General features: G+C 61.5%; 50 protein-coding genes. 22 read left to right on the forward strand and 28 right to left on the reverse strand.

Annotation, left to right across the window (positions count from 1 at the left end; genetic code table 11):
• Window positions 1–296 (forward strand): transposase (locus BT116_RS31925; protein WP_218190417.1); only part of this gene is annotated, 296 nt, incomplete at its 5' end.
• A 97-nt stretch (window positions 297–393) separates the two neighbouring features.
• On the opposite strand, the gene nfuA is transcribed toward BT116_RS31925, so the two are convergent.
• Window positions 394–978: a Fe-S biogenesis protein NfuA gene (nfuA, locus tag BT116_RS23995; RefSeq protein WP_003182850.1), complete on the reverse strand. Its 585-nt coding sequence runs from the start codon at window positions 976–978 to the stop codon at window positions 394–396.
• A gap of 115 nt (window positions 979–1093) precedes the next feature.
• Window positions 1094–3385, reverse strand: coding sequence for a fatty acid cis/trans isomerase (locus BT116_RS24000; RefSeq protein WP_072347611.1), 2292 nt, complete (start codon window positions 3383–3385; stop codon window positions 1094–1096).
• Window positions 3386–3541: 156 nt separating this feature from the next.
• Between BT116_RS24000 and metH the strand changes: the two genes are divergently transcribed.
• The gene (metH, locus tag BT116_RS24005) at window positions 3542–7252 is read left to right on the forward strand and encodes a methionine synthase (RefSeq protein ID WP_072347613.1); all 3711 of its coding nucleotides are present in this window, start codon (window positions 3542–3544) and stop codon (window positions 7250–7252) included.
• A gap of 313 nt (window positions 7253–7565) precedes the next feature.
• Here metH and BT116_RS24010 read toward each other — a convergent pair whose 3' ends face one another.
• The gene (locus tag BT116_RS24010; RefSeq protein WP_072347615.1) at window positions 7566–9044 is read right to left on the reverse strand and encodes a reprolysin-like metallopeptidase; all 1479 of its coding nucleotides are present in this window, start codon (window positions 9042–9044) and stop codon (window positions 7566–7568) included.
• Between the two features lie 230 nt (window positions 9045–9274).
• On the opposite strand from BT116_RS24010, the gene BT116_RS24015 reads away from it, so the two are divergent.
• Window positions 9275–9493, forward strand: a complete 219-nt coding sequence (locus BT116_RS24015) for a DUF2970 domain-containing protein (protein ID WP_072347696.1) — start codon at window positions 9275–9277, stop codon at window positions 9491–9493.
• A gap of 54 nt (window positions 9494–9547) precedes the next feature.
• Here BT116_RS24015 and BT116_RS24020 read toward each other — a convergent pair whose 3' ends face one another.
• Window positions 9548–10675 (reverse strand): ABC transporter substrate-binding protein, encoded by a 1128-nt coding sequence (locus BT116_RS24020; protein ID WP_072347617.1) that lies wholly within the window; start codon window positions 10673–10675, stop codon window positions 9548–9550.
• A gap of 503 nt (window positions 10676–11178) precedes the next feature.
• Between BT116_RS24020 and BT116_RS24025 the strand changes: the two genes are divergently transcribed.
• Complete coding sequence (locus BT116_RS24025; protein ID WP_072347619.1) at window positions 11179–12837, forward strand: nitrite/sulfite reductase; 1659 nt, start codon at window positions 11179–11181, stop codon at window positions 12835–12837.
• Window positions 12821–13315, forward strand: coding sequence for a DUF934 domain-containing protein (locus tag BT116_RS24030; RefSeq protein WP_072347621.1), 495 nt, complete (start codon window positions 12821–12823; stop codon window positions 13313–13315). The genes BT116_RS24025 and BT116_RS24030 overlap by 17 nt, the downstream gene beginning before the upstream one ends.
• A 123-nt stretch (window positions 13316–13438) precedes the next feature.
• On the opposite strand, the gene sohB is transcribed toward BT116_RS24030, so the two are convergent.
• Window positions 13439–14470, reverse strand: a complete 1032-nt coding sequence (sohB, locus tag BT116_RS24035; protein WP_072347623.1) for a protease SohB — start codon at window positions 14468–14470, stop codon at window positions 13439–13441.
• A gap of 226 nt (window positions 14471–14696) precedes the next feature.
• Between sohB and BT116_RS24040 the strand changes: the two genes are divergently transcribed.
• The 4 genes from BT116_RS24040 to BT116_RS24055 all read left to right on the forward strand — a co-directional run bounded on the left by BT116_RS24040 (window position 14697) and on the right by BT116_RS24055 (window position 18635).
• Entirely contained in the window at window positions 14697–15407 is a 711-nt protein-coding gene (locus tag BT116_RS24040) for a histidine phosphatase family protein (RefSeq protein ID WP_072347625.1), read from the forward strand.
• 51 nt (window positions 15408–15458) lie between these two features.
• Complete coding sequence (locus BT116_RS24045; RefSeq protein WP_072347627.1) at window positions 15459–15773, forward strand: SCP2 sterol-binding domain-containing protein; 315 nt, start codon at window positions 15459–15461, stop codon at window positions 15771–15773.
• 216 nt (window positions 15774–15989) lie between these two features.
• Complete coding sequence (locus BT116_RS24050) at window positions 15990–17708, forward strand: hydrogenase maturation protein (RefSeq protein WP_072347629.1); 1719 nt, start codon at window positions 15990–15992, stop codon at window positions 17706–17708.
• A 63-nt stretch (window positions 17709–17771) separates the two neighbouring features.
• Window positions 17772–18635 carry a LysR family transcriptional regulator gene (locus BT116_RS24055; protein ID WP_003200177.1) on the forward strand — a complete coding sequence of 288 codons (864 nt, stop codon included), beginning with the start codon at window positions 17772–17774 and terminating at the stop codon, window positions 18633–18635.
• Window positions 18636–18813: 178 nt separating this feature from the next.
• On the opposite strand, the gene BT116_RS24060 is transcribed toward BT116_RS24055, so the two are convergent.
• The gene (locus BT116_RS24060) at window positions 18814–19053 is read right to left on the reverse strand and encodes a DUF465 domain-containing protein (RefSeq protein ID WP_072347631.1); all 240 of its coding nucleotides are present in this window, start codon (window positions 19051–19053) and stop codon (window positions 18814–18816) included.
• A 217-nt stretch (window positions 19054–19270) separates the two neighbouring features.
• On the opposite strand from BT116_RS24060, the gene BT116_RS24065 reads away from it, so the two are divergent.
• Window positions 19271–19792, forward strand: coding sequence for a DUF4142 domain-containing protein (locus BT116_RS24065; protein WP_072347633.1), 522 nt, complete (start codon window positions 19271–19273; stop codon window positions 19790–19792).
• Window positions 19793–20008: 216 nt separating this feature from the next.
• Window positions 20009–20662: a Pr6Pr family membrane protein gene (locus BT116_RS24070; protein ID WP_072347634.1), complete on the forward strand. Its 654-nt coding sequence runs from the start codon at window positions 20009–20011 to the stop codon at window positions 20660–20662.
• Window positions 20663–20721: 59 nt separating this feature from the next.
• On the opposite strand, the gene BT116_RS24075 is transcribed toward BT116_RS24070, so the two are convergent.
• From BT116_RS24075 to BT116_RS24105, 7 genes are all read right to left on the reverse strand, one after another.
• On the reverse strand, window positions 20722–21003 hold the full coding sequence (locus BT116_RS24075) for a hypothetical protein (protein WP_072347698.1): 282 nt from the start codon (window positions 21001–21003) through the stop codon (window positions 20722–20724).
• 96 nt (window positions 21004–21099) lie between these two features.
• The gene (locus tag BT116_RS24080) at window positions 21100–23211 is read right to left on the reverse strand and encodes a PAS domain-containing hybrid sensor histidine kinase/response regulator (protein ID WP_072347636.1); all 2112 of its coding nucleotides are present in this window, start codon (window positions 23209–23211) and stop codon (window positions 21100–21102) included.
• Window positions 23212–23511: 300 nt separating this feature from the next.
• Entirely contained in the window at window positions 23512–26610 is a 3099-nt protein-coding gene (locus BT116_RS24085; RefSeq protein WP_218189685.1) for an error-prone DNA polymerase, read from the reverse strand.
• Complete coding sequence (locus BT116_RS24090) at window positions 26586–28007, reverse strand: Y-family DNA polymerase (RefSeq protein WP_072347640.1); 1422 nt, start codon at window positions 28005–28007, stop codon at window positions 26586–26588. Before BT116_RS24090 ends, BT116_RS24085 begins: the two co-directional genes overlap by 25 nt.
• A gap of 7 nt (window positions 28008–28014) precedes the next feature.
• Window positions 28015–28647, reverse strand: a complete 633-nt coding sequence (imuA, locus tag BT116_RS24095; RefSeq protein ID WP_072347642.1) for a translesion DNA synthesis-associated protein ImuA — start codon at window positions 28645–28647, stop codon at window positions 28015–28017.
• Window positions 28647–29264 (reverse strand): transcriptional repressor LexA, encoded by a 618-nt coding sequence (gene lexA / locus BT116_RS24100; protein WP_072347644.1) that lies wholly within the window; start codon window positions 29262–29264, stop codon window positions 28647–28649. Before lexA ends, imuA begins: the two co-directional genes overlap by 1 nt.
• 79 nt (window positions 29265–29343) lie before the next feature.
• The gene (locus BT116_RS24105) at window positions 29344–30387 is read right to left on the reverse strand and encodes an AraC family transcriptional regulator (RefSeq protein ID WP_072347646.1); all 1044 of its coding nucleotides are present in this window, start codon (window positions 30385–30387) and stop codon (window positions 29344–29346) included.
• A 206-nt stretch (window positions 30388–30593) separates the two neighbouring features.
• Between BT116_RS24105 and BT116_RS24110 the strand changes: the two genes are divergently transcribed.
• Window positions 30594–31538, forward strand: coding sequence for a SphA family protein (locus BT116_RS24110; RefSeq protein WP_072347648.1), 945 nt, complete (start codon window positions 30594–30596; stop codon window positions 31536–31538).
• A gap of 216 nt (window positions 31539–31754) precedes the next feature.
• Here BT116_RS24110 and BT116_RS24115 read toward each other — a convergent pair whose 3' ends face one another.
• The 3 genes from BT116_RS24115 to BT116_RS24125 all read right to left on the reverse strand — a co-directional run bounded on the left by BT116_RS24115 (window position 31755) and on the right by BT116_RS24125 (window position 34706).
• Complete coding sequence (locus tag BT116_RS24115) at window positions 31755–33053, reverse strand: D-arabinono-1,4-lactone oxidase (RefSeq protein WP_170845983.1); 1299 nt, start codon at window positions 33051–33053, stop codon at window positions 31755–31757.
• 115 nt (window positions 33054–33168) lie between these two features.
• Complete coding sequence (locus tag BT116_RS24120; RefSeq protein ID WP_072347652.1) at window positions 33169–33540, reverse strand: c-type cytochrome; 372 nt, start codon at window positions 33538–33540, stop codon at window positions 33169–33171.
• Between the two features lie 281 nt (window positions 33541–33821).
• Window positions 33822–34706, reverse strand: a complete 885-nt coding sequence (locus BT116_RS24125; RefSeq protein ID WP_063322025.1) for a LysR family transcriptional regulator — start codon at window positions 34704–34706, stop codon at window positions 33822–33824.
• A gap of 130 nt (window positions 34707–34836) precedes the next feature.
• On the opposite strand from BT116_RS24125, the gene BT116_RS24130 reads away from it, so the two are divergent.
• Together BT116_RS24130 and BT116_RS24135 are read left to right on the forward strand one after the other, a co-directional pair.
• Window positions 34837–36480 (forward strand): GMC family oxidoreductase, encoded by a 1644-nt coding sequence (locus BT116_RS24130; RefSeq protein WP_072347654.1) that lies wholly within the window; start codon window positions 34837–34839, stop codon window positions 36478–36480.
• 203 nt (window positions 36481–36683) lie between these two features.
• Window positions 36684–38306, forward strand: a complete 1623-nt coding sequence (locus BT116_RS24135) for an MFS transporter (protein WP_072347656.1) — start codon at window positions 36684–36686, stop codon at window positions 38304–38306.
• Between the two features lie 138 nt (window positions 38307–38444).
• Here BT116_RS24135 and BT116_RS24140 read toward each other — a convergent pair whose 3' ends face one another.
• Window positions 38445–38852, reverse strand: coding sequence for a response regulator (locus BT116_RS24140; RefSeq protein WP_072347658.1), 408 nt, complete (start codon window positions 38850–38852; stop codon window positions 38445–38447).
• Window positions 38853–39093: 241 nt separating this feature from the next.
• On the opposite strand from BT116_RS24140, the gene BT116_RS24145 reads away from it, so the two are divergent.
• Window positions 39094–41040, forward strand: coding sequence for a DNA topoisomerase III (locus BT116_RS24145; protein ID WP_072347660.1), 1947 nt, complete (start codon window positions 39094–39096; stop codon window positions 41038–41040).
• 689 nt (window positions 41041–41729) lie between these two features.
• Window positions 41730–42059 (forward strand): hypothetical protein, encoded by a 330-nt coding sequence (locus tag BT116_RS24150; RefSeq protein ID WP_063322033.1) that lies wholly within the window; start codon window positions 41730–41732, stop codon window positions 42057–42059.
• 62 nt (window positions 42060–42121) lie between these two features.
• Here BT116_RS24150 and glsB read toward each other — a convergent pair whose 3' ends face one another.
• Window positions 42122–43030, reverse strand: a complete 909-nt coding sequence (glsB, locus tag BT116_RS24155; RefSeq protein WP_072347662.1) for a glutaminase B — start codon at window positions 43028–43030, stop codon at window positions 42122–42124.
• Window positions 43031–43206: 176 nt separating this feature from the next.
• Here glsB and BT116_RS24160 point away from each other — a divergent pair, with 176 nt between their 5' ends.
• On the forward strand, window positions 43207–43401 hold the full coding sequence (locus BT116_RS24160; RefSeq protein ID WP_072347664.1) for a hypothetical protein: 195 nt from the start codon (window positions 43207–43209) through the stop codon (window positions 43399–43401).
• A gap of 9 nt (window positions 43402–43410) precedes the next feature.
• On the opposite strand, the gene BT116_RS24165 is transcribed toward BT116_RS24160, so the two are convergent.
• Window positions 43411–44430 carry a hypothetical protein gene (locus BT116_RS24165; protein WP_072347666.1) on the reverse strand — a complete coding sequence of 340 codons (1020 nt, stop codon included), beginning with the start codon at window positions 44428–44430 and terminating at the stop codon, window positions 43411–43413.
• Window positions 44431–44567: 137 nt separating this feature from the next.
• On the opposite strand from BT116_RS24165, the gene BT116_RS24170 reads away from it, so the two are divergent.
• On the forward strand, window positions 44568–44975 hold the full coding sequence (locus BT116_RS24170) for a YkvA family protein (protein ID WP_072347668.1): 408 nt from the start codon (window positions 44568–44570) through the stop codon (window positions 44973–44975).
• Here BT116_RS24170 and BT116_RS24175 read toward each other — a convergent pair.
• The 8 genes from BT116_RS24175 to BT116_RS24210 all read right to left on the reverse strand — a co-directional run bounded on the left by BT116_RS24175 (window position 44962) and on the right by BT116_RS24210 (window position 51298).
• Window positions 44962–46368: a saccharopine dehydrogenase NADP-binding domain-containing protein gene (locus tag BT116_RS24175; protein ID WP_072347671.1), complete on the reverse strand. Its 1407-nt coding sequence runs from the start codon at window positions 46366–46368 to the stop codon at window positions 44962–44964. The genes BT116_RS24170 and BT116_RS24175 overlap by 14 nt on opposite strands.
• A gap of 132 nt (window positions 46369–46500) precedes the next feature.
• Window positions 46501–47001, reverse strand: a complete 501-nt coding sequence (locus BT116_RS24180) for a YciE/YciF ferroxidase family protein (protein WP_072347673.1) — start codon at window positions 46999–47001, stop codon at window positions 46501–46503.
• 177 nt (window positions 47002–47178) lie between these two features.
• Complete coding sequence (locus BT116_RS24185; protein WP_072347675.1) at window positions 47179–48108, reverse strand: ZIP family metal transporter; 930 nt, start codon at window positions 48106–48108, stop codon at window positions 47179–47181.
• A 104-nt stretch (window positions 48109–48212) separates the two neighbouring features.
• Window positions 48213–49094: a manganese catalase family protein gene (locus tag BT116_RS24190; protein WP_072347677.1), complete on the reverse strand. Its 882-nt coding sequence runs from the start codon at window positions 49092–49094 to the stop codon at window positions 48213–48215.
• A 264-nt stretch (window positions 49095–49358) separates the two neighbouring features.
• Complete coding sequence (locus BT116_RS24195; RefSeq protein WP_072347679.1) at window positions 49359–49736, reverse strand: con-10 family general stress protein; 378 nt, start codon at window positions 49734–49736, stop codon at window positions 49359–49361.
• Window positions 49737–50159: 423 nt separating this feature from the next.
• Entirely contained in the window at window positions 50160–50408 is a 249-nt protein-coding gene (locus BT116_RS24200; RefSeq protein WP_072347681.1) for a metallothionein, read from the reverse strand.
• Between the two features lie 34 nt (window positions 50409–50442).
• Window positions 50443–50715 (reverse strand): hypothetical protein, encoded by a 273-nt coding sequence (locus BT116_RS24205; RefSeq protein WP_072347683.1) that lies wholly within the window; start codon window positions 50713–50715, stop codon window positions 50443–50445.
• A 73-nt stretch (window positions 50716–50788) separates the two neighbouring features.
• Window positions 50789–51298, reverse strand: a complete 510-nt coding sequence (locus BT116_RS24210; protein ID WP_072347685.1) for a ferritin-like domain-containing protein — start codon at window positions 51296–51298, stop codon at window positions 50789–50791.
• Window positions 51299–51491: 193 nt separating this feature from the next.
• Between BT116_RS24210 and BT116_RS24215 the strand changes: the two genes are divergently transcribed.
• The gene (locus BT116_RS24215) at window positions 51492–52331 is read left to right on the forward strand and encodes an NAD-dependent protein deacetylase (protein ID WP_072347687.1); all 840 of its coding nucleotides are present in this window, start codon (window positions 51492–51494) and stop codon (window positions 52329–52331) included.
• 25 nt (window positions 52332–52356) lie between these two features.
• On the opposite strand, the gene BT116_RS24220 is transcribed toward BT116_RS24215, so the two are convergent.
• Window positions 52357–53259: a LysR family transcriptional regulator gene (locus BT116_RS24220; protein WP_072347689.1), complete on the reverse strand. Its 903-nt coding sequence runs from the start codon at window positions 53257–53259 to the stop codon at window positions 52357–52359.
• A 168-nt stretch (window positions 53260–53427) separates the two neighbouring features.
• Between BT116_RS24220 and BT116_RS24225 the strand changes: the two genes are divergently transcribed.
• The 3 genes from BT116_RS24225 to BT116_RS24235 are packed head-to-tail and all read left to right on the forward strand — an operon-like array spanning window position 53428 to window position 56020.
• The gene (locus BT116_RS24225) at window positions 53428–54126 is read left to right on the forward strand and encodes a CoA transferase subunit A (protein WP_063322042.1); all 699 of its coding nucleotides are present in this window, start codon (window positions 53428–53430) and stop codon (window positions 54124–54126) included.
• Between the two features lie 35 nt (window positions 54127–54161).
• On the forward strand, window positions 54162–54827 hold the full coding sequence (locus BT116_RS24230; protein ID WP_072347691.1) for a CoA transferase subunit B: 666 nt from the start codon (window positions 54162–54164) through the stop codon (window positions 54825–54827).
• An 11-nt stretch (window positions 54828–54838) separates the two neighbouring features.
• Complete coding sequence (locus BT116_RS24235) at window positions 54839–56020, forward strand: acetyl-CoA C-acetyltransferase (RefSeq protein WP_072347693.1); 1182 nt, start codon at window positions 54839–54841, stop codon at window positions 56018–56020.
• Window positions 56021–56664: the final 644 nt, after the last annotated feature.

Here is a 56664-nt window from a genome sequence, read left to right on the forward strand (position 1 = left end):
ACAAACAACGCTGGCAGATCGAGTTGTTTTTCAAGTGGATCAAGCAAAACCTCAAGTTAAAACGATATTTCGGCTTCTCCGAAAATGCCGTTCGTCTGCAGATCTACAGCGCCTTGATTACCTACCTTTTGCTGCACCTTTATCAGCACCGCTCAGGATGTTCGGGGTCTATTTCAGACTTTGCTATCAGGCTGGCCCACAGCTTGTTCGAACGCCCATTGAGCATCGAACGCCTTGAAGACCGAAGGCAGAAGCGAACAGAGCTGAAGGCTACCCAAGGTAACCTTCAGCTCTGAAAAGATTTTACCGGACACTAGTGACGCGGGAGCGTGGGAACGATCAATTGCTTCGCAATCGAGCGGGAGCAAGCTCCCTCGCCACAGCGAACACCTATCAGTAGTAGGCGTTTTCTTTCTGCGTATGGTCGGTCACGTCGCGCACGCCCTTGAGCTCTGGAATGCGCTCGAGCAAGGTGCGCTCGATGCCTTCCTTCAAGGTCACGTCAGCCTGGCCGCAGCCCTGGCAGCCGCCGCCGAACTGGAGCACGGCGATGCCGTCTTCCACCACGTCGATCAGCGAAACCTGGCCGCCGTGGCTGGCCAGCCCCGGGTTGATTTCGGTTTGCAGGTAGTAATTGATGCGCTCGTTGACCGGGCTGTCGGCGTTGACCATCGGCACCTTGGCGTTTGGCGCCTTGATGGTCAGTTGGCCGCCCATGCGGTCAGTGGCGTAGTCGACCACCGCATCGTCCAGGAAGGCTTCGCTGAACGAGTCGATGTACGCGGTGAAGCTCTTGAGCCCCAGCGCGGTGTCTTCGGGTTTTTCTTCCCCCGGCTTGCAGTAGGCAATGCACGTCTCAGCGTACTGGGTGCCGGGCTGGGTGATAAAGATGCGGATCCCGATACCCGGGGTGTTCTGCTTGGACAGCAGGTCGGCCAGGTAATCGTGGGCGGCATCGGTAATGGTAATGGCGGTCATGGAAACTCCTCGCAGGCTTGCCGGCAGTTTACGCCAATCATCGCGCCGGACAAAGTCCCAGTATTTTTGTCAGGAAAGCGTCCGGCGGCACGGAGTTTGCCGCCGGAGCTGTCGATCAGAGGTTCTGGTAGCGATTCATGTCCAGCACGCCGCTTTCCAGGGGCTCCGTCTCCTGGATGTACTGGCTCAGGTCGTGGAAGTAGTACCAGAACTGCGGGTGGCTGCGACGAATGCCCCAGCGCTCGACAATCCGCTCGAACGCCGGTGCATCCTGGGCGCCTTGCATGGCCTCGACGAATGCCGGCACTTGCCCGGCCGGAATGTTGAACATGAAGTTCGGATAGCTGCTGAGCACACCCGGGTAGACCGTGAGTGTGTCCAGCCCCGGCTGGTATCGCGTTTCCTCGCCCAGCAGGAACGCCACGTTGCTGTGGGCTCGGTTGCGCAGCAGGCTGTAGATTTCACGATGACCACTGGCGGTTTCGACGCGCAGCAGAGTCGCTTCCGGCAGTTGGTCGATCACCTTGAGCCCCGCCGCCGGGCGCGACACCAGCCGACTGAGGGCCTGTTCGGCGTTTTGCAGCGCCGGGTCGATGTTCGGGCGCGAGCAGTAGGCCCCGTCGCAGCGGTTGATCGGATCGGGGCGGGCATTCAGCTCGCCGTACCGGGCCAGCAGTTGCTGGGTGAAATCGCCCTTGGGGTCGCGTTCATCAAGCTTGAGAGCGGTCGGTTTGTCATCGTCGATGGCCTCGTAATCGAGCCACATCTTGAATTTGCCACCGGCCTGGTACCAGTCGTCAAGATAGCCTTCCCGGGAGTCGGCTGGCATCAGGCGCAGGAAGTTCTGCTCCGCACCGTTGCGGATCAGATCGAAATACAGCCGGGTCTGGGCCTGGTGGGACACGTTGCCGAATACATCGAAGTTCACCGCCAATTGGTAATAGGTGCGCTCCAGCAATGGGAAGTCGAACAGCCACATCGTCTGCGGCACCTCCCCGATCAACCCCTTGGTGACCGAAGCGCTGTCGAAATGCCGGAAAATGCTCAGCAATGCATTGTCATTCCCGGCCCACAGCGTCGACCAACTCGGCGCCGGCGCATCGGCATAGACGTCGCGGCGCAAGGCTTCGTACTCGTTGCGCTTGTCCCGGTAGTCGAGCCACAGGCTGAGAACGCTGCCCACATCGTCGTTCTGCCCCGGCATTGCCAGCAGCGGCGTGGCCTGGCCGCGGTAGTTCGGGTCTGTAATGTACAGGTCATGTTCGGGGGCCTGGAACAGCGCCCAGAAATTGTCGCGGATCACATCCGTGGCAATCTGGCCCCGGCACACCGGCCCGCGAATGAAGGTGCGCACAAAATACTCGGCGTTATCGAGCATGAACTGGTAGCGAGCCTGGGCCGGGATCGCTTCGAAGGTGGAAAATGGATTGGCCCGGCGCTCCGGACCGTAGCCCGGCAACGCGGTCACCTGCCATTTGCCGCTGTAGAACAGGCTCTTGATGCGCCCCATCTTTGCCGCGCTCAAGCCGTAGGTGATGTGGGTCTTGTGCACGATCACCCCTTGCACCGGCCAGAGCCGGTAATAGACGCGGGTGCCAGGGTCATCATTCGGACGGCGGGTATTGATCAGGTCGATCGGCTGGCCGGTGGGCGTGCGCGAACGGACCCACTGGAAGAAATGCCCCGGCTCGCCGTCCTTGAAATAGATGTGCGCCAGGAACCAGTGCTCGAACAACCAGCGGCCCACCAGGCTTTCCCGGGCGCCAGGGGCGTTGAGCAGGTTTTCCCATTGCACCACCTGCAAGGCTTCGGCGGCACTCGGGGCCAGGGCCTGCTGATCGATGGGGGCGCCTGCGGCCAGCCAGCGTTGCAGGGTCTGGTATTGCTGGTCGGTCAGGCCGGTGGCGGCCAGGGGCATGCCTTCCTTGGGATGGGCGCCTGCGTATTCATTGAATTGATCCGGCATCGCGCAGCTGTTTTCGCGATTGAGGCCCAGCACGATCTCTTCCGGCAGCTTGGCGTTGGGCTGCAACGGCGTGCGGTGGCCCAACTCCAGCATGCGCGCCATCAGGGCAGCCTGGCTGCCTTGGGCATCGAGCACCGAATAGAAGCCCTTGCGCTGCCAGGCGCGCTGGCCGGAGGCGTCATAGAACAAGCGGGTCGGCTCGGCCGCCTGGCGCCGCTCGCCGTCGTACACCGACAGCTTGCTCGCGCCCCGTGCCGCGCCTTCGCCGCTGCCCAGGTTCAACTGGCAAGCGGAGTCGTAGCAGGCATGGCAGGCCACGCATTTTTCCGTGAAGATCGGCTGGATGTCGCGGGTGTAGGAGATCGCTGGAGCGCGGCTCCCGGCGGCTGCGGTAAAACACAACAGCAGCAACAGACTGCCGAATAAGACGCGGTACGGCATGTCTCGGGTCCCTAAGAGATAGTCCGGCGATTCTACCGGGCCAGCATCACCTTGCAAACATGAGCGATATTCATGCAAAAGCCCATCATGATCAAATCCTGCACAGGTTTGCTATCATCCTGGCCTTCGTAATGGTCTTTTTTTCCAGGTAGTCCTATGTCCGATCGCAGCGCTCGCCTTTATCTTCTCCAGCAAGCCCTCAAGGAGCGCATCCTGATCCTCGACGGCGGCATGGGCACGATGATCCAGAGCTACAAGCTCGAAGAGCAGGACTACCGTGGCAAGCGTTTCGCCGACTGGCCGAGCGACGTCAAGGGCAACAACGACCTGCTGGTGCTGAGCCGCCCGGACGTGATCGGCGCCATCGAAAAAGCCTACCTGGATGCCGGCGCCGACATCCTGGAAACCAACACCTTCAACGCCACCCAGGTGTCCCAGGCCGACTACGGCATGCAAGGCCTGGCCTACGAGCTGAACCTGGAAGGCGCGCGCCTGGCCCGTAAAGTGGCTGACGCCAAGACCCTGGAAACCCCGGACAAGCCACGGTTCGTTGCCGGCGTACTCGGCCCGACCAGCCGCACCTGCTCGCTGTCGCCGGACGTGAACAACCCCGGCTACCGCAACGTGACCTTCGACGAACTGGTGGAGAACTACACCGAGGCCACCAAGGGCCTGATCGAAGGCGGTGCCGACCTGATCCTGATCGAAACCATTTTCGACACGCTCAATGCCAAGGCAGCGATTTTCGCCGTGCAGGGTGTTTACGAAGAGCTGGGCGTCGAACTGCCGATCATGATCTCCGGCACCATCACCGATGCGTCCGGTCGTACCCTGTCCGGCCAGACCACCGAAGCCTTCTGGAACTCGGTGGCCCACGCCAAGCCGATTTCCGTGGGCTTGAACTGCGCCCTCGGCGCTAGCGAACTGCGCCCGTACCTGGAAGAGCTGTCGAACAAGGCCAACACCCATGTCTCGGCCCACCCGAACGCCGGCCTGCCCAACGAATTCGGCGAATACGACGAGTTGCCGGCCGAGACCGCCAAAGTCATCGAGGAATTCGCCCAGAGCGGCTTCCTGAACATCGTCGGCGGTTGCTGCGGCACCACCCCGGCGCACATCGAAGCCATCGCCAAGGCCGTGGCCGGCTATGCCCCGCGACCGATTCCAGAGATTCCCCGGGCCTGCCGCCTGTCGGGCCTGGAACCGTTCACCATCGATCGCAGCTCGCTGTTCGTCAACGTCGGCGAGCGGACCAACATCACCGGTTCCGCCAAGTTCGCCCGGTTGATCCGCGAGGACAACTACACCGAAGCCCTGGAAGTGGCACTGCAGCAGGTCGAGGCCGGCGCCCAGGTGATCGACATCAACATGGACGAGGGCATGCTCGATTCGAAGAAGGCCATGGTGACCTTCCTCAATCTGATTGCCGGCGAACCGGACATCTCCCGCGTGCCGATCATGATCGACTCCTCCAAGTGGGAAGTGATCGAGGCCGGCCTCAAGTGCATCCAGGGCAAGGGCATCGTCAACTCCATCAGCATGAAGGAAGGCGTCGAGCAGTTCATCCATCACGCCAAGCTGTGCAAGCGCTACGGCGCCGCCGTGGTGGTGATGGCGTTCGACGAAGCCGGCCAGGCCGACACCGAGGCGCGCAAGAAGGAAATCTGCAAGCGCTCCTATGACATCCTGGTCAATGAAGTCGGCTTCCCGCCGGAAGACATCATTTTCGACCCGAACATCTTCGCCGTCGCCACCGGTATCGAAGAGCACAACAACTATGCCGTGGATTTCATCAACGCCTGCGCCTACATCCGCGACGAACTGCCCTACGCGCTGACCTCCGGCGGCGTGTCCAACGTGTCCTTCTCGTTCCGTGGCAACAACCCGGTGCGTGAGGCGATCCACTCGGTGTTCCTGCTGTATGCGATCCGCGCGGGCCTGACCATGGGCATCGTCAACGCCGGCCAACTGGAGATCTACGACCAGATCCCGGTGGAACTGCGTGACGCCGTGGAGGACGTGATCCTCAACCGCACCCCCGAAGGCACCGACGCCCTGCTCGCCATCGCCGACAAGTACAAGGGCGACGGCAGCGTCAAGGAAGCGGAAACCGAGGAATGGCGCGGCTGGGAAGTGAACAAGCGCCTGGAACATGCCCTGGTCAAGGGCATCACCACCCACATCGTCGAAGACACCGAAGAATCGCGACTGTCGTTCGCCCGACCGATCGAGGTCATTGAAGGCCCGCTGATGGCCGGCATGAACATCGTCGGCGACCTGTTTGGTGCCGGTAAAATGTTCCTGCCCCAGGTGGTCAAGTCCGCCCGTGTGATGAAGCAGGCCGTGGCCCACCTGATTCCGTTCATCGAGGCGGAAAAAGGCGACAAGCCGGAGGCCAAGGGCAAGATCCTGATGGCCACGGTCAAGGGCGACGTCCACGACATCGGCAAGAACATCGTCGGCGTGGTGCTCGGTTGCAACGGCTATGACATCGTCGACCTGGGCGTGATGGTGCCAGCGGAGAAGATCCTGCAGGTGGCCAAGGAGCAGAAATGCGACATCATCGGCCTGTCCGGCCTGATCACCCCGTCCCTGGATGAAATGGTGCATGTGGCACGGGAGATGCAGCGCCAGGATTTCCACCTGCCGCTGATGATCGGTGGCGCCACCACCTCCAAGGCCCACACGGCGGTGAAGATCGAGCCCAAGTACAGCAACGACGCGGTCATCTACGTCACCGATGCCTCCCGTGCCGTGGGCGTGGCAACCCAGTTGCTGTCCAAGGAACTCAAGCCGGCTTTCGTCGAGAAAACCCGCCTGGACTACATGGACGTGCGCGAGCGTACATCCAACCGCAGCGCTCGGACCGAACGCCTGAGCTATGCAGCCGCCATCGCCAAGAAGCCACAGTTCGACTGGAGCAGCTACCAGCCGGTCAAGCCGACTTTCACCGGCGCCAAGGTGCTGGATAACATCGACCTGAACGTCCTGGCCGAATACATCGACTGGACGCCGTTCTTCATTTCCTGGGACCTGGCCGGCAAGTACCCACGCATCCTCACCGACGAAGTGGTCGGCGAAGCCGCCACCGCACTGTACGCCGATGCCCGGGCGATGCTGCGCAAGCTGATCGACGAGAAACTCATCAGCGCTCGCGCGGTGTTCGGCTTCTGGCCGGCCAACCAGGTGCATGACGATGACCTGGAAGTCTACGGCGACGACGGCAAGCCCTTGGCCCGCCTGCACCACCTGCGCCAACAGATCATCAAGACCGACGGCAAGCCCAACTTCTCCCTGGCCGACTTCGTCGCGCCGAAGGACAGCGGCGTGACCGACTACGTCGGCGGCTTCATCACCACCGCCGGCATCGGCGCCGAAGAAGTCGCCAAGGCCTATCAGGAGGCCGGCGACGACTACAACTCGATCATGGTCAAGGCCCTCGCCGACCGCCTGGCCGAGGCCTGCGCCGAATGGTTGCACCAGCAAGTGCGCAAAAATTATTGGGGCTACGCCCAGGACGAGAGCCTGGACAACGACGCCCTGATCAAGGAGCAATACACCGGCATCCGCCCTGCCCCCGGTTACCCGGCCTGCCCGGACCACACCGAGAAAGCCACCCTGTTCCGCCTGCTCGATCCCGAGGCCAGCGAACTGAAGGCCGGGCGCAGCGGCGTGTTCCTCACCGAACACTATGCGATGTTCCCGGCGGCGGCGGTCAGCGGCTGGTACTTCGCCCATCCCCAGGCGCAGTATTTTGCGGTGGGCAAGATCGATAAGGATCAGGTGCAGAGTTATACCGCGCGCAAGGGTCAGGCGTTGAGTGTGACGGAGCGGTGGTTGTCGCCGAACCTGGGTTACGACAACTGATATAAAACCTTCGCCCAAACAGACCCCAGCCTTCGCCAACCTACATGGATATAGAATCCTGAAGTTTCCGAAGGCTGCGACTTTCAAAAATCAGTTATAGCGTTGCCAAACCCCAGCAGCAATTTCCGATGCAAAATCCGCGACAAGTGACAGGAGTCATCAGCGTGATCCAATCCCACCGGGACGGATACTGACAGAAGTACCAGTAGCGACACGAGCCAGAAAGGCTTAATTTTATTGGTTTTCTGTCAGTCGAGACATTAGGTGAAAATTCGAGGCCAAGCGTAATACCGTGCGGCGGCAAGAACGATAATTATTTTTTTACAGAGACAACGATATTTATTGGCTGTTTCCAATCAGAATTAGCCCTTCGAGCCTCCAATTTCAATAACCCATTGTAATACCCCGTCGGAAGCCCTGCGTTATCACGAGCGTCATATTGTATCTCGAGCCCCTGAAACGGACCGAGCGCTCCGAGAAAACGTTGGCTATTCATATGTTCCCGCCAACCGCCCTCTTCTTGAGCGCGAATAGCTCGTAGTTTCACGACCGCCTCATTACCTGCCGCATTGAGCAACTTCACCCTCAACATCGTGAACTTTTCATCTGTCCCTGGCACCAATTCGGTAGGCCCCACATCGGCTGACAAAGCAACAATCCCGCCCATGTAAAGTCGCTCTATACCGGGAATCCGGATATAAGCCGATACCTGATCATGGAGACCGCTGACAACAAGCATACGCAGACCTGGCATTTCCGGATTGTAACCCATCAATCGCGCCGTATTTTCTCGCCATACGCGAGCCATATCGGCCGTCTGCGCGTTGCCCAATGGGAGGCCGTGAGTGTCCCTGACGGCTGGTGTTGAAAAGTAAGGAGCTAGATCCCCATAACATAAACTGGTTTTGGTCTTGCCGTTGTCATGACCGAAATTGTAGTCGCTTCCGTTTTGATCCCAACAATGTCTACCGCCGACGTTGTGCGCGACCTCATGGGCAAATGTGTTAGATCCGGATGAAGTCCAACCCAGCGCACTTGTATAGCCAGGCCGGTATGCTATTCCGGCAGTACCTCCATCCCATCCGCTATAAGCGGCATTGAGATCGGTCTTGTACATGCTCCTATAGGGAGCCAATAGCTTCTGCCACTCCGACAGCCCGCCCGCTGAAGTAGCGTAGGGTACATCGAACATATTGACAGCAGCGAGCCGCAGGGAAACACCAGTAATAAGCGAATTTCTCAATCTGAGATTGACCTCCTCTACTTGCATAAACGCAAACGCGAGAGGATCTACGAGCATTTTGCTCAGTGCATAGTCGGAATAGGCCATCAACAAATCAATATAGCGATGCTCCGCTGATATTGTCGTATCACGGCCCATCGGTTCTTGCGTTTCAACAGTGTCCGATGCCCTGGATTCGTTCGTTGCGGCCGCCGTGAATGCACCGACACCTTGCGTATCTACGCGGAGCAAACCGCGCTTGCCGGGCTCATCGATCCTCGCGATAACCGCACCATCCGGCGACCTGACCACCACCAGCGAGCCTATTCCGCCATCACGGGTATACAGATTGCCACTTTCAATCGTATAGCCCTGCTCAACGTGTATCGCCGAACGTTCAAAGCGGGCATCGCCAATCGCATTGGCATAAACACTCGCCGACGTCGGTTGAGGTGTGTTCTCTTGGCTTTCGGTTGCCGCATTGCTTACCGGCAACCCCAAGAGGAAAACCAGCGTAGCCGTAGCCCAACGGTAAAAAACCGTGGCCGTGAACGAGCTTCGGACGTTCATGGCTGATATCTCCGCAAGTGACAGGAGTCATCAGCGTGATCCAATCCCACCGAAGCGGATACTGACAGAAGTACCAGTAGCGACACGGGTCAGGAAGGCTTAGGTTGACTGATTTTCTGTCTGCCAAGGCGTTGGGGGAAAACCGGGCGCCAGAGATCCATGGCTGAGGCCACCGCAGATCGAGATCTTTTGTCTATGCTTGTCCCACACACATGACAGACGAGGGATTTATGGACGATCCAACCGACAATAAGCCACCCACTCTGTTGCAAATGCTGCACAGCGTGGGGGCGGCGGCCTTTGGCGTGCAAAGCGGGAAAAACCGCGCCCGGGACTTTACCCATGGAAAGCCGAGTCACTTCGTGATCCTCGGCATCCTGTTTACGGTCATTTTCGGGTTGACGTTGTATGGGATCGTTAATTTGGTGTTGTACTTTGCGGGTGTGTGAACACTTAGTATCCACAGATCATTATGGACAGCTTGCCTGCAATCCGGGCCGAGGCTAGCGACGCCCCAGCCCATCGAGCGAAAAGGCATAGCGCTCGCCATCCGGGCGAGACACCAGGCTGAAGCGCTTGAAATCCAGGCGATAGTCCTTGGCAGGATCCATGTTCAGCCACGCTCGAGCGCGGGCCGGATCGAGCGATTGCATCAGGTCGATCTGCTGGTTGTAGCCGCCATGACGCGCGAGGTCAGTGCCCCGGGCGTGATCATGGAGTAGCACCATGGCCCACCCTCCCAAGCTGAAGTGCCCTGTGAACAGCACGCTCAAGCGCCCGTCGATACGGGCCTGGAGCGCCGCCCTGGAACTGTTCATGGCGCTGAACAACACATCCTTGCCCGGCTGGCGACCCGCCTCCTCGAACGCCTGCATGGCGCCCAGGGCCATCTCATCGTTGGCGGACCACACCAGCGCGGTCTGCGGATACCGCTTGGCCAGTTGGCTGGCCTGCTCGTAGGAGCGCTCGCGATTCCACTCGCCATAGACCAGTTGGCGCAGGTGCACCTGTGGATGCTCGGCCAGCGCCCGGTACAGACCTTTCTCACGCAGTTGCGCCGAAGGCGTGGACTTCTTTCCGGAAAATGCCAACAGGTCGAGGGTTTGCCCAGGCGCCAGCGGCCCATGCTGGCGCAACAGCTCGGTGAGCATCAGGTAGCCACTGCGCTCGTCGTCGGGCACCAGGCTGCCAAGCAGTTCGGGAGGCGGCGCGCCTTGCTGTGCCAGCAGGCGGGTCTGGTCGCTGGTCAGCGTGTTGTTCACCAGGAACAGCTTGATCCCGCTGCCCTGGGCCAATTGCAGGATGCGCGGGGCAACATACTGTTCGTTGACCAGCACCAGATAGTCCGGGCGGTCAACCGACGTGATGACGTCTTGAGCCTGGCGGATCATGCGCTCGGGATCGCGCTCGGCGTACTCCACGCGCAGGCGCAACCCCAAGCCATTAGCCGCGGCCTGCATGAACTCGCTATAGCTGACCCAGAACGTCTCGGTCGAACGCCCCGGATTGAGGAACACCACCGAAGTCGCAGCCCTCACCTGGGCTGAAGGAGAAACAGCGCCGGCGGCGTGCACCGGTAACCAGAATGACAGGCATAACAACGCTACCAGCCTGCAGATAAACTTAAACATCCCGCCCGTCCTGAATAATACGCCACCCAGTATAACGACCCGGGTGGCGAACGGGCACATGAACGCGAGACCTTCATGTGGCTGGCAGCGGCTCGAACCTATTGATGACTGACCCAGAACACTGCGGTGCCCACCACCAGGATAATCAGGAACAAAATGGCCCAGGCATCAACGGTACTGTCGCTTTTCCTTGCTTTGGTCGGATTGCTCATTGCATCGCCTCTTGTCGGTTTTGTAGGTGATTGCATAGGGACTCGACCACAGTTAAGACGATGATTGCCCGCACGACAAATGTGGGTTAGGCAATAATCAATCTCATTAGTCGATTTGGTTCTTTACATATACTCAAACATCACTTTTGCGCATAACTCAAAACAGGTATCTTGCACCGGCTCCTCTAGGAGTGCGCGGCCGTGCGCGCAGAATTGCCGAGGCAGAACCCGATTCCAGCGAGCCAACATGCAGCTGTTTCTGATCGGCCCAAGCCTGAGACCGAGACTTATATGTACGTATATGACGAGTACGATCAGCGGATCATCGAGGACCGCGTCAAGCAGTTCCGTGATCAGACCCGACGCTATCTGGCAGGCGAGCTGAGCGAAGAAGAATTCCGCCCCCTGCGCTTGCAGAATGGCCTGTATATCCAGCGCTTCGCCCCGATGCTGCGGGTGGCTGTGCCTTATGGCCAGCTGACTTCGCGCCAGGTGCGCAAGCTGGCGCAAATCGCCCGCGACTACGACAAGGGCTACGCCCACATCAGTACCCGGCAGAACGTCCAGTACAACTGGCCAGCCCTGGAAGATGTGCCCGAGATCCTCGCCGAACTGGCCACCGTGCAGATGCACGCGATCCAGACCAGCGGCAACTGCCTGCGCAACGTCACCACCGACCAGTTCGCCGGTGTCGCAGCCGACGAGTTGATCGACCCGCGCCCGTGGTGCGAGATTGTCCGCCAGTGGACGACGTTCCACCCGGAATTCGCCTACCTGCCACGCAAGTTCAAGATCGCCATCAACGGCTCGACCTCTGACCGTGCGGCCATCGAAGTCCACGACATTGGCCTGGAGACGGTCTACAACGCGGCCGGCGAACTGGGCTTCCGTGTACTGGTAGGCGGTGGCCTGGGGCGTACGCCGGTGGTCGGCGCGTTCATCAACGAGTTCCTGCCGTGGCAGGACCTGCTGAGCTACCTCGACGCCATCCTGCGGGTATACAACCGCTACGGCCGTCGCGACAACAAATACAAGGCGCGGATCAAGATCCTGGTCAAGGCCCTGACGCCTGAAGTGTTCGCCGAGAAGGTCGAAGCCGAGATGGCTCACTTGCGTGGCGGCCAGACCACCCTGACCGAAGCAGAAGTCCACCGTGTGGCCAAGCATTTCGTCGATCCAGACTACAAGGCCCTGAGCAATCAGGACGCCGAGCTGGCTGCCCTCGACAAGGAACACCCTGGCTTCGCCCGCTGGCGCACCCGCAATACCCTGGCCCACAAGAAGCCGGGTTATGTCGCGGTGACCCTGTCCCTGAAGCCGACCGGCGTCGCGCCGGGCGACATCACCGACAAGCAACTGGACGCCGTGGCCGACCTGGCCGAGCGCTACAGCTTCGGCCAACTGCGCACCTCCCATGAGCAGAACATCATCCTGGCGGACGTTGAACAGAGCCAGTTGTTCACCCTCTGGGGCGAGTTGCGCGAGCAAGGTTTCGCCACCCCGAACATCGGCCTGCTGACCGACATGATCTGCTGCCCGGGCGGCGACTTCTGCTCCCTGGCCAACGCCAAGTCGATTCCTATCGCCGAATCGATCCAGCGTCGCTTCGACGACCTGGACTACCTGTTCGACATCGGCGAGCTGGACCTGAACATTTCCGGCTGCATGAACGCCTGTGGTCACCACCACGTCGGCCACATCGGCATCCTGGGCGTGGACAAGAAAGGCGAAGAGTTCTACCAGGTCTCCCTGGGCGGCAGCGGTAGCCGCGACGCCAGCCTGGGCAAGATCCTCGGCCCGTCGTTTGCCCAGGACGACATGCCTGACGTGATCGAGAAGCTGATCGACGTGTACATCGAACAACGTACCGAAGACGAGCGTTTCATCGACACTTACCAACGTATTGGCATCGACCTCTTCAAGGAACGCGTCTATGCAGCGAATCATTAAGAACAACGAGGTCATCGACGAAACCTGGCACCTGCTGCCCAAGGACGCGACCCTCGACGGCATCTCCAACTGTGACGACCTGATCGTGCCACTGGCCTTGTGGCGCGATCATGCCCACGCCCTCAAGGCCCGCGACGGCGGCCTGGGCGTGTGGCTGGACGCCGACGAGGAAGCGGAAGAAATCGGTGATGACGCCAACCAGTTGCAGGTCATCGCCCTGAACTTCCCGGCCTTCACCGACGGGCGCAGCTACTCCAACGCCCGCCTGCTACGTGAACGCTATGGTTTCAAGGGTGAATTGCGGGCGATTGGTGACGTACTGCGCGACCAGTTGTTCTACATGCGCCGCTGCGGCTTCGACGCCTTTGCCTTGCGTGCCGACAAAGACCCCTTTGAGGCCCTCGAAAGTCTCAAGGACTTCTCGGTGACCTACCAGGCTGCCACTGACGAACCGCTGCCGCTGTTCCGTCGTCGCTGAGACAGCCCTATGAAAAAGCCCTGAGCCGGGTGTACCGGTTCAGGGCTTTTTCATTTGGTGGTCCTACCACCGTGGCGGCCCAGCCCGCTCCCACAGGGGCAGTGCGAGGGCGGGCTACGCGGATTACCAGAACCGCTGCTGGGTCAGGCGGTTCCACCAACTGAGCAGCACACGATCCACCGAACCGCTGGCCGCCATGCCGATGCGTTCCTGCAGGCTTTTGCGTTCGGCGTAGTGCAGGTGGTACAGCTCGGCACCCTTGGCGCGTTCGGCCAGGTATTCATCGCTGGTTTTCAGCTCGTCCACCAAGCCCTTGCCCTGCGCCGCGACACCCAACCAGACCTCACCGGTCGCCACTTCATCGATGGCCAGTTGCGGGCGGTAGTTGGACACGAAGTTCTTGAACAGCTCATGGGTAATGTCCAGGTCTTCCTGGAATTTCTCCCGGCCCTTCTCGGTATTTTCGCCGAACACCGTCAACGTGCGTTTGTATTCCCCGGCCGTCAACACTTCGAAATCGATGTCGTGTTTCTTCAGCAGCCGGTTGACGTTGGGCAATTGCGCGACGACGCCGATGGAACCCAGGATCGCGAAGGGAGCGCTGATGATCTTCTCGCCGATGCACGCCATCATGTAGCCACCGCTGGCCGCGACCTTGTCGATGCAGACCGTCAGCGGCACGCCGGCCTGACGGATCCGCGCCAGTTGCGAGGAGGCCAGGCCGTAGCTGTGGACCATGCCGCCGCCACTTTCCAGGCGCAGCACGACTTCATCCTTCGGCGTCGCCAGGGTCAGCAGCGCAGTGATTTCATGACGCAGGCTCTCGGTGGCCGAGGCCTTGATGTCACCGTCAAAATCCAGCACGAACACCCGGGGCTTGGCCGCCGGCTTGTCCTTGTTTTTCTTCCCGGCCTTTTCAGCCTTGCCTTCGGCCTTGCGCAGCGCCTTGAGCTGGTCCTTGTCCAGCAGCGTCTGTTCCAGGCGCTCACGTAGCCCCTTGTAGAAATCGTTGAGTTTGCTCACCTGCAACTGACCGGTCGACTTGCGCCACCCCTTGCTGCGCAACGCAGCAAAACTGACCAGCACCACCAGGATGGCGATCACCAGCGTCACGGTCTTGGCCAGAAAACCGGCGTATTCGATGAAAAACTCCACAGCAACTCCTTAAATGTAATGCGCCACTGAACGCAGGCGCGTAACAGCCCCAGCATACCCATGCGCCTGCGTCGCGACCAGCCATGAAACCTGTGGTTACCTTAACGCGAGCCTGGCAGGACAAGGCTGTAACGGGCATTTCAAACAAGCGTATGTTTTTTCATTGACAGCTCACCGCCATCCCCATAACCTCGCCAAACCTTCAACGTACCGGGATGACGCGGACGTGGGCAGTATCTATCTGATTCGACATGGCCAGGCCTCCTTTGGTGCGGACGACTACGATGTCCTTTCACCCAATGGCGTGCGCCAGGCGCAAGTGCTCGGCGGCCACCTGGCGGAGCTCGGTGTCGTATTCGATCGCTGCCTCTCGGGTGACCTGCGTCGCCAACAGGACACCGCCATCGGCGCGCTGGGACAGATGTCCGCCGCCGGGTTACCGGTTCCCGGGCTGGAAACCGACACCGCGTTCAACGAGTTCGATGCCGACGCGGTCATTCGCGCCCTGCTGCCGGACATGCTTTCCCAGGAGCCCGAGGCGCTGCATATCCTGCGCAACGCTGCGCAGAACCGCGCCGAATTCCAGCGCATCTTCGCGCTGATCGTCGAACGCTGGCTCAGCGGCCAGTATGACCCGCCGGGCCTGGAAAGCTGGCTGGGTTTTGTCGAGCGGGTCCACGCGGGCCTGCAGCGCATCCTGGAGCAAGCCGACAACACCCACAAAATCGCCGTGTTCACCTCCGGCGGCACCATCACCGCCCTGCTCCACCTGATCACCCAGATACCGGCCCGACAGGCCTTCGAACTGAATTGGCAAATCGTCAACACCTCGCTCAACCACCTGAAATTCAGGGGCCGCGAGGTGGCCCTGGCTTCCTTCAACAGCCATGCCCACCTGCAACTGCTGAAGGCCCCGGACCTCATCACCTTTCGCTGAGTCCGGATTACTGTAGACCCTTGCTGTACCACCCAAATAAGGATCGAAACCATGACCTCCGTAGCCGACGCCGTACAAGCCATGAAAGCCAAGTTCAACCCAGCCGCCGCTGCCGGCCTGGATCTGGTATTCGGTTTCCGCATCGACGATACCAAGAATTTCTCGCTGGTCGTCAAGGACAGCACCTGCGAACTGCAGGAAGGTGAAAACCCGGACGCCCAGGTGACCCTGGTGATGGACGGCGAAACCCTGCAAGGCATCGTCGACGGCAGCACCGACGGCATGCAAGCGTTCATGAGCGGCAGGCTGCGTACCGAAGGCGACATGATGCTGGCCATGAAACTGTCCGAGCTGTTCCCTGGCTGAGACTGCGCTCGCGTTCTTCGCGGGCCTTTGACTGCAAACCAATCCCGCCCCCGTGGCGGGATTCGTGTTTCTGCCCTGCGCTGATTCTGCCTTGCACTCACAACCTTGATCCCTGTCAGTGGTCGCTCCTCCCCCAGCCGCTAATGTAGCGCTTCCATCAAGCCAGGGACGGCTCATCGGGAGCCGGCGCCTGCTCATCTCACGGAAGAGAGACTCATGCCCACACTGAAGATCATTTTGCTCTCGAGTGCCTTCAACGGCCTGACCCAACGCGCCTGGCTGGACCTGCGCGAGGCCGGCTATCACCCCAGCGTCGTGCTGTTCACCGATCCGGCCTCGGTCTGCCGGCAAATCGAAGAAAGCGGCGCCCACTTGGTGATCTGCCCGTTTCTCAAGGACCGTGTACCCGAGCAGTTATGGCGCAATCCGCGGCGCCCGGTAGTGATCATTCATCCCGGAATTATCGGCGATCGCGGCGCCAGCGCCCTGGACTGGGCGATCACTCGGCAGCCCGAGCGCTGGGGCGTCACGGCATTGCAGGCGGTGGAGGAAATGGACGCCGGGCCAGTCTGGGCCACGTGCGAATTCGACCTGCCCCAAGGCCTGCGCAAATCCGAGCTGTATAACGGCCCGGTCAGCGACGCCGCCATTCGTTGCATCCGCGAGGTCGTGGAGAAGTACCTTGACGGTTTCATCTCGGTGCCACTGGACTATGGCCGCCATGACGTGGTCGGACGCCTGCAACCGAACATGACCCAGGCCCATCGCGCCTTCAGCTGGCACGACAGCAGCGCTTTCATCAAGCGCTGCATCGACGCCGCCGACGGTCAACCCGGCGTGCTCGCGAGCCTGGCCGGCGAACAGTTTTACCTGTACGACGCCCATCCGGACGTTCGCCACGGCCTGCCCGGCGATCTGCTGGCCGTGCGTGACGATGCGGTGTTGGTGGCGACAGGGGATACAAGCCTGTGGATCGGCGCCCTGCGCCGCAAGCCGCTGTCCGGCGACCAGACCTTCAAGCGTCCGGCGCGCCATGTTTTGTCGAACCGCCTCGAAGGCGTCCCGGTGCTCGACGGTTCCCTGGCCCGCCAGCCGTTCAGCGATGAATCTTATCAGCCCATTCGCTACCGGGAATGCGGCCATGTGGGAGAGCTGACGTTCGAGTTCTATAACGGGGCGATGAGCACTGAGCAATGCCAACGGCTGGTGGCGGCATTGCGCTGGGCCAAGTCCCGGGACACCCAGGTGCTGTTGATCCGCGGCGGGCGCGGCAGCTTTTCCAACGGCGTGCACCTGAACGTTATCCAGGCCGCCGCCGAACCCGGCCTGGAGGCCTGGGCCAACATACAGGCCATCGATGACGTTTGCCTTGAGTTGTTCAGCGCACGGCAACTGGTGGTCAGCGGTCTGACGGGTAACGCCGGGGCCGGCGGTGTGATGTTGGCTCTGGCGGCCGATATCGTGCTGGCGCGCCGTGACATCGTGCTCAACCCGCACTACGCGACCATGGGCCTGTACGGCTCTGAATATTGGACCTACAGCCTGCCCCGCGCGGTCGGGCCGGACATGGCCTGGAAACTCACCCGGGACTGCCTGCCGATCAGCGCCCTCCAGGCGTTGCGCTACGGCATGGTCCAGGAGATCGGACCACGCTGCCCCGACGAGTTCGGCCTGTGGCTGCTGCAACGAGCCAACAGTGCGCTGCTCGATCCGAACTATGAAAGCATCCGGGTTCGCAAGGCCGAGCGGAGCCTGTCAGCGATCCAGGCGTGCCGCGAGGGTGAGCTCGCGCAGATGCGACATGACATGGTGGACAATCGCCACGGCTTCGCCGACAAATGCCGTGGTTTCGTCTTCAAGCACAAGGCCTGCCGCACACCAGAACGCCTGGTCGCCCCTTGGGCGCGAACGGCACAGGTCCAAGCCGTCCAATAATGTCCGGTATCGGCGAGGCGCGGCAGCTCTTACAATGCCCGCTTCCCCCGTATCGGCCTGAACATGGACATCGATCTCGCCCGCACCTTCCTGGAAATCGTCCGCCACGGCAGCCTCGCTGCAGCGGCCGAAAAGCTGCACGTGACCCAGACGGCGATCACCGCCCGGGTCCAGAAGCTCGAAAGCCAGCTTGGCTGCGCGCTGTTCGTACGCAATCGTGCCGGCGCGCGCTTGACCAGCGACGGCGAGGCGTTTGTGGTCTACGCCAACCAGCTCGTGCAAACCTGGGAAGCGGCCCGTCGGGACCTGCCACTGCCCGAGGGCTATCGCAACGTCTTGCACCTGGGGGGCGAGGTCAGCCTGTGCAATCCCTTGATGCTCGCCTGGGCCGGCGAGCTGCGCCAGAAAATTCCCGGCCATGCCCTGCGCATGGACATCCGCGACGGCGAGAAACTGCTACAACAGCTGGAGCTGGGTCTGCTGGACGCGGCAGTGGTCTATCAGCCCGAATACTGGCCGCGCCTGCAGGTAGAACAGCTGTTGGAAGAGAAACTCATCCTGGTACGCCTGGCCGCCCGTCCCGAGCCCTACGTGTACATCGACTGGAGCGCTGACTTCCGGCGCCAACACGACACCGCGCTACCGGACAAGGCCAAGGCCGCCGTGACCTTCAACCTCGGCCCCCTGGCCCTGCAGTACATCCTGGAAAACGGCGGCAGCGGCTACTTCCGCACCCGAGTCGTGCAGAGCTACCTGGACAGCGGCATCCTGGAACGGGTGCCCAAGGCACCGGAATTCAACTACCCCACCTACCTGGTCTACTCCCGCGATCGGGATTCAGCGGCGTTGCAGCAGGCATTCGAGGTGCTGCGAGAGATCGTCAAGACCGGCAGCGACTGGTCGCAGCGCTGGGATCCACTGACCTGATAAATCCCCTTGCCACAAAAGTGTAAAACCTGCCAAAGCGTTTTTCCGGGTGCCCCGTGTCGAATGGTTTGGGGCTGCTGCGCAGCCCAACGGGAGCAAGCTCCCTCGCCACGGGTTCATTGAGTTTCGCCCTACACGTTCAGGGCCCTTCAAAAAGGGCCCCTCAGGCAGGCCAGCCTCACGGCTCCTTCAATTTGTCTGCAATCTTATCTTTGAGCAGCAAGCGTTTCTTCTTGAGCGTCTCCAGGACATCGTCGGACAGCCCCGGCGATGATGGTTTTTCAGCGTCAACGACCTCGGCATCAAGTTGGGAATATTTCTGAAGTAACGAGTCGAGCCTCGGATCCTCGCTGCGTTTTTGCTGGATGTGGTCTTTTGTGCAGTTCAGGTCCTGGCACAAATCGTGGGACACCGGCATGGAACACCTCCTTCAGTGGGTCGGTGGAAGACGCCTTTACAGCGCTCATCGATGATCAGGATGGCCTCGTCGACGGGGTTCTGTCGACCGCCAATCCGACCAGCGGTGACCGTTCGTCGTAACGCAATGCGCTCCAATCAAACCTTTGTCTGGCCCCCGCTCTCCATTGATCAGAGACGAAAAGAATCGCTCTTTCAACCTGTGTGGAGACTTACCTATGGACAGATTCACCCTGCGTCAACTCGGCCTGGCAGTTGCCCTGAGTACCAGCACGGGCATGGCATGGGCCGCGACTTCCAACGACTTTGTCGATAGCGCGGCGGCCGGTGGAATTGCAGAAATCGAGACCAGCAAACTGGCCTTGGAAAAAAGCCAATCGGCGGACATCAAGGCATTCGCCAACAAGATGATCACTGACCACACCAAGGCCAACCAAGAGCTGAAAGCCCTGGCGCAAAAACATGACATCGAGGTACCCGACGACACCACGTTGATGAAAAAAGCCAAGGCGAAGATTCTCGACGTGCGCGATGAGTCTTTTGATGCGGCCTATGCCAACAACCAGGTCAAGGCCCACGAAGAAACCATCGCCCTGTTCAAGAAAGAAGCCGAAACCGTTACCGACGACAAGAAGGCTGGCAATACCGAACTCAAGGCGTTCGCCCAGAAGATGCTGCCAGACCTGCAACATCACCTGGAAGAAGCCAAGAAACTGCAGGCTGCCCATCCGAGCAAGTAATCCGCAGGCACAGAATGAGGCCGTCTTCATGAAGATGGCCTTGTTCAGCCCAAGTCCGTCGGTGTTCATGGCTACCGCTGGTCAGCACTGTCATTTCTGACAGTAGAATATTGCAACCCACGCTCCTAGGGTCTTGCTCAAGACCATCCTGCTGATACAAGCATCCAACCTCTTGGGGCTTTGCAGTCGCAGGTGCCGCGAAGCAGGAGCCAAGTCATGAGCGATGAACCGGTGTTAACGCAAAGCGCTGGCGGTATCGCGGTGAAAATCGCCGCACTGCTGGGATGGTTCGCATTGATCCTCCAGCTCTACCTGATCCTGACTTCGCGCTGGCAGGGCGGCAAGAGCCTGTGGGGCGGAGTAGACATCTTCTTCAGTTATTTCACGGTGCTGACCAATATCCTGGTGGCAGTGGTGCTGACCTGCGCGGCCACTTCAGGGGATTCGGCGCTGCGGCGATTTTTTCTCAAACCCACGGTCCAGGGCGGTGTCGCCGCTGCCATCATACTCGTGGGGGTGGCGTACAACCTGCTGCTGCGCAATGTCTGGAACCCCCAGGGCTTGCAGTGGATGGCCGATGAATTGCTGCATGACGTGATGCCGGTGCTGTTCGTGGTCTATTGGTGGTTCTGCGTGCCCAAGGGCACTTTGCAATGGCAAGATGTCTGGCCGTGGCTGATCTATCCGCTGGTCTATTTCATCTACGCCTTGGTGCGTGGTTACTTTGTCGGCGCCTACCCCTATCCCTTTATCGAGGTGGACACGCTGGGTTACCCCCGGGTGTTCCTTAATGCGGTGATGGTACTGCTGGGATTCGTCGTGGTGTCACTGGTGCTGATTGCCTTGGACCGCTGGAAAGGCAGGCACTGAGGCAGCCCAAGCGCCAAACGACTCATCAGCACCACTGCTCCGACAAATCGGGTTATCGGTTAACCACCGTCGGTGTCGATATCCGCATCCGTGCTTTCGCCGGACTTCGGCCGATCTGGATCCGGCTCGAAGCCAGGGCTGAAGGTATTGTCGTTGTCCCGATGAAGATTCTTCTGATCGACCTCTGGGGCCGCGCTCTGGGCTTGGTCTGTCCCGGCGGGGCTGACGGGCTGGGTGTCCGATAAATCAGCCGGAAGCTGAGGATCGATGGCCGGGTCATTGCGCGGGGACGGGGTTTGCGCCTGGCCTTGTTGCTGGGTGTTTGCGGGATCGTCGTTCATAGGCACCTCGTTCATGGCAGGGCCGGATGGATGACCGGTCTTGAACATTCGAAGGTGACGCGACGGCTTCGGTTCCATTTGTTTGCGGCCCCACGATCAACCGCCCAGCACACTCTTGACCATCCGCATCAGCGCGTCCGGACCATAGGGCTTGCTTAGCAGATGGGTATCGGGGCTCAGTTGATGATTCCGGGAGATGATGTCCCGGGTGTGCCCCGAGGTGAACAGCACCGGGACCGGCGGTTCCTGCATCTTGGCCCAGGCGGCCAGGTCGGAACTCTTGATCAGGCCGGGCATGACGACGTCGGTGAAGATCAGGTCGACCGAGATGCCTTCCAGCAGCAGCTTCATCGCCTCATCACCGTTGGCGGCCGTGAGGGTCCGATAGCCGGACTGTTCCAGCAGTTCCACCGACGCGCTGCGCACCTCGTTGTTGTCCTCCACCACCAGGATCGTCTCTTGCCTGCCGGACTGAAGCACGTCGTGTTGCTCGGCTTCGCCCGCTTCGGGCGCAAGGCTTCGAGGGAAATACATCCGTACTCGCGTGCCCTCGCCCAGGTCGCTGGAGATTTCGATATGGCCGCCACTCTGCTTGACGAACCCGAACACCATGCTCAGTCCAAGCCCCGTGCCCTGGCCATCGGTCTTGGTGGTGAAAAAGGGTTCGAACACCTGCTTCAGGATCTCGGGCGGCATGCCGGCACCGCAGTCGATCACCGACAGCCGGACATAGTCGCCGGCCGAGATCCCCTTGCCGGCACAGAACGCTTCATCGAGCACGATGTTCTCCCCAATCATGCGGATGGTGCCCTCGCCGCCCATGGCATCGCGCGCATTGATCGCCAGGTTCAACAGGGCGTTTTCCAATTGATTGCGATCGACATGGATGCACCAGGGCTCCTGGGGCAGGCTCACGTCAATCTGGATGGTTTCGCCCAAGGCCCGTTGCAACAGTTCACCCATGCCATCATAGATACGGCGTGGGTTGTAGACCGCCGGTGACAATGGCTGGCGCCGGGCAAAAGCCAGCAGTTGCGATGACAACTTGGCCCCCCGCTCCACGGCTTCGATGGAGGCACTGACCCGCCGTTGCACGTTGACGTTGTCCCGTTCGTGGCGGGCCAGCAAGTGCAGGTTGCCGGCAATCACTTGCAGCAGGTTGTTGAAGTCATGGGCCACGCCGCCAGTCAGACCGCCAATGGCCTCGAGCTTTTGCGACTGACGCAACTGCTCTTCTGCCGCCAGCCGCGCCTGCACCTCGTCGGCGACCCGCTGTTCCAGGTCGCGGGTGAATTTGAGCAGCGAAGCTTCGGCCGTCTTGCGTTCATTGATGTCAATCAGCACACCTGGAAAACGCAAGGGCTTGCCCGTGGCATCGAATTCGCAGCGACCGCTGGCCAGCACCCACCGGTAATCACCGCCCACGCGGCGCACCCGATATTCAGCGCTGTAGGGGATGCCCGTGCGCAAGGTCAGTTCGATCCGCTGGTTGACCTCTTCGAGGTCATCGGCGTGGATGCGCTGGCGGGCAATTTCGATGGGCAATGCGTCCAGCGAACAGTCTGGCGGGTAGTTGAAGGTACGGGCAAAACGCTCATCGCCCGACAGTGTGTCGGCCTGGATGTCCCAGACGAACGACCCCAGCAATGGTCCGGCCGAGAGGGCCAGCTGGATGCGCTCGTTGACGGCTCGGTAACTGCGTTCGGCCTCTTGCCGGGCGCGCTCGGTTAACACGAGCTCGGTGGTTTCCACCACAATCGCCAGCACGCCCGCCGGGGACTGGTCGTCATCGGGCACCGGGCTGTAATAGAGGTCCATCCACACATCTTCAGGCTTGCCATCGCGTAGCAGGACCAGCTCTTTGCTGCGGTAGGACAAGGTGCCGCCGGCCAGGCAGACGTCCAGCACATGCCGATTGAATTCGGCAACCTCCGGCCAACCCAACTCCACTGCGCACCCCAGCAGGTAAGGATGGCGGCCACCGGCAAACTCGGCATAGGCATCGTTGTAGATCATGAAGCCCTGGCGGCCCCACAACATCACCATCGGCAGGGGTGAAGCCAGCAACAACTGGACGGCACTGCGCAGGCTGGCGGACCAGTGCTCGATGGCGCCCAACTCGGTCCGGCTCCAATCGAACGCCCGGATACGCCCGGCCATTTCACCGCCCCATCCAGGGCACCCGTGATTTTGGGATAGAAACTGCATGATCGATTCTGAACCTCAAAATGCCTGCAGGGAGTCGGCATCCACAAACCCCTTGCGGTCAGAGCTTCGAGCGCTGGGTTGGCGTTTGGTTTCATGTGAGGGCGCAGTTCGGGTCGGGGAGACGATTAACACTGTGGCGAGGGGATTTATCCCCGCTGGGGTGCGAAGCAGCCCCCATGATTCATCAGCCACCGCGGTGTGTCAGACAGGACGCAGGGGGTTGCTGCGCAACCCAGCGGGGATAAATCCCCTCGCCACGTAATTCCGATACCCCAGAAATCGTGTCTCCAGCCTGCGGGTTCAGCGAAAGTCACGGCTTTGCACCTGGATACCCGCCAACAACTCGGTCAGGTCGCTCAAGCGCCCGGCAATCAGGTGGCGGACCTCGCCGACGCTTTCCCAGCGCCCGTCGACCTTGAGCAGTTGCGAGCCCACCAAGGTCTTGCGCTGGCGTTCGGCCAAGTCGCGCCAGACCACCACGTTGAGGTTGCCGAATTCATCTTCCAGGGTGACAAAGGTCACCCCGCTGGCCGTGCCCGGACGTTGGCGACCGGTCACCAGCCCGGCGACGCTGACATTGCGGCCATGCTCCACCTCTTGCAGCTCCCGTGAGCTGCGGCAGCGCCGTGCGCGCAGTTCGGGGCGCAGCAGGGCCAGTGGATGAGGGCCCAGTGTCGTGCCGAGCGTGGTGTAATCGGCAAACAGGTTTTCCCCCAGCGTTGGTTTTGGCAGGGCCACGGGCGGTTCCTCCTGGCAGGGCAAACCGGCGAACAAGCCCAGTTGTTTCTGCACCCCGGCCACTTCCCAGCGGGCACGATGGCGATCACCGGCCAAGCCCTGCAAAGCCCCCGCATCGGCCAATTGCGCCTGGGCCCGGGCATCGAGCTGCGCGCGCTCGCCCAAGTCAGCCACGTCGCTGAAGGGCCGATGCCGGCGGGCCGCTTCGATACGGCGGGCATCCTCTTCGCGAAAGCCCTTGATCATGCACAACCCCATGCGGATCGCCGGTTGTCGACCGTCCATGGGCTCGAGGCTGCAATCCCAATCGCTGGCGCGCACGTCCACCGGGCGGATCGACAGTTGATGCCGGCGGGCATCCTGGAGGATCTGGTCCGGGCTGTAGAACCCCATCGGCCAACTGTTGATCAGGGCACAGGCGAACGCCGCCGGTTCGTGGCATTTGAGCCAACTGCTGGCGTAGGTCAGCAAGGCGAAACTGGCGGCGTGGGATTCCGGGAAGCCGTAATTGCCGAAGCCTTTGATCTGTTCGAAAATTTGCGCGGCGAACTCAGCGGTGTAGCCGTTTTTTTTCATCCCCTGTGCCAGGCGCTCCCGATGGGGCTCCAACCCACCGTGACGTTTCCAGGCCGCCATGGAGCGACGCAATTGGTCTGCCTCACCCGGGGTGTAATCGGCCGCGACGATGGCGATCTGCATGACCTGCTCCTGGAACAAGGGAACACCCAGGGTGCGATTGAGCACTTGCTTCAACGCTTCAGAGGGATAAGTCACCGCCTCTTCTTTGTTTCTGCGGCGCAGGTACGGATGCACCATCCCACCCTGGATCGGCCCGGGGCGTACGATGGCCACTTCGATGACCAAATCGTAGAACGTCTTGGGCCTCAGCCGAGGCAACATCGACATCTGCGCCCGGGACTCGATCTGGAACACACCGATGGTGTCGGCGCGACTGATCATTTCGTAGGTCGCCCGATCATCCTTGGGCAGCGACGCCAGGGCGTAGCGCTGGCCCCGATAGCGCTCGATCAAGTCGAAACAGCGACGAATCGCACTGAGCATGCCCAGGGCCAGGATGTCCACCTTGAGTAACCCGACCGCGTCCAGATCGTCCTTGTCCCACTGGATGATGGTGCGCTCGGCCATGGCAGCGTTTTCCACCGGCACCAGGGTGTCCAGGGGTTGCTCGGAAATCACGAAGCCACCAGGGTGCTGGGACAAATGCCGGGGAAAACCGATCAATTGCCGGGTCAGGCTCAGGACCCGGCGCAACACCGGGCTGTCCGGGTCGAAGCCACCTTCACGCAAACGCTCCACTGGCGGCGCCTCGTCGCTCCAGCGGCCACAGCAATCGGCCAGGGCGTTGACCTGGTCCGGCGGCAAGCCCAGGGCCTTGGCCACATCGCGCACCGCCCCGGCGCCGTGGTAACTGCTGACCACCGCCGTCAATGCCGCGCGATGACGACCGTAGCGCTGGAACACGTACTGCAGCACTTCCTCGCGACGGTCGTGTTCGAAGTCGACGTCGATGTCCGGCGGCTCGTTGCGCTCCCGGGACAGGAAGCGTTCGAACAACAGGCTGGTAAGGCTGGGATCGATTTCGGTGATGCCCAAGGCGTAGCACACCGCCGAGTTGGCCGCCGAACCACGCCCTTGGCAAAGAATATGACGGCTGCGGGCGAAGCTAACGATGTCCTGTACGGTGAGGAAATAGCTGTCATAACCCAGCTCGGCGATCAGGCTCAGCTCCTTGTCGATCTGTGCCCGCACTTTGTCTGTCACGCCATCCTTCCACCGCTCGCGCATGCCGCGCTCGGTCAGCTCTCGTAGCCAGGACGCCGGATCATGCCCCGCGGGCACCAGCTCACGGGGGTATTGGTAACGCAGTTGGCCGAGGTCGAAGGTGCAACGCCGGGCGATGTTCAGGGTATCGTCGAGCAAGGCCCGCGGATAGAGATCGGCCAGATCCTCGCGGCGGCGCAGGTGGCGCTCGCCGTTGGGGTGCAAGCGCTGGCCGGCCTCGGCTACCGTGACGTGGTGACGGATGGCGGTCATGGTGTCCTGCAGGGCACGACGGCCGCGCACGTGCATGTGCACATCACCACTGGCCACGATTGGGAGATCCAAGCGTTCGGCCAGCGCCAACGAGTCTGCCAATCGGCGGCGGTCGTCCTGTGCGCAATGCAACTGGACCGTCAGCCACAGGCGCCCGGCAAAGGTCGACTGGAGCCAACGGCCATGTTCCTCGGCATCTTTGCCCTCGGCTATCCATAACGCCAGCAGCCCCGACAAGGGCTGGTCGAAGTCCTCTCGCACGATGCGATAGTGGCCCTTCTCGCTGCGACGCCGGGCGCGGGTGATCAGCCGGCACAAGGCTTGATAGCCTTCCAGGTCTTCCACCAGCAACACCAGTTTCGGGCCGTTCTCGACCTGGATTTCGCTGCCGACGATCAGTTGCAGCTCCAGCTCCTTGGCCGCCTGCCAGGCCCGGACGATTCCGGCCAAGGTGCATTCGTCGGTGATCGCCAGGGCCTGGTAGCCCTGCTGCTTGGCGCGACGGCACAATTCCAGGGCACTGGAGGCACCGCGCTGGAAGCTGAAGTTCGACAGGCAATGCAGCTCGGCATACTCAACGCTCATGCGAACCAGCCCTGCAGCCACAGCGGCCCGCCCTCGCCCACCGGTCGATAGGCCCAGCCACGTTGTCCGCGGCGGGTTTCGATCAGGTAATAGTCGCGGCGCACATCCGCGCCGTCCCACCAACCGGTCTCGATGCGCTCGGGGCCCATGAGGATGTGCGCCTGACCTTGCGCCAATGCCTGGGGCTCCTCCAGCAACCAGCCGGGACGCTGCACACCGTCGCGCACCGGACAAGCCTGGGATCGGGGCTGGGACGTCATCTGCCAGGCGCACTCAGGCCGATGGTCGTCGCGAAACCCCAGGCCCTGCACGGCGTCATCCCCCAGCCGGGCCCGCAAGCGTTCGCGCAGTTGCTCCCAGGGCAATGATTGTTGGGGACGCTCGTCGAACAGCTCCAGGCGCTGGGGCACGAAGCTCGGCAGGTCCTCGGCACACAAGCGAAAACCCCGCACCGGGGCCTTGACCTGCACCTGTTCCAAGCGACCGCGGGCCAGTTCGAAGAGCATCGCCGGGGCCCGCTCGGCGCTGAGCAGGCCGACCTTGATCACTGTATCCGGCAACCCGGCGTGCTCCAGGTGCAGGTCAAAGCGCTGCACGCCGCTGTCGCGTCCGCAGAGGAAGGCCGACAGGTCACCGGTCAGGCGGCGCAACGGAAACAACAGCGCCTGATGGGATTGCACGTCATAGTTGAGCTCGATGCGCACATCGAAACGGTCTGGCGGCAGGTAGAACGACAGCGCCAGGGTGCGACTGCCCGTCAGCGCGTCGAGGTGCTTGAGCACCTGGGCTTCGAAGCGCCGAGCCAGGGTCTGCCGGGGCAAGGCCTGGACCTGGCTCAAGCGGCGCAGGCCCATGCGCGACAGCGCCGTGGCGACGTCGGGTTCCAGGCCGATTCGCTCCACAGGCATGTCTCCCAGGCACTGTTGCAAGGTCTCGGCGTCGGGCACCACCAGGGCGTCATAGGCATTGGCCAACACCCGCGCCGCCACCGGATTGGGAGCGGCGACGATGCGATGACGAAAGCCCAGCTCGGTCAGCTCGGCCCGCAAGCGCGCCTCGAACACCGGCCAGGGGCCAAACAGGCCAAGGCTCGACTCGATCTCGAACAGCAGCGTACGCGGATAATGCACGCTGACCTGGGCGCTGAAACGGTAGGCCCAGGCCGCCAGGAACTGTTGCCAGTGTTCGATTTGCGCCGCGTCGTATTCGGCGGTGGCAAAGCCTTTGCTTAAGGCCTGGGCGGCGGTCATGGTCTGGCCGGGACGCAAGCCCAGGGCTCGTGCCGGCGCATTCACCGCTTGCAGCACACGACGCTGGGCCGGACCGGTCAGCAATGCCAGGGGCTGGTCAGGATCGGGGCGCTGACGCAGCGCGGCGTCCAGCGCCAATTGCGGGAAGAGAATACAGACCCAGCGCATCGCAACCTCAATGCCCGGTTTGTGTGGCGAGCGTGGCAAAGGCAATCGGCGCCGAACGAGCCAACCCGCCGCGGCACTTGAGCACGCGCAATTGCGCCGGTCGGGTATCGATGGCGATGCGCAGCGCCGCCGGCGACGGGTTGATGGCTTCCTGGATCGAGCGCCAGGCGAACGCCAGGGTCTGGCCGGTTTCCGCCGCCACTTGCAGGCGGCGCAGGGCCCGGTCGTCCGCCTGGCGGGGCCAGCACAGCACCGCGCCGCAGCTGCCCGAGCGCAGACATTGTTCGGTGGCCCACAGGGCATCGCGTTCATCGGCCCGGATCACTGACAGATGGCGCAGGTCTACCCCGGCGTTCTGCCAGGCCTGGGGATAAGGCACGAACGGCGGCGCCACCAGCACGATCCGCTCCCCCGCCGCCGACAACCGCGCCAGGGTCGGCCACACCAGTTGCAACTCACCCACGCCCGGCGCGGCGATAAGCAATTCCGTCAACGCCGCTTCCGGCCAGCCGCCACTGGGCAACGCCGCATCCAGTGCCGCATGGCCGGTGGGTTGTGGGCTGGCGGCCGGAGGCGCAGGCCGGCCCTTCCAGACCTGGCCGCCATTGAACAGCGTGTCCAGCGCAACGACAGCGCCCATCAGCCTTGCCTCAACAGGCCACAGAACACGCCTTCAATGGCCAGGTCCCGGTCGGCTTCGACGATGATCGGCTGGTAGGCCGGGTTGCGCGGCAGCAGGCGCACCCGTTCGCCGATTCGCTCGAAGCGCTTGATGGTGACTTCACCGTCGAGCCGTGCCACGACAATCTGGCCGTTGGAGGCCTGGGGGGTGCGCTGCACGCCCACCAGGTCGCCGTCGAGAATACCGTCCTCGATCATCGAGTCGCCTTGGACCCGCAGCAAGTAATCCGGCGCCTTGGTGAACATCGCCGGGTCCAGCATCAAGCGGCTGTGGACCTCGGCATCGGCGCCGATCGGCAAGCCGGCCGCTACTCGTCCCAGCACCGGGACGTCCAGCAGCTCGGGGCGCGCGGGCTGATTCAGCAAGCGGATACCCCGGGCCTGGTGCGGATTGACTTCGATAAAACCGGCTTCGGTCAGCGCCAGCACATGCTTGCGCGCCACGCTGCGGGAGGCGAAACCGAACGCCTCGCTGATTTCAGCGAGGCTGGGAGGCTGGCCCTGATCGGCGATGCGCTCGCGGATGAAGGTCAGGATGGCGGTGCGGCGGGGAGTGAGAGTCGTCATGGAGTACATTTGTACTCTTTAAGGATTTTTCTGACAAGCGCCGCCAGTCAGTTCACAGCTCGGGCCGAGGTGTTCGACACCCCAGTGGCTAGAGCCGGGCGTCGGCGCTCTCATTGCGAAACGCGCTCGGGCTCATGCCGGTCCAGCGCCGGAACGCCCGGCGGAAACTGCGCACATCGCTGTAGCCGACTTCTTCGGTGATGCGTTCGATGGACAGTTCCGGGTTGGCCAACAGGTTCAGGGTCCGGCCACGGCGCACTTGTTCGAGCAGGGCTTCGAAAGTCAGGCTGTGTTCGGTCAGGCGCCGACGCAAGGTGCGGCTGCTCATATTGAGATCGCTGGCGATTTTCTCGATGTGGCTGCCCCGAGTCAGGTCCCGGGCAATCGCCCGTTCCACCGCCTGGATCAGATCGATTTTCTGGTGCACCTCGGTGGCCTCCTGCTCCAGCAAGGCCAATGCCTGGCGCAGGGCCAACGGATGGTGATTGGGCAAACGCATGTCCAGCCAGCGCACGTCGATCAGCATGCGATTGTGTCGGCAACCGAAGCGCACCTCCGGCCCCAATATCCGCTGATATTCCTGGGCATAGGACGGCGCGGCGTGCATGAACTCCACGGCCAGGGGTTTGAAATCGGGCCCCGCCAAGGCCCGGCCATAGACCATCAGGCTGGCGAAGAACTCTTCCACGGCAAACACCTGGATCTCGGCGAAAGGCAGCCGGCAGGTCGCCTCGACCATGATCCGGTCAGTGGCTTCTTCAACGCTGGTCACCGCGATGCCGCCGGTGGTGTGTTGGTAACGAACCCCCAGGGCAAAGGCATCGCGCAGGGTTTCGCACAATGATAGGACGTGGCCCAGCAGGCCGAGGGTGCCAAGCACGTTGCGGTCCCCCACCCACAACCCCAGTCCCTGGTCAGGCACCAGCTTGAGCGCCCGTTGAATCATGACCACGGCCTGGCGGTAGGAAATGCGCTGGGCGGGATCTTGCAGATCATCAAGGCCGAACCCCAGGCCGCGACACAGGCTGGCGGCATCGAAGCCCTTGTCCGCCACAACCTCGGCCAGGGTCTGTAGCAGGAATGGCGATACCAACGCCAATTCATAGGTCGGGTCGATGACTTTCATCTGCATGGGGCGGGTTCCGGAGCACGTTAGGTGGCGTTTTTGTAACCGGTTATTTCACAAAGTTAGCATGCCCTGGCGGATCGAGGGGTACAAAAATCTGGCCGCCCAAGTCCCCTGTATGGCCGCCAATACCCTGCCCTGTTGGCGGCGAACGGCTTATTTGTATGGCTCGGACTTTCGGTGCATTTCCAACAATAATAATGAGCCCCCACATGAACCCGATCCGCACGACATTCGCCTTGCAACTGACCCTCGGCCTGGCCTGCGGCGGTGCCCTGCCCGCCCTGGCTACCGAATCGGGGGTGGACAACATCGGCCCTGGCACCGACGGCTTTTTTGTGTTGCCGCTGGAGGTCGACAGCCTTCCGGACCACATGGTCGCGTTCAACCTCTACTACAACCATTACAAGGCCCGGAAATTCAACATCAGTTCATTGGGCGGCGAACTGCCGGATGTCGAAATCGAATCCACGGCAGTGGTCCCGCGCATCGATTACCTGAGCCCGTTGCGGGTGGCCGGTGGGCGCGCGGGGATCTACATCGCCCAACCCTGGATCAAGCAGGAAGTGTCGGTGTTCGGCCTGCATGACACCCGCGAAGGCATGGGCGACACCACGATTTCGCCCATCGTGCTCTGGGACATGGGCAAGAACCTGACCCTGGCCGCGGCGGTGGAAATCACCGTACCGACCGGCGAATACAGCACCGATCGACTAGCCAATACCAGCAACAATTTCTACACCTACAAGCCGCTGTTTTCCTTCACCTGGCTACCCACGGAAAACACCGAGGTGTCGATGAAAACCACCTACAGCTTCAACCGCAAGAACAAGGACACCGACTACCGTTCGGGGCAGATCTTCCACTTCGATTATTCCGCCAGCTACCGCGTGACCGACAACGTGATGCTGGGGCTCAACGGCTACTACCTCAAACAGACCACCGACGACAAACAGTACGGCCGCACCGTGCAATTTGCCGGGCAGGACGTCGACGACGGCGTACGCGGCCAGGTCTTTGCCATCGGCCCGGCGCTGCACCTGACCTTCCTCAAGTACGCCAGCGCCGAAATCCGCTGGGCCAAGGAGTTTGCAGTGGAGAACCGCACCGAGGGCGAAATGCTCTGGGCCAAGGTCAGTATTCCGTTTGCGTTCTAGAGTGTTTCACTGCACCTGTGGCGAGGGAGCTTGCTCCCGCTCGGCGGCGTAGCCGTCGTAAATCGGCTGACGCGATCTGCCTGCAAAGCAGTGTTTGCCGATTGGGGCCGCTGCGCTGCCCAGCGGGAGCAAGCTCCCTCGCCACAGGTTTTGTGCCTGACAGGAATGCCTGATGCACCGCCATCGCGAGCAAGCTCGCGCCCACAGGTTCTTCCTTCAGCTCAAACCCAGAATCGATGAAAGATGCCCATTGAGGAACTTGCCGCTGGGGTCCAGCGCCTGGCGCACCTCGGTGAATTCCGTCCAGCGCGGGTACAGCGCCTGGAGCGCCTTGGCGTTCAGGGAATGCAATTTCCCCCAATGCGGACGGCCCTGGTATTTCCAGAAAATCGGCTCGATGGCGGCAAAGAAATTGTGATGGTCCATCTGATAATGCTGGTGCACCGAGATCGAGCAACTGTCCCGGCCTTCGAACATGCTCAGGGCAATGTCGTCGGCCTTCACGTAGCGGTATTCAATGGGAAACCAGGTGCGCAGGTCCTTGTCGCGGATCAGCGCCAGAATCTCCCGCAGGCACGCCGGGCCGTGTTCGGCCGGCACCGAGTACTCCATCTCGTTGAAGCGCACGGTGCGCGCGTTGGCGTAGATGTCATGGGAGTCACCGACGCGGTCGTCGAAATCGGCCACCAGCCGCAGGCTGTTGAGCAGCGCTCGCCGGATCATTGGAAAGTCGCTGCCGTACTTGTCGAGGTTTTCGATCAGGCTGACGAAATCGTTGCCGCCCTCCTCCTCGGGGCTGATCGGCGGCGTGGCCGGATCCGTGGTTTCGTTCAGGGCGATCGACAACGCATAGTCGGAATGGGTGACGACCTGCATTTCCCAGTGCTGGTTGTCCCGGGTGTTGGTGCCCACGTCCTCGAGCAACTCCTCGGTTTTCGCCACCCACTGGTGCTCGCGCAAGCGATAGGCGGCGCGGTTTTGCAGGCGTACACGAGTCACCAGCCCCAGCGCGCCAAGGGACACCCGGCCGGCCTTGAATACTTCTGGATGCCGCTGGGCATCGCAATCGAGGACCGCGCCGCTGGCCGTCACCAGTTGCAGGCCGACCACTTGGGACGCGTACGAGCCGAAGGCCTTGCCTGTGCCGTGGGTCGAGGTGGCGATGGCACCGGCCAGGGTCTGGTAATCCACGTCGGCCATGTTCGGCAGTGCCTGGCCGATGGCCTTGAGCGCCGGACCCATGCGGGACATGGGCGTGCCACCGCCGAACTCGGCTTGCAGGCTGGCGGCATCATGAGCCAACAGGCCGCTGAAAAAACTCAGCGACAACAAGGTGCCGTCAGTGGGCACCAGGGCGCTGAAGGAATGCCCGGAACCCACCGGACGAATCCGCCCTTCGGCGCGCCTCACCACGTTCACCAGTTCATCGAGGTCCTTGGGGGCCAGGCGCGCCGCTGGCAAGCAACTCTGCGCACCGGACCAATTGCGCCAGGGAATCAGCCGCGGCGCGCGCATCAACTCGGCCAGGGCGCCCTGGTTGTCCAGGGCCGTAAAGGCTGCGACAACGCCAGCCTGTTGCAGCAACCGACGCCGTGAATAATCCATCGTCATGCCGTAGTACCCGTAGTTATTATTGGAAGTGATGACCGGACATGAAGGCGATCAGGGCCAGGAACTGTTCTTCGGAACAGTGCATGCACAGGCCCATCGGAGGCATGCCGTTGTAGCCGTTGATCGCGTGATCCAGCAGGGTGTCGGCGCCCTGGGCCACCCGTGGCGCCCAGGCGTTCGTATCGCCGGTCAACGGCGCCCCGGCACCGGGGTTGGCGTGGCAGAGCTTGCAGCTGCTGTCGTAGACCTGGGCCAACGCCGCATCGCTCGGCATGGCCGTGAATACCGTGGGCGCGGGCGGCTTGGCCTCATCGCCACACGCGGCAAGCAACGCGCCGAACGACACGACGGCAGCGGTTCGAAGCAGGAAGGAAGGCGTGATTGCCGACATAAGGCCCCTCTTGGCGGCGCAAGGGTTGCGCCTTTCTTGTTGTGGGTCTGGCAGTTCCCACACTAAGGCACGCCACCGCGTTGGCTTGAGGTCATTGGGGGCCATAAAAGGGGGCTTGGGCGGCCAGCACTGGAGAGTCGACGACTCTGTGGCGAGGGGATTTATCCCCGCTGGGGCGCGTAGCGGCCCTAATGTGTCGCCTCGGTATTTCAGGTAAACGATTTGGGGCTGCTGCGCAGCCCAGCGGGGATAAATCCCCTCGCCACAGGGGGACTACGTGGTCAGGGCAGCAGCAGCGCCTGCTCGCGCTCGCACAACTGCACCACGTAATCCCACAGCACCCGCAGGCGTACGGATTTGTGCAGTTCGCGACGGGTGCTGATCCAGTAGCTGCGGCGGATGGTTTCGTCCGGCAGCAACGGCACCAGCGTCGGGTCGCCGCTGGCCATGTAGCAAGGCAGCACGGCAATCCCCAGGCCGGAGCGCGCGGCCTGCTGCTGGGCGATGACGCTGGTGCTGTGGAACACCACCCGAGGGTTGCGGCAAAAGCTGTTGAGGAACATCAGTTCCTGGCTGAACAAAAGATCATCGACATACCCGATCCAGGCATGGCGGGCCAGGTCCTCGCGGCTGCGCAGCGCTGGCGAGCGGTCCAGGTAGGCCTGGCTGGCGTACAGCGCCAAGCTGTAGTCGGTGAGTTTGCGGGTGACCAGCAGGTCGGCCGCCGGGCGTTCGAGGTGGATGCTGATTTCCGCCTCACGGTTGAGGATGCTGACAAAGCGCGGCACCGCCACCAGTTCCACTTCCAGCCCCGGATAGCGCTGGAACAGCCCCTCCATGCGACAGGCGAGGAACATGATGCCCAGCCCTTCGGTCACCCCCAGGCGGATCTTGCCCAGGGGCGCACTGGACTGGGTGATGTCCTCCTGGGCCAGCAACGCCACGTTCTCCATGGCTTCGGCGTGCTTGAGCAGCGTCTCGCCGGCCGGGGTCAGTTCATAGCCCTGGGCATGCTGGACAAACAGCGCGGTGCCGAGGCTTTTCTCGATGGCCTCGATGTGCCGTGCCACGGTGGCGTGGGTGGTGTTCAGGCGCCGTGCAGCCGTCAGCAGACGCCCGCTGCGTTGCAGCTCCAGGAAATAACGCAGGTCATTCCAGTCGAACATGGGGCGATCCTTGAACGCGCCTGAAGGTATGACTGCTTATAAACGCACAGCCGCTGCGCAAAAACTAACATTCTTTTGACGAAAACTAACAACTAGGATGGATCCCACAACAACAAAAATGAGGTCGCGAATGCAACCTGTCGTCGATGAATACGATTACGTGATCGTGGGCGCCGGCCCTGCCGGATGCCTGTTGGCCAATCGGCTGTCGGCCCATCCGCAACACCGGGTGCTGCTGCTCGAAGCCGGCGGGCGCGACAACTATCCGTGGATTCACATCCCGGTCGGCTACCTGTTCTGCATCGGCAACCCACGCACCGACTGGTGCTTCAAGACCGAAGCACAACCTGGCCTGCAAGGCCGCGCCCTGAGCTACCCCCGCGGCAAGGTCCTGGGTGGCTGCTCTTCCATCAACGGCATGATCTACATGCGCGGCCAGGCAGCGGACTACGACGGCTGGGCCGCCGAGGGCAATTCTGGCTGGGCCTGGAACGACGTGCTGCCGCTGTTCCGCCAGAGCGAAAACCATTTTGCCGGCGCGTCCGAATTTCACGGCGCCGCAGGGGAATGGCGGGTCGAACGCCAGCGCCTGTCATGGCCGATTCTCGATGCGTTCCGCACCGCCGCCGAACAGAGCGGCATCCCCAACGTCGACGATTTCAACAGCGGCGACAATGAAGGCTGCGGCTACTTCCAAGTCAACCAGAAAGCCGGGGTACGCTGGAACGCGGCCAAGGCGTTTCTCAAGCCGATTCGCCAGCGCGCCAACCTCACGGTGTTGACCGACGTCGAGGTCGACCGCGTGTTGCTGCGTGATGACCGAGCTCACGCCATCAGCGCGCGCTGGCAAGGCAAGGGCATGACCTTCAAGGCCCGCAAGGAAATCGTCCTGTGCGCCGGGGCCGTGGGTTCGCCGGGGATCCTGCAACGTTCCGGGATCGGCCCACGCAGCCTGCTGCAACGCCTGGGCATCGGCGTGACCCATGAACTGCCCGGCGTCGGCGGCAACTTGCAGGACCATCTGCAACTGCGGCTGATCTACCAGTTGGAAAACGCCCGCACCCTGAACCAGATCGCCGGCACCCTGTGGGGCAAGATGGGCATGGGCCTGCGCTACCTGTACGACCGCAGCGGTCCGCTGTCCATGGCCCCCAGCCAACTCGGCGCGTTCGCCCGCTCAAGCCCGGAACAGACCTCGGCCAACCTCGAATACCACGTGCAGCCGCTGTCCCTGGAACGCTTCGGCGAACCGCTGCACAGCTTCCCGGCGTTCACCGCGTCGGTCTGCGACCTGCGCCCGCAAAGCCGTGGCCGGGTGGACATCCGCTCCGCCGACCCGCACGAAGCGCCGCTGATCCAGCCCAACTACCTGAGCCATCCCGAAGACCTGCGAGTCGCCGCCGACGCCATCCGCCTGACCCGCCGCATCGTCGCGGCCCCGGCCCTGAGCACGTTCAAACCGGTGGAATACCTGCCGGGCCCCAGCCTGCAAACCGAAGAAGAGCTGCACCAGGCCGCCGCCCGGATCGGCACGACGATTTTCCACCCGGTCGGCACGTGCCGCATGGGCCAGGATCGTGACGCGGTGGTGGATGCACAACTGCGTGTCCACGGCATCAAGGGCCTGCGCATTGCCGACGCCTCGATCATGCCGCGCATCACCTCGGGCAACACTTGCTCGCCAACATTGATGATTGCCGAGAAGGCGGCGCAGATGATGCTCAATCCCGCGATGAGGAACACCGACGTCGAAAAAGCACCTGCTACGGTCTGAAGAACAACAGAAACACCTGTGGGAGCGAGCTTGCTCGCGATAGCGGCCTGTCTGTCACCACAAGTTGAATGTGCCACCGTCATCGCGAGCAAGCTCGCTCCCACAAGGGGATGAGTCGATTCAAGGAAAGTGTGTCAAATCAGGAGACGCCACCCCGGCGTCGCAGTGGAACAACAAAAACAATCACTGTGAGGGATACCGCTATGTCCGAGCATGTTCAGCCCCTGGAAGCCACGCGCAGCGTCGGCACCAGCCAGGAAACCCAGAAAGTCATCTTCGCCTCGTCCCTGGGGACGGTGTTCGAGTGGTACGACTTTTTCCTCTATGGCGCCCTGGCGGCGGTGATCAGCAAGCAATTCTTCGCCGGGGTCAACGACACCACCGCGTTCATCTTCGCCCTGATGGCGTTCGCCGCCGGTTTCATCGTGCGCCCGTTCGGGGCATTGGTGTTCGGTCGGTTGGGCGACATGATCGGGCGCAAGTACACGTTCCTGGCGACCATCATCCTCATGGGCCTGGCGACGTTCTGCGTCGGCCTGCTGCCCAACTACGCCAGCATCGGCATTGCCGCGCCGATCATCCTGGTGGTGCTACGCATGCTCCAGGGCCTGGCCCTGGGCGGTGAGTACGGCGGCGCGGCGACCTACGTTGCCGAGCACGCGCCAATGGGCAAGCGTGGCTTCCACACCAGCTGGATTCAATCCACGGCCACCCTCGGGCTGTTGTTGTCGCTGCTGGTGGTGCTGGGCTGCCGCTATTTCACTGGCGACCAGTTCGAGGTCTGGGGCTGGCGCATTCCGTTCCTCCTGTCGATCCTGCTACTGGGCATTTCCACCTGGATCCGCCTGAGCCTGCACGAATCACCGGCCTTCCTGAAAATGAAAGAAGAAGGCAAGAGCTGCAAGGCGCCGATTCGCGAATCGTTCGGCAAGTGGGAAAACCTGAAAGTGGTGCTGATCGCCCTGTTCAGCATCAACGCCGGGCAAGCGGTGACCTTCTATGCCGCACAGTTCTACGTGCTGTTTTTCCTCACCCAGTTCCTGAAGATGGACCCGGCCCTGGCCAACAGCCTGCTGATTGTCAGCGTGGTGATCGGCGCACCGTTCTTCATCTTCTTTGGCTGGCTGTCGGACAAGGTCGGGCGCAAACCGGTATTGATGATCGGCCTGCTGCTGGCGACCGCCCTGTACTTCCCGATCTTCAAGACCCTGGCCCACTACGCCAACCCGGCCATCGACCAGGCCAGCCGCCAGGCACCGATCACCGTGATCGCCGACCCGGCCACCTGCACCTTCCAGTTCGACCCGGTGGGCAAGGCGCGTTTCGACAGCCCGTGCGACAAGGTCAAGACCTTCCTGGTCAAGCAAGGCCTGCCCTACAGCAGCGTCGCAGCCCCAGCCGGCAGCACGGTGCAGGTCAGCGTCGGTGACGTGAAACTCGAAGGCTATGACGAAGCGGCCCTGCGCGGCGCGGTGACCCTGGCAGGCTATCCGCAACAGGCCGACACCCAGCAGATCAACCGGCCGATGATCGTCGCCTTGATCGTGGCGCTGATCATCATCTCGGCGATGTGCTACGGACCGCTGGCAGCGTTGATGGTCGAACTGTTCCCGACCCGCATTCGCTACACCTCCATGTCCCTGCCCTATCACATCGGCAACGGCTGGTTCGGCGGCTTCCTGCCCACCGTGTCGTTCGCCCTGGTGGTCTACACCGGGGATATTTTCTATGGGCTGTGGTACCCGGTGGTGATCACCGGGGTGAGCCTGGTGGTGGGCATGATCTGCCTGCGGGAAACCCGGAGCGTGGACCTGGACAAGAACTGAGAAACGGCTGTTTCAGCAACATCTGTGGCGAGGGGATTTATCCCCGCTGGACTGCGAAGCAGTCCCGTTTTGACGGTTGCTACGCAACCGAGCGGGAGCAAGCTCCCTCGCCACAAGGTCTGGTTTCAGACCAAGCCATCAGTGCACCTGATGGCTTTTCACCGTACTTTCCACCAGATCCAGCATCTGCCCCAACGCCCAAGGCTTGGCGATGAAGGACGCGTGGTGCTTGATTCCGGCGCTTTCCGGCGTCTCGAAACCGGACATGATCAGCAGCGGTATCTGCGGCCAGCGGTCTCCGGTCAGGTTGGCCAGGTCCGCGCCATCGATCTTGCCGGGCATGGTGATATCGGTGAGCAGCAGATCGACGTAATCCGCGCTCTCCTCCAGAAACGTCAGCGCTGCGTCGGCGCTTTCCCGAGGCTCCACGACAAACCCTTCCTCCTCGAGGATTTCACAGAGGAACTCCAGGATGGTCGGATCATCTTCCACAACGAGAATCAAACGTGTAGTCGCCTGGCCGTTGCCATTTGGCATCGAATTCATGAAAGTGACTCTCCTTGACCTCATAAACCTTCTTTGCGGTAGCAACCGCCTTGAAGTTATGAGCAATACCCCTGCGAGAAATTCATTCTGCGTGCCAACAGGCCGCCGAATGTCATGCCAGACACCCCTTGGCAACGCAGCGCAACGTTTTTATCTGTATATCCATACAGATAAAACTTGCCCTTGCGCGCATCCATGACCATGCTACAACCCCATGAAACCTGCTCAGGAAAAGGGCGCTATGCAGCTGTACCTGTGTGAAAAACCGTCCCAGGCCAAGGACATCGCCGCCGTGCTCGGTGCCACGCGCCGTGGCGACGGTTGTTGGCTGGGCCCTGGCATCACGGTCACCTGGTGCATCGGCCACCTGCTGGAAACCGCCCCGCCCGACGCCTACGATGCGCGATACAAGCGCTGGGTACTGACCGACCTGCCCATCGTGCCGGCGCAATGGAAAATGACCGTCAAGCCGAAAACCGCCAGCCAGTACAAGGCGGTCAAGCGCCTGCTGGGGGAAGCGAAGGAATTGGTGATCGCCACCGACGCCGACCGCGAAGGCGAAATGATCGCCCGGGAGCTGGTGGAACATTGCCGTTATCGCGGACCGATCCGGCGGCTATGGCTGTCGGCCCTGGACGAAGCATCGATCCGCAAGGCCCTGGCCGCCCTCAAGCCGGGCGTCGAAACTTTCAACCTGTATCACTCGGCGCTGGGTCGCTCCCGGGCCGACTGGCTGATCGGCATGAACATGAGTCGCCTGTTCACCCTGCTGGGGCGTCAGTCCGGCTACCAGGGCGTGCTGCCGGTGGGCCGCGTGCAGACACCGACGCTACGCCTGGTGGTGGATCGCGACCGCAGCATCGCCGACTTCGTGCCGGTCGCCTATTGGGCCATCGACGTGCAGCTCAGTCACGAAGGCATGGCCTTCACCGCCCAGTGGCGGGCCGACCCGGATGCCTGCGACGATCAGGAACGCTGCCTGAACCAGGCCCTGGCCCGAGACGCGGCCCAGGCCATGCGCAACGCCACCACTGCCCGGACACTGAAGGTGCGTACCGAGCGCCTGCGCGAAGCGGCGCCGTTGCCCTTCGACCTGGGCACGCTGCAGGAAGTCTGCTCGAAGAAACTCGGCCTCGGCGCCCAGGAAACCCTGGACATTGCCCAGTCGCTCTACGAGACCTACAAGCTCATCACCTACCCTCGCAGCGATTGCGGTTTCCTGCCCTTGAGCCAGCACAGCGAAGCACCGGCCATCCTGGCCGCCCTCGCCCAGGCCGACCCCAGCCTCGCGCCGCTGCGCGAGCACCTGCAGCCGCAGCGCAAATCCCGGGCCTGGAACGACGCCAAGGTCAGTGCCCACCACGGCATTATTCCCACCGCCGCCGCGAAGAACCTCGACAAACTCGCCGGCAAGCAGCGTGCGGTCTATACGCTGATTCGCGCACGCTACCTGGCGCAGTTCCTGCCCAACCACGAATACGACCGGACCCAGGCCGACTTCGACTGTGCCGGCCAGGCGCTGCGCGCCGTGGGCAAGCAGATCGTCGAACCCGGCTGGAAACGCGCCCTGCCCGAAGCGCTGGCGCCGGCAAAGGGCCGTGAAGCACCGGCACCGCAAACCTTGCCGGCACTGGCCGAAGGTCGCGATTGCACGGTGGACGAGGTGAAACCCAAGGACCTGTGGACCCAACCGCCCAAACCCTTCACTGAAGGCGACCTGATCAAGGCGATGAAGAACGTCGCCAAACTGGTGGAGGACCCGCTGCTCAAGCAGAAGCTCAAGGACACCACCGGTATCGGCACCGAAGCGACCCGAGCCTCGATCATCCAGGGGCTGCTCGACCGCGGTTACCTGGTGAAGAACGGCAAGGCCCTGTCGGCCACCCCGGCGGCCTTCAGCCTGATCGACGCCGTGCCCCGGGCCATCGCCGACCCGGGCACCACGGCCATCTGGGAGCAGGCCCTGGACATGGTGCAAAGCGGCGAAATGAGCCTGGAAGAATTCGTGACCCGGCAAGCCGCCTGGATGAGCAAGCACGTCGCCCGCTGCCAAGGCATGAACCTGACCATCAGCGGCCCGGCCAGCCCCGCCGGGCGAGGCGCGACCCCGTGGAAGAACAAGCGCAAGCCGGCCAAGCGCAAGGCAGCCGGTGCACCGCGCAAAGCGAGCAAGGCCAAGGCGACATGAGCCTGTCAGCGTCAGGTGGTCTTCCAAATACAGACTCTGTGGCGAGGGGATTTATCCCCGCTGGGTTGCGAAGCAACCCCAAGCCAGCCGCCCCTGTGTATCAGAACAACCTCACCAACCATTCGGGCCGCTTCGCGCCCCAGCGGGGATAAATCCCCTCGCCACAGAAAACACAGCTTTGCTTCTCAGCCATTTTTCATACCCAAACCATTTTGTCCGACAATATGTAGTGACCAAAAATAATCACTACAAAACCGTTGACGCCTCTGATTTGCCCTTGCATGATGCAGACGTCTCCCCGATCGGGAGTACAGGCAACTGTTTGAGCAAGCTCGTCTGACCGCCGAGCTGTTTTTTGGATAAGGGACTGCCCACAAGGCAGATTGAAGGTGCTGACCTGGCCTGACCGTCCGGTAACAAGGACGAGAAACGTCGGTGAAGATCCTCATGACGCACGTGGTTCAACCCTCGAAAGTTGACACTGCCTGAAGACTCTTCGCTGTTTCTCTTCGTTGTAGCGCATTTGCGTAGCAGCCCTTCGATAATACTACACAACCGATGCACGACCCCGTCGAAGTTCGACGGAAGCATGCTGACGGCCTGGTTTCGGTAGCAGGCAGGTACTGACCGAGTAGCGAAGTTTTTGCGAACCACCAGACAGATCAACCAAATGGTCAAGGGGCTTACACATGAATCTGAATAATCAACCATCTATTGATGAACTGGCTCGCATATTCGCAGCACACAAAGACACGCTCGACAGCCATATCCTGTGGATCAGCAAGACTGGCCAGGTGCATATGGACTGCCTGTCGCCCTACACCCGCGAAGACGAGTTCGAAAAGAACACGCATGAGCTGGGTGCCCGGCTGAAGATGTACCGCCGTGGCCAGGGCTATGTTGGCAAGAAGGCTGCGGCCGACAAAGACTTCATCGGTCGCGTGTTGCAAACGCTGACCCAGGCCTGGCAGTCGATGCAGAACACTTCCGAGGTCCGGGTCATCGACCGCCTCTGCTGATATCCCCTAACAAGAAGGCCCGCTCCTGAATCAGGAGCGGGCCTTTTTTGTGCGGCAGGAAACTAGAACACCGACCAGCCAATCCGCTGGCTCATCAATTCCAGCGCCGCCATGCCGGCCAGGGAGTTGCCGGCGGCGTTGAGTTCAGGCGACCAGACGCATACGGTGAACCGCCCCGGCACCACGGCGACAATCCCGCCACCGACCCCGCTCTTGCCCGGCAGGCCGACACGATAGGCGAAATTGCCAGCCTCATCGTACAAGCCGCTGGTGGCCATGATGGAGTTGACCTGCTGGGTCTGCCGGGCGCTGAGGATCTGTTCGCCACTGTGCTTGCAGAACCCGTCGTTGGCCAGGAAGCAGAACGCCCGCGCCAGGTCGATGCAGCTCATCCGCAGGGCGCAGTGGCTGAAATAACTGCGCAGCACCGCCTCCACGTCGTTATGGAAGTTGCCGAAGGATTGCATCAGATAGGCCATCGCCGCGTTACGGGCACGGTGCTGGTATTCCGAATCGGCCACCTTGCCGTCCACCATCACTTGCGGATTGCCTGATAAACGCCGCACGAAATCGCGCATCGACAACGCCGGGGCGGCGAAACGTGACTGGTTGATATCGCAGATCACCAACGCGCCGGCGTTGATGAACGGGTTGCGTGGTCGACCACGTTCGAATTCAAGCTGCACCAGGGAATTGAACGGTTGGCCGGACGGCTCATGGCCCAGGCGCTCCCAGATCGCTTCGCCGGAATGCCCGATGGCCTGCACCAGGCTGAACACCTTGGAAATACTCTGCACCGAAAACGCTGTTTCGGCGTCGCCGGCGCAGTACAACTCGCCGTCGTTGCCATACACGGCAATACCCAACTGGTTAGGCGCCACAGTGCCCAGGGCCGGAATGTAATCGGCCACCTTGCCCTGACCGATCAGGGGGCGAACCGCATCGAGGATCTCGTTCAACAGTGCTTGCATATGCGCGGGGTCCAGTCATTCCCCGTTCGAGTGCGGGGATACAGACGCTAGACGCTGGCGGGCGGCGTCAGAGCACACTGAATTGCCCTCGCCACAAGATGCAAGGGTTTTCACCAGCGCTTATCGCGAAATCAAGCGGTCTATAGTTGAGGGGATCAACCGATAGGAGGAACGCCATGCGTCAGATCGTGCAAAAAGAACCCTGGTGGGCCTCGCCACCCCAGCCCGGGCAGGATGAAAGCGAGCTGGAATGGGGCTGGCTGGTGATCTACAGCGAAGGCGAGCCGCGCTTCGAGTTCATCAAGGAACGCCCCTCGGACGAACAGATCCGCCAGCGCAAGGGGTGTCGTGTCACCCTCGGGTCAGAATGAGTCAGCCCGTCACGGCTTGATGGCCGGCAATGCCACCGCTCGATTGGCCAAGTCCGCCTCCACCAGGTTGCCTTCTATTTCCTCGTCCAGGTAGTACACCGGCGCCATCACCCCGCTGAGGGGATGCTTGAGCGACTTGAACCAGGCCTCATCGAACGCAGCACTCAGGCTTTTGCGGATCTGCGCCTCCATTTCCGGCCGCTCGCCCTCGTGGATGATCGCGCGAATACCCGCCACGCCCACCGAGATCAACGCCCCGGCCGCCTTCCCGGCGACCGCCGCCGCCGCGCCGGTCGCCCCGCGCGTGGCAAATTGCGCCTCGATTTTTTCGCTGGTGCGTTGCGCCACTGTTGCGATCACCGCCTCTGAAGGCCCGGCACCTGTGGCAGCGGCCTTGTTGACGTGGTCGATCAGGGCCGCATAAGCCGGCAGCGTGTTCAGCGGTTCGGTATGCACCACTTCGTACAACGAAGCGTTACGCGCCGCCGGCGGCCCCAGGTTGATGGCAGCAATGCCGTGCAGACGCCGGTTCATCAGTTCGTTCGGGATTTGATGCCGCAGGGCGATGACCTGGACCTGCTGATTGAGCTGGCGTACGTAGTAGTCCGTCGCGGCAGCCCTGATCGCCTCGGGATCAATTTCCATCGCCACCGGCTCCAACACCTGCTCACGATATTGTTCTTGCAGGTAAACCGCCAGGCGCTTGGCCGGGGAATCCTCCTCAGCCTTGGCACTGGCGGCATACCAACTGACCTTCACCGCCAGCCATTCCTGGGTCCAATAGCTGCTGAACCAGGGGATAAACTCAGCCTCGGTGCGCTCATAGACCAACACACGCCAATGTTCCATCGACCCGCGGGCGTAGAGCCCGGTCTGTTCGATAGCGCTTTTCGATGCTGCGATGATCTGCTGGTCCACCTGTCGCCAAGTGGCCTGGTCAATCGTCACCGTGGCAGCCTGTTGACCGCGCTGTGACGTGGCGCACCCCGCCAGAACGAGCATAACGGCCAGCATCAGCGAACGCAGCACGATCGCGCCACCCCGGATTCAGGTCACCCATGGCGTTGAGTATAGGTGGCGAGCAGCGAAACCTGCGGGCTCAGGCAGGCTTATCCGGCGTTTACAGTTACCCTGGCCAGGTATCTCGGCCCTTGCAGGTTTATTGAATGGCAACGCTCCTCGAACGTCTTCGCCACTGGGCCAGGGCCCTGAAGCGCCAGACCATGACGCTGTGGTTCTGCTATCGCCATCAGCAGACGCCATGGCTGCCCAAATGGATCGCAATCATCGTAGTGGCCTACGCCCTGAGTCCTATCGACCTGATTCCGGATTTCATCCCGGTGCTGGGTTATCTGGATGACGTGATCCTGTTACCGCTGGGCATCTGGCTGGCCATTCGATTGATGCCGCCGGCCATACTGGCCGAGTGTGAAGCCAAGGCCCGACAGTGGCAGGAGAACGACGGTCAACGCCCGGTGAACAAGCTGGCAGCGGCACTGATCGTGCTGGCCTGGGTGGCGGCGCTGGCGGCCACGGCCTGGCGGTTTTCAGGGGGCTGGGTCAAAAACGGGTGAACTGCTCGAACTGCCAATCGAACACAGCCCGGTTGCGGGAAGCTTCGTAGAGGGCGCCGGTTGGTCGCCAGTCGGTGCACTTGCCCACCAGGGTGCCGAGGTAAGGCCTGGCCACTTCCAGTACACGCTCATGGTCCATCTGCTCCGGCTCGACGATACCGCGATCCGGATGCTCCACCGCCCACACGATTCCCGCCAGCACGCCCGCAGCCACCTGCAGGCTGGTGGCATTGTTGAAGGGCAACAGCGCGCGTGCCTCATCGATGCTCAACACCGAGCCGAACCAGTAGGCATTCAGTTCGTGCCCCATCAGCAGGACACCCAGCGCATCGACGCCGCCGCTGTCGATTTCACCGTTGAGGATGCGCTGCCGGGGCTGGCCCTGCCAGTCGTGCCCGATCAGCTCGTGCATCGACAGCAACGCGTCGTTGCACGGGTGGTAGGCGTAATACAGGGTCGGCCTGTAGATCAACTGGCGTTGGTCTTTCACGGTCAGCAGGTCGGCGGTCGACGCCGTTTCGTGATGGGTGATCATCAGGCCCAGGCAGGGCCCGCCCAACGGTGTCCAGGTCTTGACCCGCACACTGGCACTCGGCCACTCCAGGTAGATGGCGTTGCGGCTCCCGAAGCGATGACGCCGTGCCGACGACGGCCACCTGCGCTCGTGGGTGCCCCAGGCCAACTCTGCCGGTTGGCAACCCTCACTGATGAAGCCTTCCACTGACCATGTGTTCACGAACTCATCGTCCTGCTTTATTTGCTTGGAGCGCTGGGTATCACGCTCGGCAAAATGGATCACTCTGATGCCCGTCTCCATGCACAACCGGGCCCAATCCACACCCTCGCTATTGTGTGGCAGCGGATGATTCAGCTGCACCGCCAGCTCCACCAGCCCGGCCTTGAGCAAATGGCTGATCAGGCCGGGATTGGCGCCATGGGCCACCACCGCCGTCGGCCCCTCGCCCAGTTTTTTTCGCAAATCCAGGACCTGGTAGCGCAAGGCGTAGTTGGTACGACGCGATAGGCTCAACTGCGGATCGTCGTAGCCGCCCGCCCAAGGCTCGACGCAGGTATCGAGGTACAGCGCGCCCTTCTCGAAGGCATAGGCCATCAGCGCCAGCGAACTGACCGCCACTGACAGGTTGACGATGAAGTCGCCGCGCCTGACGAAGCGGTCCAGGATTTGCTCGAAGGTCGACTCAGTCAGCGCCTTGGGAACGAAACTGATGCCTCGCTCCTTGAACCAGATGTGCTTCTCGATAACAGGCGCAATGACCGTGATGTGCTGGACCGGGACATGATCCTGTCCCAATAGCAACGGCAAGGTTGCCCGGGTGATTGAACCGAACCCGATGAAGATCAGATGCCCGGTGAATGTGACCCGGTGTTCCATGAGCTGCCTCCGGGGAGAACGCAAACAATGGAGCCATGAGATACCGGCATCGAGTCTTTGGCTACTGTCAGAGTCGACAGGCGCTTGGCGCAGGCCTTGTCGATCCTGCGCCAGCCCCCGACTGGCCGGTCGTCAAGAGTCCATCGTCGCGGCCTGGTTACCGCCCTGCTCGGCGATCTTGGACAGTTTCTCGTCGGTGGCCTTTTCTTCCTTGAGCGTCGCCAGCAACAGCCCGACCACTTCATCGCCGAGGTTCAAGTGCTTGGCCATGGCAAGCAGGGTGCCGTAACTGGCGATCTCGTAATGCTCGACTTTTTGCGCCGCGCCGATCAACCCGGCATCGAGTACCGCCCCCTTCTCGATTTCCTCGAGCAGTTCCTTGGACTCTTCCACCAACCCTTCCATGGCTACGCACTTCATGCGCTTGAGCTTGATGCCGGCCACTTCGATGAGGGTGTCGATGCGTTCGATCTGGCCTTGGGTTTCTTCCAGGTGATCGTTGAAGGCTTGCGCCAGCAAAGGGTTGGTCGCAGCCCTGGCCATGCGGGGCAATGCGCGGGTGATCTGCTTCTCGGCGCTGTAGATATCGGACAGTTCATGGATGAACAGGTCGGTCACTGTTTTCCTGGCCATTTTCAATCATCCTCCGGTCAAGAAAAGGCGCCGCATTGGCGGGCCTCAAAGGGTAGATGAGGGTGGAGCCGGTATCCGCTGCTTCACCTGTCATCAACACTGACCCGAAGAAAATTTCAGATGTTCAAGAAATTTTTCGAAGCGTGGACGGAGGGTATCGAGACAGTCGAGCAGCCTTCAGCCGAGCGCCGTGTCGAGGAACATCATCACCGCAAACCCCATCATCAGGCCCAGCGTCGCCGGGGTTTCATGGCCGTTGCGGTGGGTCTCGGGAATCACTTCGTGGGACACCACGAAAATCATCGCCCCCGCCGCCAACCCGAGGCTGATGGGGTACGCGACGGCGACACCCGACGACATGCCCAGGCCGATCACCGCTCCCAGCGGTTCCATCAGCCCGGAGCCCACCGCAATCAGCGCCGCGCGCAAGGTGCTGATACCCGTGACCCGCAGCGCCATGGCAATGGCCAGGCCTTCAGGAATGTCCTGGATAGCAATGGCGGTGGTCAGGGGCAAGCCGACCTTGAAATCACCGTCGGCAAAACTGACGCCGATGGCCATGCCTTCCGGCAGGTTGTGCAAGGTGATGGCCAGCACGAACAGCCACACACGGTTAATGCGCTCGACCTCGGGACCGCGCCGCCCACTCAACTCGTGTTCGTGGGGCACGAAGCGGTCGAGGCCGATCATCAGGGCCACACCCAGGCCCAGGCCAAGCACGACGACAAACGCGGCCAGCAACTGATTGCCACAAATCACCTGCGCGGCTTCGATGCCCGGCAGGATCAGTGAGAAAGAGCTGGCGGCGAGCATCATGCCGGCGGCGAAACCCAGCATGATGTCCTGGGTGCGCGAGGCGATATCGCGCAGCACCACCGCCATCAATGCGCCCAGGGCCGTGGCGGCGAAACCGGACGTGCCGCCCAGGACCGCGTAGCCCAGATTGTGCCGATCAGCACCGACCAAGGCGTTGTAGCCGCTGTAGAGTAATAACGCGGTTATCACCGCCAGCCCGAGCCAGAAACTCACCCCTAGCAGCAGGTTGTTTTGCACAGGACCCAGCCAGGTGCGCCAGGGGGATCGGATCCGGGAAGTGGGCTGGTCCATCGAATGTCCTTAATGCTCTGTGGGCATGACCAGTCTGAGCGTTGCATGGCGGGAACACTCAGACGCAAAGGTTCAGGCGAGGGAGTCTCCTCCCTCGCCGTTGTTTACAGTTTGTCACCTTGCATCCCTGAACCCAAGTCGGCACCTGTGGTGGGGTTGCTTTCCGGGTTGGACATCGTCCGAGCCTTCATGTCCATCAGCAGCGCTTCGTCCTTTTCACTGAGCTGGACGCTGGCCAGGCCATCGCCGCCATCCACCGCCGGCGCTGGATTTTCGACGAACTCCCAATCGTCGCCCTGATTCCATGGGCCGCGCACGGTAGGTTCGCCCTGGGACATATTGAAGTACACGTTGGTGAACTCCGGCATGCCCGGCAATTTGCCTTGGGGGAAATTGGGCTGGATCGAATGCAGGGCTTTTTCGAACGACAATTGGTGAGCGATTTCGCGGGTCATCAAAAAGCCCAGCGCTTCCTTCACACCGGGATCGTCAGTGACATTCATCAAGCGCTCATAGACGATTTTCGCCCGCGCCTCGGCCGCGATATTGGAACGCATGTCCGCCGTCGGCTCGCCGATGGTGTCCACATAGGCGGCGGTCCAGGGCACACCGGCGGAGTTGGTCAATGGCGAGCCGGCGCCATACAGGAGGCTGGTGATGTGGGAATCATTGCCGGCACCGTTGATGTCCCGGTACAACTGGCCCTCCTTTTCCACGCCCTCGGCCATCTTGCCCTTGGCACCTTTGTTCAACATCACGATGATCGAACCGATGACTTCCAGATGGCTGAGCTCCTCGGTGGCGATGTCCATCAGCAGATCCTTACGGCCTGGATCGTCCTCGGACAAGGCCTGGGTGAAGTAGCGCGACGCCGCCGCCAGCTCACCCTGGGCACCACCGAACTGTTCAAGCAGCAAGTTGGCAAGCCCGGGATTAGGTTCGGCGACACGCACGGTGTATTGCAGTCTTTTATTATGTAAAAACATGATAAAATCCCTCAATCAGACATAAGCCATGGAGACATTGTCAGCAATAAAAGGCCCACAAGGCATGAGAAAAAGTTAAGAGAAGGTGATTTTATTTTTATTCAACAAATAAGATGAACGGCAATTAAAAAACAATACCGAACATCTCATTTCGAATAAAAAGGAAATCTTGTAAAGCCAGGCGAAACTTTATATCTGCATTCAATTATTGCCGGGCCATGGGGCCCCATGCCATGGGCACGGGGCCTGTCTGGTCAGCGGGCATTACGAGTCACGACCGCCGCCACGGCTGTTTTCGCCGCCCTTCCTACCGGCTTCGGAGGCCTTTTCCCGGTCATTGGCAAAATTGCCGCCCGAAGCCTGGCCACCTTTGCGGCCCGCTTCCGAGGCGCGCCCAGGATCGTTGGCAAAATTACCACCCGATGCCTGCCCGCCTTTGCGGCCGGCCTCTGCAGCGCGTCCAGGGTCGTTGGCAAAGTTGCCGCCCGATGCCTGGCCGCCCTTGCGCCCTGCTTCGGAGGCGCGTTCCGGATTATTGGCAAAGTTGCCACCGGACGCTTGTCCGCCTTTTTTCCCGGCTTCCGATGCCTTCTCACGATCGTTAGCGAAATTGCCAGGATTGTTATTTCCTGTATTAGCCATTTCATTCACCTCGTTAGTTAGTGTTTAACGAGCCTCGCTGGCTCGTATTACTATGAGAATTGGACTTCGCCAAGGTTTGAAAGAAATTCAGCGAACGGCGACGAACGGTCAGAACTAGACAATTCAAATCCATTCAACGCTTGAACATTACAACTCGCTATCAAATAAGCGGCGAGCCATAAATTATCTTAAACACCTTAGCCGTTACTTGTTACGTTCAATTGAAAGCAGTGCGTGTCTTTCCACGCTGTCCGCCAAAGGTCGGGCGGCGCCGGCACCCCATTGCACCGGTCTCGTCACCCGGGCCTCGCGCCGTTCCAGGAAGCCAAAACTCGCGGGCTGCCGGTGTTTTCCTGCACCACCGCACTGACCGGCTTGCGGCGTCCGGATGTCCTGTCGCCGACACCCGGATGAGAGACTCGATCAAGGTGAAATCGGATCACTGGCCGGAAACGTTTCCTCCAGCGCATCGTCCAGCTGCTTATTGGTGACGCCCCGCTCGCCCACCTTGCCACTGCGTTCGCAATGGCAGTCTGGTGCCGGACACGGTTCACCGTTGGGGTGTTGTTCGGCACAGGCCTGGCTGCAGTAGGCTTCGCCGTCATGATTGAAAACCCGTTGCGGATCTATCTCACACAGGCAATCGGGGCAACCGCATTTTAATTCGCTCATGCTCTTTCTCCCGGGATAAGGGGTCGAGGCGCCGTCAGGAAGACCCGACCATCAGTTGGACTTCGAGATTCGCCGCCGCAACGCCGTGGTTGGCCACGTACACATCGGCAGTCCAGCCCTTGGTCAGGTTGTGATAGGACTGCGTGCCCAAGGCCGTGCCGCTGTTCCATTCGAGGATGTCGCCAATATCGATGTCGTTGGCCGAACTCAGCTCGAGCACGGTATGGCCGTCCTCCTGCGCCACATACACCCCCACCATTGCGCTCTGTCGATTGATGGCCCGTACTTCACCCGTGGTCTGCTTCATACGTTTCCTCTTCTCGGCCGCTTCAAGGAGCGATCGACACGCCATCCGGTCGCTCTTTCACACTCAGCCGTATTCAGCGCTTGGCTTCGGTGTGCGGATTGGCCGAACGCTCCAGGAACGCCTGGGTAATTTCCGGCAAGTGCTCGCGCAACCACTCGGCCATGGCGATTTCCTGGGGCAGGATCTGTTCGCACGCCCGTTGCGTTTCAACATCCCCGGCTACTTTCGCCGCCTCGATCAATACGGTGTACGAGGCGATTTCAAGGTTCTCGAACACACAGCCACTCATGGCCCCCTTGACCACTTCGTCGCTCATTGTCATGCCACCCACCGCCTGACCAAAGGCCATGAGCTTGCCGGCCAGGTCCTTGAGCGTCGACGTACTGCCGCCCAGGCGTTGGATGCATTGTTCGACCAATTTTTGCTGGCCGAGGGTTTCCTGCAAGTGCTCCTCGATCCGGGCCTTGAGCACCGGATAATGTTCCAGGCGCTCGGCCTGGGCCTTGAGCATTTTTTCCGCTTGTTGCTCCATGGCATGGGCATCGTTGAGCCAGTCCAGCAGGTTCTCTTTAGGCGTTGCCATTTCCTTCTCCTTAGCCGTGGTCGCTACTGCAACGCAGCACGACGGTTATGAAGTACCGCACATAAAAGTGGATAGCGCCGCGCCGGGGAAAGTTTGAAGCAACCGCAATCCAGGGCGACGAAAGGCGCTGGGACCGTTTCCCTGCGCAATTGCAGTGCTAATCTCAACGGCTCCAGGCCCACGGAGACACCCAATGCCCGACGACCTTCACCTTGCACCGCTCGATCGGTTACTGGAGCACATGGCCGGGCGTCGTTTCCTGGTGCTCACCGGCGCCGGCATCAGCACACCCTCGGGTATTCCCGACTACCGCGACAGCGACGGCGTGCGACGGGGCCGACAGCCGATGATGTACCAGGAGTTCCTCGCCCAGGCCCAGGCACGACGGCGTTATTGGGCGCGGGCGATGCTGGGCTGGCCACGGGTGAGGCAAGCCCGGCCGAACGTGGCCCATGAAGCCTTGGCCCAATTGCAGGCGCAGCAGCGCATCACCGGGTTGATCACCCAGAATGTCGATACGCTGCATGATCAGGCCGGTAGCCAGGACGTCATCGAACTCCACGGCAGCCTGCACCTTGTGCTGTGCCTGGATTGTGGCCAGCGCAGCGAGCGGCAGCAGATCCAGTTATTGATGCAAGCGCAGAATCCTTACCTGGCCGGTGTCGACGCCGTGCAGGCGCCCGACGGCGATACCCTGCTGGACCCGGCGTTCGAGGCGCGCTTTCAAGTGCCCAATTGCCCCCATTGCGGCGGCGAGCGGTTGAAGCCCGACGTGGTGTTTTTCGGCGAGAACGTCGCCCCCCTCACCGCGACCCGCGCCATGCAAGCCGTCGAGCAAGCGGACGGCCTGCTGGTGGTGGGCTCGTCGCTGATGGCCTATTCGGCGTTTCGCCTGTGCCGGGCCATCAAGGACCAGGGCAAGCCGTTGCTGGCGATCAACCGGGGCAAGACCCGGGCCGATGAGTTGCTGGACCTAAAGCTTGAAGAGCCGTGTGAGCAATTACTGCCATTGCTGGCACAACACCTGCGCTGACCAACACCACAGTGGTTCTCGGCGTTCAGCCCTTGGTCAGTTGCGTACCCAATTCCTGATCCCTGAGCGTATCGAACAACGCCTGCGCCGCCGCCGACAGTTCATGCCCCGGCTTGGTCAGCACCCCGATGGCCCGTTCGATCACCGGATCGCTCAAGGTGATGCAGCGGGCACCCAGTTCGTGCATCTGCCCGACGCACAGCGCCGGCACGGCACTCACCCCCAGCCCGCTGGCGACCATCCGCCCGACGGTCGCCAACTGGTGGCTCTCGAACTCCACAGGCAGTTTCATGCCCCGGGCCTGCAAATGCTCCTCCAGCATCACTCGTACGGTGGATGGCCGTTGCAGTGTGATGAAGGGCTGTTCCAGCAAGGTTTCCCAATGGATTTCGTCGCGCTGGGCAAGCGGTGAATCCAGCGGCACTACCGCGACGAAGCGATCGAGATACAAAGGTGTGAACGCCAATGACGCACCCTGCATCGGCTCGAACGCCACGCCCAGTTCGACATGACGATCACGAACCATTTCCAGCACCTGTTCGTTGATCACATCGTTGACCGTGACGTTGACATTCGGGAAGCGGGCGCGGAAGGTCTTGAGGATCGGTGGCAGCAGGTTGCCCGCGAACGAAGGCATTGCCGCCAACGTCACGCGACCACGCTGCAAGGTGAAGCGTTGACGCATTTCGTCTTCGGCATTGTCCCAATCGGCAACCAGCCGTCGGGCCAGTGGCAACAAGGATTCACCTTCGGGCGTCAGCGCCACGTTGCGGGTATTGCGGCTGAACAAGCGACCGCCGAGGCCTTCTTCCAAGGCCTTGATAGTCAGGCTAAGAGCCGACTGGGACAGGTGCAGCCGTTCGCAGGCCACAGCAAAGCTCAGGCTCTGGGCCACCGCGAGGAAGGCTCGGATCTGCTTGAGGGTCATGGGGATCGCTTCGCTCCAGGGGCAAGCCGTAAGTTTCGAGCCGCCAGTGGATGGCGGCGACTGTTGAGTTTTATCAATCAATCCAACCTAAAAATCAACTTAACAAATATATGACTTAGCGCAACACTGCACTCCATTGCGACCCCATCAAGAATAAAAGAGGTGTCTATGGCAGGTTTCGACAAACGCGTGAGTTCTTATGAAGAAGCGTTGGAAGGCTTGAAGGACGGCATGACCGTCATCGCCGGCGGCTTTGGCCTGTGCGGCATCCCGGAAAACCTGATCGCCGAGATCAAGCGCAAGGGCATCCGTGACCTCACTGTGGTGTCCAACAACTGCGGCGTCGACGGCTTCGGCCTCGGCGTACTGCTGGAAGACCGGCAGATCCGCAAGGTGGTCGCTTCCTACGTGGGCGAAAACGCCCTGTTCGAGCAGCAACTGCTCAGCGGCGAAATCGAAGTCGTGCTCACCCCCCAAGGCACCCTCGCCGAAAAAATGCGCGCCGGTGGCGCCGGCATCCCGGCGTTCTTCACCGCCACGGGCGTCGGCACGCCGGTGGCCGAAGGCAAGGAAGTACGTGAATTCCATGGCCGCCAGTACCTGATGGAAGAGTCCATCACCGGCGATTTCGCCATCGTCAAGGGCTGGAAGGCCGACCATTTCGGCAATGTGATCTATCGCCACACCGCCCAGAACTTCAACCCGCTGGCCGCCACGGCGGGCAAGATCACGGTGGTGGAAGTCGAAGAAATCGTCGAACCCGGCGAGCTGGACCCGACGCAGATCCACACCCCTGGCATCTACGTCGACCGGGTCATTTGCGGCACGTTCGAAAAACGTATCGAACAGCGCACCGTGCGCAAGTGATCCCCTGCCCCCGGCCCGAATGAAGGAATAAGAACATGGCACTTTCCCGCGAACAAATGGCTCAACGCGTCGCCCGCGAAATGCAGGACGGCTACTACGTGAACCTGGGCATCGGCATTCCGACCCTGGTCGCCAACTACATCCCCGAAGGCATGGAAGTCATGCTGCAATCGGAAAACGGCTTGCTCGGCATGGGCGCATTCCCCACCGAAGCCGAAGTCGATGCCGACATGATCAACGCCGGCAAGCAGACCGTCACCGCGCGCATTGGCGCCTCGATCTTCTCCTCGGCCGAATCGTTTGCCATGATCCGCGGCGGTCACATCGACCTGACCGTGCTTGGCGCGTTCGAAGTGGACGTCGAAGGTAACATTGCCTCGTGGATGATCCCCGGCAAGCTGGTCAAGGGCATGGGTGGCGCGATGGACCTGGTGGCCGGTGCCGAGAACATCATTGTCACCATGACCCATGCGTCCAAGGACGGTGAGTCGAAACTGCTGCCGCGCTGCAGCCTGCCGCTGACCGGCGCCGGTTGCATCAAGCGGGTGTTGACCGACCTGGCCTACCTGGAAATCCAGGATGGCGCCTTCATTTTGAAAGAACGTGCCCCAGGCGTCAGCGTCGAGGAAATCGTCGCCAAGACCGCCGGCAAGTTGATCGTGCCGGACCATGTGCCTGAAATGCAGTTCGGTGCCCAGTGAGGAGAGATTCGATGCAAGAAGTCGTGATTGTCGCCGCTACCCGTACCGCCATCGGCAGTTTCCAGGGTTCGCTGGCTTCCATTCCCGCGCCGGAACTCGGTGCAGCGGTGATTCGGCGCCTGCTGGAGCAAACCGGCCTGTCCGGTGAGCAGGTCGATGAAGTGATCCTCGGCCAGGTGCTGACGGCGGGCTCCGGGCAAAACCCGGCTCGCCAGGCGTCGATCCTCGCTGGCCTGCCGCATGCGGTGCCGGCGTTGACCCTGAACAAGGTCTGCGGTTCGGGACTCAAGGCGTTGCACCTGGGCGCCCAGGCGATTCGTTGTGGCGACGCCGAAGTGATCATTGCCGGTGGCATGGAGAACATGAGCCTGGCCCCGTACGTGTTACCGGTCGCCCGCACCGGCCTGCGCATGGGCCACGCGAAGATGATCGACAGCATGATCACCGATGGCCTGTGGGATGCGTTCAACGATTACCACATGGGCATCACCGCCGAGAACCTGGTGGACAAGTACGGCATCAGCCGTGAAGAACAGGATGCCTTTGCCGCCGCGTCCCAGCAGAAAGCCGTCGCCGCCATCGAGGGCGGCCGCTTCGCCGATGAGATCACACCGATCCTGATCCCCCAGCGCAAGGGCGATCCCGTGGCGTTCGCCACCGACGAGCAACCGCGCGCCGGCACCACCGCCGAATCCTTGGGCAAGCTCAAGCCGGCCTTCAAGAAGGACGGCAGCGTCACTGCGGGCAATGCGTCCTCGCTCAACGATGGTGCCGCCGCAGTGATCCTGATGAGCGCCGAAAAAGCCAAGGCCCTGGGCCTGCCGGTGCTGGCGAAAATCAGTGCCTACGCCAATGCCGGCGTCGACCCGGCCATCATGGGCATCGGCCCGGTCTCGGCCACCCGCCGCTGCCTGGACAAGGCCGGCTGGTCGCTGGATCAACTGGACCTGATCGAAGCCAACGAAGCCTTCGCCGCCCAATCGCTGGCGGTGGCCCGGGAATTGAAATGGGACATGGACAAGGTCAACGTCAACGGCGGCGCCATCGCCCTGGGCCACCCCATCGGTGCGTCGGGCTGCCGCGTGCTGGTGTCGCTGCTGCATGAAATGATCAAGCGCGACGCCAAGAAAGGCCTCGCCACCCTGTGCATCGGCGGCGGCCAGGGCGTGGCCCTGGCACTGGAACGCGCCTGACCAGCGAAGCGTTCAGCGGTGGTTGCTCGGACCCACGAACATCCGCGCAATCACTGGCAACACCACCGGCGTAACTTCGGTTGCGCCGGTTTTTTTTGCCTGTTTGTTTTGCACATGATTGGCCGGATCGGACTCTGGTGCCCTCTATGTCGTCAACATCGGTGTACCTGACGGAGCGGTCCATTGTGGCGAGGGGATTTATCCCCGCTGGGCTGCGGAGCGGCCCGAAAGCAGTGAACTCAACCTTCCTGACACACCGAGTTGCTTGGTTTGGGGCCGCTCCGCAGCCCAACGGGGATAAATCCCATAGGCGCTAACCAAACCCCTCGCCCCGTAGCCCGTCTCGCTGGTATCCCCGCGTGTTTCGCGGGGACTCACGTAAAGCATTGCTAAAGTAATCCCATTGCTCAAGGCAATCGAATAGCGACAAACATGGACCGATTGCGCCACAAAGCAGCCAAAGGACAAACGCCATCTCACGCCAGCGAGAGCGCCGCAGATCCACCTGCTCCCGTTCGTTTTTTTGTGAGCTCTTCCTTTGGCTCAGGGGAAAAATGCTCGCCTTCTGCGATCAACCGCTCGATCAGGCAAGCCACCAATAATTTCCCTTGCAGCCAGGCTTTTGCACCTTCGGGATTTTTCTT

This window comes from Pseudomonas sp. NFACC16-2, from assembly GCF_900119205.1.
GTDB classification, from domain to species: Bacteria; Pseudomonadota; Gammaproteobacteria; order Pseudomonadales; family Pseudomonadaceae; genus Aquipseudomonas; species Aquipseudomonas fluorescens_Q.

What these genes read in the sequence shown, in the direction of transcription:
- nfuA (WP_003182850.1), bottom strand. Translation starts at nt 978, where the DNA reads ATGACCGCCATTACCATTACCGATGCCGCCCACGATTACCTGGCCGAC.
- BT116_RS24045 (WP_072347627.1), top strand. Translation starts at nt 15,459, where the DNA reads ATGACCTCCGTAGCCGACGCCGTACAAGCCATGAAAGCCAAGTTCAAC.
- BT116_RS24055 (WP_003200177.1), top strand. Translation starts at nt 17,772, where the DNA reads ATGGACATCGATCTCGCCCGCACCTTCCTGGAAATCGTCCGCCACGGC.
- BT116_RS24210 (WP_072347685.1), bottom strand. Translation starts at nt 51,298, where the DNA reads ATGGCAACGCCTAAAGAGAACCTGCTGGACTGGCTCAACGATGCCCAT.
- BT116_RS24195 (WP_072347679.1), bottom strand. Translation starts at nt 49,736, where the DNA reads ATGGCTAATACAGGAAATAACAATCCTGGCAATTTCGCTAACGATCGT.
- BT116_RS24065 (WP_072347633.1), top strand. Translation starts at nt 19,271, where the DNA reads ATGGACAGATTCACCCTGCGTCAACTCGGCCTGGCAGTTGCCCTGAGT.
- BT116_RS24050 (WP_072347629.1), top strand. Translation starts at nt 15,990, where the DNA reads ATGCCCACACTGAAGATCATTTTGCTCTCGAGTGCCTTCAACGGCCTG.
- BT116_RS24135 (WP_072347656.1), top strand. Translation starts at nt 36,684, where the DNA reads ATGTCCGAGCATGTTCAGCCCCTGGAAGCCACGCGCAGCGTCGGCACC.
- BT116_RS24145 (WP_072347660.1), top strand. Translation starts at nt 39,094, where the DNA reads ATGCAGCTGTACCTGTGTGAAAAACCGTCCCAGGCCAAGGACATCGCC.
- BT116_RS24120 (WP_072347652.1), bottom strand. Translation starts at nt 33,540, where the DNA reads ATGTCGGCAATCACGCCTTCCTTCCTGCTTCGAACCGCTGCCGTCGTG.
- BT116_RS24220 (WP_072347689.1), bottom strand. Translation starts at nt 53,259, where the DNA reads ATGACCCTCAAGCAGATCCGAGCCTTCCTCGCGGTGGCCCAGAGCCTG.
- BT116_RS24225 (WP_063322042.1), top strand. Translation starts at nt 53,428, where the DNA reads ATGGCAGGTTTCGACAAACGCGTGAGTTCTTATGAAGAAGCGTTGGAA.
- imuA (WP_072347642.1), bottom strand. Translation starts at nt 28,647, where the DNA reads ATGGGCGCTGTCGTTGCGCTGGACACGCTGTTCAATGGCGGCCAGGTC.
- BT116_RS24170 (WP_072347668.1), top strand. Translation starts at nt 44,568, where the DNA reads ATGGCAACGCTCCTCGAACGTCTTCGCCACTGGGCCAGGGCCCTGAAG.
- BT116_RS24060 (WP_072347631.1), bottom strand. Translation starts at nt 19,053, where the DNA reads ATGCCGGTGTCCCACGATTTGTGCCAGGACCTGAACTGCACAAAAGAC.
- BT116_RS24125 (WP_063322025.1), bottom strand. Translation starts at nt 34,706, where the DNA reads ATGTTCGACTGGAATGACCTGCGTTATTTCCTGGAGCTGCAACGCAGC.
- lexA (WP_072347644.1), bottom strand. Translation starts at nt 29,264, where the DNA reads ATGTACTCCATGACGACTCTCACTCCCCGCCGCACCGCCATCCTGACC.
- BT116_RS24090 (WP_072347640.1), bottom strand. Translation starts at nt 28,007, where the DNA reads ATGCGCTGGGTCTGTATTCTCTTCCCGCAATTGGCGCTGGACGCCGCG.
- BT116_RS24185 (WP_072347675.1), bottom strand. Translation starts at nt 48,108, where the DNA reads ATGGACCAGCCCACTTCCCGGATCCGATCCCCCTGGCGCACCTGGCTG.
- BT116_RS24010 (WP_072347615.1), bottom strand. Translation starts at nt 9,044, where the DNA reads ATGAACGTCCGAAGCTCGTTCACGGCCACGGTTTTTTACCGTTGGGCT.
- BT116_RS24110 (WP_072347648.1), top strand. Translation starts at nt 30,594, where the DNA reads ATGAACCCGATCCGCACGACATTCGCCTTGCAACTGACCCTCGGCCTG.
- BT116_RS24115 (WP_170845983.1), bottom strand. Translation starts at nt 33,053, where the DNA reads ATGCGCGCGCCGCGGCTGATTCCCTGGCGCAATTGGTCCGGTGCGCAG.
- BT116_RS24150 (WP_063322033.1), top strand. Translation starts at nt 41,730, where the DNA reads ATGAATCTGAATAATCAACCATCTATTGATGAACTGGCTCGCATATTC.
- metH (WP_072347613.1), top strand. Translation starts at nt 3,542, where the DNA reads ATGTCCGATCGCAGCGCTCGCCTTTATCTTCTCCAGCAAGCCCTCAAG.
- BT116_RS24160 (WP_072347664.1), top strand. Translation starts at nt 43,207, where the DNA reads ATGCGTCAGATCGTGCAAAAAGAACCCTGGTGGGCCTCGCCACCCCAG.
- BT116_RS24215 (WP_072347687.1), top strand. Translation starts at nt 51,492, where the DNA reads ATGCCCGACGACCTTCACCTTGCACCGCTCGATCGGTTACTGGAGCAC.
- BT116_RS24180 (WP_072347673.1), bottom strand. Translation starts at nt 47,001, where the DNA reads ATGGCCAGGAAAACAGTGACCGACCTGTTCATCCATGAACTGTCCGAT.
- BT116_RS24000 (WP_072347611.1), bottom strand. Translation starts at nt 3,385, where the DNA reads ATGCCGTACCGCGTCTTATTCGGCAGTCTGTTGCTGCTGTTGTGTTTT.
- BT116_RS24025 (WP_072347619.1), top strand. Translation starts at nt 11,179, where the DNA reads ATGTACGTATATGACGAGTACGATCAGCGGATCATCGAGGACCGCGTC.
- BT116_RS24235 (WP_072347693.1), top strand. Translation starts at nt 54,839, where the DNA reads ATGCAAGAAGTCGTGATTGTCGCCGCTACCCGTACCGCCATCGGCAGT.
- BT116_RS24070 (WP_072347634.1), top strand. Translation starts at nt 20,009, where the DNA reads ATGAGCGATGAACCGGTGTTAACGCAAAGCGCTGGCGGTATCGCGGTG.
- BT116_RS24020 (WP_072347617.1), bottom strand. Translation starts at nt 10,675, where the DNA reads ATGTTTAAGTTTATCTGCAGGCTGGTAGCGTTGTTATGCCTGTCATTC.
- BT116_RS24075 (WP_072347698.1), bottom strand. Translation starts at nt 21,003, where the DNA reads ATGAACGACGATCCCGCAAACACCCAGCAACAAGGCCAGGCGCAAACC.
- BT116_RS24230 (WP_072347691.1), top strand. Translation starts at nt 54,162, where the DNA reads ATGGCACTTTCCCGCGAACAAATGGCTCAACGCGTCGCCCGCGAAATG.
- BT116_RS24205 (WP_072347683.1), bottom strand. Translation starts at nt 50,715, where the DNA reads ATGAAGCAGACCACGGGTGAAGTACGGGCCATCAATCGACAGAGCGCA.
- BT116_RS24030 (WP_072347621.1), top strand. Translation starts at nt 12,821, where the DNA reads ATGCAGCGAATCATTAAGAACAACGAGGTCATCGACGAAACCTGGCAC.
- BT116_RS24140 (WP_072347658.1), bottom strand. Translation starts at nt 38,852, where the DNA reads ATGAATTCGATGCCAAATGGCAACGGCCAGGCGACTACACGTTTGATT.
- BT116_RS24130 (WP_072347654.1), top strand. Translation starts at nt 34,837, where the DNA reads ATGCAACCTGTCGTCGATGAATACGATTACGTGATCGTGGGCGCCGGC.
- BT116_RS24015 (WP_072347696.1), top strand. Translation starts at nt 9,275, where the DNA reads ATGGACGATCCAACCGACAATAAGCCACCCACTCTGTTGCAAATGCTG.
- BT116_RS24105 (WP_072347646.1), bottom strand. Translation starts at nt 30,387, where the DNA reads ATGCAGATGAAAGTCATCGACCCGACCTATGAATTGGCGTTGGTATCG.
- BT116_RS24175 (WP_072347671.1), bottom strand. Translation starts at nt 46,368, where the DNA reads ATGGAACACCGGGTCACATTCACCGGGCATCTGATCTTCATCGGGTTC.
- BT116_RS24190 (WP_072347677.1), bottom strand. Translation starts at nt 49,094, where the DNA reads ATGTTTTTACATAATAAAAGACTGCAATACACCGTGCGTGTCGCCGAA.
- BT116_RS24200 (WP_072347681.1), bottom strand. Translation starts at nt 50,408, where the DNA reads ATGAGCGAATTAAAATGCGGTTGCCCCGATTGCCTGTGTGAGATAGAT.
- BT116_RS24080 (WP_072347636.1), bottom strand. Translation starts at nt 23,211, where the DNA reads ATGCAGTTTCTATCCCAAAATCACGGGTGCCCTGGATGGGGCGGTGAA.
- glsB (WP_072347662.1), bottom strand. Translation starts at nt 43,030, where the DNA reads ATGCAAGCACTGTTGAACGAGATCCTCGATGCGGTTCGCCCCCTGATC.